Origin of the sequence: Mycobacterium sp. 852002-40037_SCH5390672, assembly GCF_001665875.1 — a bacterium.
Taxonomy (GTDB): Bacteria; Actinomycetota; Actinomycetes; order Mycobacteriales; family Mycobacteriaceae; genus Mycobacterium.
On record NZ_LZTA01000133.1, the window covers coordinates 1 to 41,855 of the forward strand.

40 protein-coding genes and 2 pseudogenes are annotated in these 41,855 nt (G+C 67.1%); 25 read left to right on the forward strand and 17 right to left on the reverse strand.

The window, feature by feature from the left end; all coding sequences use genetic code 11:
- From A5782_RS26360 to A5782_RS23815, 3 genes and pseudogenes are all read left to right on the forward strand, one after another.
- Positions 1-486, forward strand: a pseudogene (locus tag A5782_RS26360) (hypothetical protein); the annotation flags it as partial.
- A gap of 83 nt (positions 487-569) precedes the next feature.
- Entirely contained in the window at positions 570-1,562 is a 993-nt protein-coding gene (locus tag A5782_RS23810; RefSeq protein ID WP_067104701.1) for a permease, read from the forward strand.
- Positions 1,562-2,299, forward strand: coding sequence for a TIGR03943 family protein (locus A5782_RS23815; protein WP_067104703.1), 738 nt, complete (start codon positions 1,562-1,564; stop codon positions 2,297-2,299). The genes A5782_RS23810 and A5782_RS23815 overlap by 1 nt, the downstream gene beginning before the upstream one ends.
- A 10-nt stretch (positions 2,300-2,309) precedes the next feature.
- On the opposite strand, the gene A5782_RS23820 is transcribed toward A5782_RS23815, so the two are convergent.
- Genes A5782_RS23820 through rpmB form a run of 5 tightly spaced genes read right to left on the reverse strand, consistent with a single transcriptional unit; the run spans position 2,310 to position 3,670 of the window.
- Positions 2,310-2,699 carry a hypothetical protein gene (locus tag A5782_RS23820; RefSeq protein ID WP_067104705.1) on the reverse strand — a complete coding sequence of 130 codons (390 nt, stop codon included), beginning with the start codon at positions 2,697-2,699 and terminating at the stop codon, positions 2,310-2,312.
- Entirely contained in the window at positions 2,696-2,962 is a 267-nt protein-coding gene (gene rpsR, locus A5782_RS23825) for a 30S ribosomal protein S18 (RefSeq protein WP_067104707.1), read from the reverse strand. Before rpsR ends, A5782_RS23820 begins: the two co-directional genes overlap by 4 nt.
- Entirely contained in the window at positions 2,962-3,267 is a 306-nt protein-coding gene (rpsN, locus tag A5782_RS23830; protein ID WP_067104709.1) for a 30S ribosomal protein S14, read from the reverse strand. Before rpsN ends, rpsR begins: the two co-directional genes overlap by 1 nt.
- A gap of 2 nt (positions 3,268-3,269) precedes the next feature.
- A complete protein-coding gene (gene rpmG, locus A5782_RS23835) occupies positions 3,270-3,434 on the reverse strand; it encodes a 50S ribosomal protein L33 (protein ID WP_067104711.1) in 165 nt (54 codons plus the stop codon).
- Positions 3,434-3,670 (reverse strand): 50S ribosomal protein L28, encoded by a 237-nt coding sequence (gene rpmB, locus A5782_RS23840; RefSeq protein ID WP_067104713.1) that lies wholly within the window; start codon positions 3,668-3,670, stop codon positions 3,434-3,436. The genes rpmG and rpmB overlap by 1 nt, the downstream gene beginning before the upstream one ends.
- Positions 3,671-3,776: 106 nt before the next feature.
- On the opposite strand from rpmB, the gene mrf reads away from it, so the two are divergent.
- Both mrf and A5782_RS23850 read left to right on the forward strand, forming a co-directional pair.
- Entirely contained in the window at positions 3,777-4,973 is a 1,197-nt protein-coding gene (gene mrf, locus A5782_RS23845; protein WP_067104715.1) for a ribosome hibernation factor-recruiting GTPase MRF, read from the forward strand.
- The gene (locus A5782_RS23850) at positions 4,970-5,260 is read left to right on the forward strand and encodes a type B 50S ribosomal protein L31 (RefSeq protein ID WP_067104717.1); all 291 of its coding nucleotides are present in this window, start codon (positions 4,970-4,972) and stop codon (positions 5,258-5,260) included. Before mrf ends, A5782_RS23850 begins: the two co-directional genes overlap by 4 nt.
- 39 nt (positions 5,261-5,299) lie before the next feature.
- Here A5782_RS23850 and A5782_RS23855 read toward each other — a convergent pair whose 3' ends face one another.
- The 6 genes from A5782_RS23855 to A5782_RS23880 all read right to left on the reverse strand — a co-directional run bounded on the left by A5782_RS23855 (position 5,300) and on the right by A5782_RS23880 (position 11,000).
- Complete coding sequence (locus A5782_RS23855) at positions 5,300-6,175, reverse strand: metal ABC transporter permease (protein WP_082943073.1); 876 nt, start codon at positions 6,173-6,175, stop codon at positions 5,300-5,302.
- On the reverse strand, positions 6,172-7,017 hold the full coding sequence (locus tag A5782_RS23860; protein ID WP_067104719.1) for a metal ABC transporter ATP-binding protein: 846 nt from the start codon (positions 7,015-7,017) through the stop codon (positions 6,172-6,174). Before A5782_RS23860 ends, A5782_RS23855 begins: the two co-directional genes overlap by 4 nt.
- 6 nt (positions 7,018-7,023) lie before the next feature.
- Complete coding sequence (locus tag A5782_RS23865; protein ID WP_231986768.1) at positions 7,024-7,950, reverse strand: metal ABC transporter solute-binding protein, Zn/Mn family; 927 nt, start codon at positions 7,948-7,950, stop codon at positions 7,024-7,026.
- Between the two features lie 117 nt (positions 7,951-8,067).
- On the reverse strand, positions 8,068-8,481 hold the full coding sequence (locus tag A5782_RS23870) for a Fur family transcriptional regulator (protein ID WP_067104727.1): 414 nt from the start codon (positions 8,479-8,481) through the stop codon (positions 8,068-8,070).
- A 332-nt stretch (positions 8,482-8,813) separates the two neighbouring features.
- Positions 8,814-9,791 carry a hypothetical protein gene (locus A5782_RS23875; protein ID WP_067104729.1) on the reverse strand — a complete coding sequence of 326 codons (978 nt, stop codon included), beginning with the start codon at positions 9,789-9,791 and terminating at the stop codon, positions 8,814-8,816.
- A gap of 12 nt (positions 9,792-9,803) precedes the next feature.
- Positions 9,804-11,000 (reverse strand): cupin domain-containing protein, encoded by a 1,197-nt coding sequence (locus A5782_RS23880; RefSeq protein ID WP_067104731.1) that lies wholly within the window; start codon positions 10,998-11,000, stop codon positions 9,804-9,806.
- Positions 11,001-11,182: 182 nt separating this feature from the next.
- On the opposite strand from A5782_RS23880, the gene A5782_RS23885 reads away from it, so the two are divergent.
- The 13 genes from A5782_RS23885 to eccE all read left to right on the forward strand — a co-directional run bounded on the left by A5782_RS23885 (position 11,183) and on the right by eccE (position 29,071).
- The gene (locus tag A5782_RS23885) at positions 11,183-12,088 is read left to right on the forward strand and encodes a class I SAM-dependent methyltransferase (RefSeq protein ID WP_067104733.1); all 906 of its coding nucleotides are present in this window, start codon (positions 11,183-11,185) and stop codon (positions 12,086-12,088) included.
- 240 nt (positions 12,089-12,328) lie between these two features.
- A complete protein-coding gene (locus tag A5782_RS23890) occupies positions 12,329-13,819 on the forward strand; it encodes a PPE family protein (protein ID WP_067104735.1) in 1,491 nt (496 codons plus the stop codon).
- Positions 13,820-14,257: 438 nt separating this feature from the next.
- Complete coding sequence (eccA, locus tag A5782_RS23895) at positions 14,258-16,111, forward strand: type VII secretion AAA-ATPase EccA (protein WP_067104737.1); 1,854 nt, start codon at positions 14,258-14,260, stop codon at positions 16,109-16,111.
- Positions 16,108-17,742, forward strand: a complete 1,635-nt coding sequence (eccB, locus tag A5782_RS23900; protein WP_067104739.1) for a type VII secretion protein EccB — start codon at positions 16,108-16,110, stop codon at positions 17,740-17,742. The genes eccA and eccB overlap by 4 nt, the downstream gene beginning before the upstream one ends.
- The gene (eccCa, locus tag A5782_RS23905) at positions 17,739-21,707 is read left to right on the forward strand and encodes a type VII secretion protein EccCa (RefSeq protein ID WP_067104741.1); all 3,969 of its coding nucleotides are present in this window, start codon (positions 17,739-17,741) and stop codon (positions 21,705-21,707) included. Before eccB ends, eccCa begins: the two co-directional genes overlap by 4 nt.
- A 43-nt stretch (positions 21,708-21,750) precedes the next feature.
- Positions 21,751-22,059: a PE family protein gene (locus tag A5782_RS23910; protein ID WP_067104771.1), complete on the forward strand. Its 309-nt coding sequence runs from the start codon at positions 21,751-21,753 to the stop codon at positions 22,057-22,059.
- Positions 22,060-22,062: 3 nt separating this feature from the next.
- Positions 22,063-23,553, forward strand: coding sequence for a PPE family protein (locus tag A5782_RS23915; RefSeq protein ID WP_067104743.1), 1,491 nt, complete (start codon positions 22,063-22,065; stop codon positions 23,551-23,553).
- Between the two features lie 73 nt (positions 23,554-23,626).
- Positions 23,627-23,920: a type VII secretion system protein EsxG gene (esxG, locus tag A5782_RS23920; protein ID WP_067104745.1), complete on the forward strand. Its 294-nt coding sequence runs from the start codon at positions 23,627-23,629 to the stop codon at positions 23,918-23,920.
- 42 nt (positions 23,921-23,962) lie between these two features.
- Positions 23,963-24,253 (forward strand): WXG100 family type VII secretion target, encoded by a 291-nt coding sequence (locus tag A5782_RS23925; RefSeq protein ID WP_067104747.1) that lies wholly within the window; start codon positions 23,963-23,965, stop codon positions 24,251-24,253.
- A 10-nt stretch (positions 24,254-24,263) separates the two neighbouring features.
- The gene (locus A5782_RS23930; RefSeq protein WP_067104750.1) at positions 24,264-25,157 is read left to right on the forward strand and encodes an ESX secretion-associated protein EspG; all 894 of its coding nucleotides are present in this window, start codon (positions 24,264-24,266) and stop codon (positions 25,155-25,157) included.
- Positions 25,158-25,236: 79 nt separating this feature from the next.
- On the forward strand, positions 25,237-26,658 hold the full coding sequence (gene eccD, locus A5782_RS23935) for a type VII secretion integral membrane protein EccD (protein WP_156624093.1): 1,422 nt from the start codon (positions 25,237-25,239) through the stop codon (positions 26,656-26,658).
- On the forward strand, positions 26,655-28,064 hold the full coding sequence (gene mycP, locus A5782_RS23940; RefSeq protein WP_067104754.1) for a type VII secretion-associated serine protease mycosin: 1,410 nt from the start codon (positions 26,655-26,657) through the stop codon (positions 28,062-28,064). The genes eccD and mycP overlap by 4 nt, the downstream gene beginning before the upstream one ends.
- A complete protein-coding gene (gene eccE / locus A5782_RS23945; protein WP_067104756.1) occupies positions 28,061-29,071 on the forward strand; it encodes a type VII secretion protein EccE in 1,011 nt (336 codons plus the stop codon). Before mycP ends, eccE begins: the two co-directional genes overlap by 4 nt.
- On the opposite strand, the gene A5782_RS23950 is transcribed toward eccE, so the two are convergent.
- The gene (locus tag A5782_RS23950; RefSeq protein WP_067104758.1) at positions 29,061-30,260 is read right to left on the reverse strand and encodes a S9 family peptidase; all 1,200 of its coding nucleotides are present in this window, start codon (positions 30,258-30,260) and stop codon (positions 29,061-29,063) included. The genes eccE and A5782_RS23950 overlap by 11 nt on opposite strands.
- Before the next feature lie 165 nt (positions 30,261-30,425).
- On the opposite strand from A5782_RS23950, the gene A5782_RS23955 reads away from it, so the two are divergent.
- Entirely contained in the window at positions 30,426-31,220 is a 795-nt protein-coding gene (locus A5782_RS23955) for a trans-aconitate 2-methyltransferase (RefSeq protein WP_067104760.1), read from the forward strand.
- Positions 31,221-31,322: 102 nt separating this feature from the next.
- Here A5782_RS23955 and A5782_RS23960 read toward each other — a convergent pair whose 3' ends face one another.
- A complete protein-coding gene (locus A5782_RS23960; protein WP_067104762.1) occupies positions 31,323-32,750 on the reverse strand; it encodes a sulfatase in 1,428 nt (475 codons plus the stop codon).
- Between the two features lie 68 nt (positions 32,751-32,818).
- Entirely contained in the window at positions 32,819-33,487 is a 669-nt protein-coding gene (gene bluB / locus A5782_RS23965; RefSeq protein ID WP_067104763.1) for a 5,6-dimethylbenzimidazole synthase, read from the reverse strand.
- A 74-nt stretch (positions 33,488-33,561) separates the two neighbouring features.
- On the opposite strand from bluB, the pseudogene A5782_RS23970 reads away from it, so the two are divergent.
- Positions 33,562-33,847, forward strand: a pseudogene (locus tag A5782_RS23970) (hypothetical protein).
- Here A5782_RS23970 and A5782_RS23975 read toward each other — a convergent pair.
- The gene (locus A5782_RS23975) at positions 33,831-34,313 is read right to left on the reverse strand and encodes a hypothetical protein (RefSeq protein WP_067104764.1); all 483 of its coding nucleotides are present in this window, start codon (positions 34,311-34,313) and stop codon (positions 33,831-33,833) included. The pseudogene A5782_RS23970 and the gene A5782_RS23975 overlap by 17 nt on opposite strands.
- Before the next feature lie 251 nt (positions 34,314-34,564).
- On the opposite strand from A5782_RS23975, the gene A5782_RS23980 reads away from it, so the two are divergent.
- Positions 34,565-35,242 carry a phosphatase PAP2 family protein gene (locus tag A5782_RS23980; RefSeq protein ID WP_067104765.1) on the forward strand — a complete coding sequence of 226 codons (678 nt, stop codon included), beginning with the start codon at positions 34,565-34,567 and terminating at the stop codon, positions 35,240-35,242.
- A gap of 97 nt (positions 35,243-35,339) precedes the next feature.
- Positions 35,340-35,999, forward strand: a complete 660-nt coding sequence (locus A5782_RS23985; RefSeq protein ID WP_067104772.1) for a L,D-transpeptidase — start codon at positions 35,340-35,342, stop codon at positions 35,997-35,999.
- 3 nt (positions 36,000-36,002) lie between these two features.
- Here A5782_RS23985 and A5782_RS23990 read toward each other — a convergent pair whose 3' ends face one another.
- Both A5782_RS23990 and A5782_RS23995 read right to left on the reverse strand, forming a co-directional pair.
- The gene (locus A5782_RS23990) at positions 36,003-36,479 is read right to left on the reverse strand and encodes a nuclear transport factor 2 family protein (protein ID WP_369815674.1); all 477 of its coding nucleotides are present in this window, start codon (positions 36,477-36,479) and stop codon (positions 36,003-36,005) included.
- Between the two features lie 4 nt (positions 36,480-36,483).
- A complete protein-coding gene (locus A5782_RS23995) occupies positions 36,484-37,104 on the reverse strand; it encodes a TetR/AcrR family transcriptional regulator (protein WP_067104767.1) in 621 nt (206 codons plus the stop codon).
- A 38-nt stretch (positions 37,105-37,142) separates the two neighbouring features.
- Here A5782_RS23995 and A5782_RS24000 point away from each other — a divergent pair, with 38 nt between their 5' ends.
- The 3 genes from A5782_RS24000 to A5782_RS24010 form a co-directional block, all read left to right on the forward strand.
- Positions 37,143-38,372 carry a hypothetical protein gene (locus A5782_RS24000; protein ID WP_067104768.1) on the forward strand — a complete coding sequence of 410 codons (1,230 nt, stop codon included), beginning with the start codon at positions 37,143-37,145 and terminating at the stop codon, positions 38,370-38,372.
- Positions 38,373-38,525: 153 nt separating this feature from the next.
- Positions 38,526-40,469: an Hsp70 family protein gene (locus tag A5782_RS24005; protein ID WP_067104769.1), complete on the forward strand. Its 1,944-nt coding sequence runs from the start codon at positions 38,526-38,528 to the stop codon at positions 40,467-40,469.
- Positions 40,470-40,601: 132 nt separating this feature from the next.
- A partial coding sequence (locus A5782_RS24010) for a hypothetical protein (protein ID WP_082943076.1) occupies positions 40,602-41,855 on the forward strand: 1,254 nt, incomplete at its 3' end.

Consider the following 41,855-nt stretch of genomic DNA (forward strand, 5'->3'; position numbering starts at 1 on the left):
ATGCGATCGTCGGCAGCGTCAGATGTGTATAAGAGACAGCCACCGGGCTTCACCCCTCCCTACCTGATAGGGCCCGGCCTTGGGCTCAGCTCGGGGATGAGTTCCAGCGCCAGCTCCAGCGCGAGAAGGAAGGCGCCCGAGCCCGATGCCGCCGCGGCGGCGGCCGCCGCATCCGCGCGGGAAGCAGCGGGGGCGCGTCGACGGCAGCGGCAGCGGCAGCGGCAGCGCGGGTATGGCGATGAGTTCATGGACATGAACGTCGAGGTCGACCCCGATTGGGGTGCACCACCGAGCGCCGAGGCGTTGGCGTCGGCGTCCGGAGCCGGCCCGCTGGGCTTCGCCGGCACGGCGCGCAGCGCGGTGGCCCCTACCGCGAGCGGACTGGCCACGCTGGCCGGTGACGAGTTCGGCGGCGGTCCCACGATGCCGATGACGCCCGGCACCTGGGAAGGCGGCGGCGCGGACGAAGAGGCGCAGGACGGCTAAAGCCGGGACAGCGCCCCGGAATAAGCCGGCCGCGCCGGCTTGTCCGGAGCCTCGGTCTGTGGGCGCGCTGCGATAATGACACGATGACGACGCTGAAGTCCGGCCGCAGGTTCCGGCTCGGGTCGATGGAAGTGCTGGTGGGCATTCTGTTGGCTTGCGCGTTTGCCGCGTCGACGCTGCGGAATGCGGTCTTGGACAGTGCGGCATTGTCGACGGTGGGCACCGTGTTCTGCGGGGTTTTCGTGCAGGCGGTTCCGTTTTTGGTGCTCGGGGTGGTCGTCAGTGGGCTGATCGCCGTCTTCGTGTCGCCGGAGCGCTTGGCGCGTTGGCTGCCGCGTCGTCCGGCGGTGGCCGTGGTAGCGGCCGGCATCGGTGGGGCGGCCCTGCCGGGGTGTGAATGTGGGTCGGTTCCGCTGGCACGACGATTGTTCGGCGACGGAGGTGCCACCGGAGCCGCGGCACTGACGTTCATGCTGGCCGCGCCGGCGATCAACCCGGTCGTCCTGGCGGCCACCGCGGTGGCGTTTCCTGGTGCGCCGCAAATGGTTTTCGCCCGGCTAGGCGCGTCGTTGCTGACCGCGGTCGTGATGGGCTGGGTGTGGTCGCGCTGGGGCCGTCCGGAGTGGATCACCCGTCGACTGCCGACCGCGGGGGCGCAGAGCGAATCGCGTTGGGTGGTATTCGCCGAGGCGGCCCGCCACGACTTCCTGCAGGCCGCATCGTATTTGGTAGTGGGTGCCGGCGCGGCGGCGTTGCTTCATGTGGTGGTGCCGCAGTGGGTGTTCTCACATCTGGCGTCCGACCTGATCCTCGGAGTCGCGCTGATGGCCGTCTTGGCGGTGGTGCTCGCATTGTGCTCGGAGGCGGACGCGTTTGTGGCGGCCAGCATGACGATGGTGCCGTTGTTGCCCCGGCTGGTGTTTCTGGTTGTCGGCCCGGCCGTCGATGTGAAGCTGTTCGCCATGCAGGCGGGCATGTTCGGCCGCGCTTTCGCGGCACGCTTCGCGCCCTGCACCTTCCTGGTGGCAACCGCAAGTGCCTGTGCGGTGGGGCTATTCGTCCTGGGTGGTCGCTAATGAGCCGCGAAACCGAGAACACCGTTTTGCTGTTGGTGGGCATCAGCATCGCCGTGATCGCGGTGTCGGGCAGTTTCACCCGTTACGTCAAGCCGGGACTGCTGCTGTGGCTGGCCTTCTCAGCGGTGCTGCTCATCGGGCTGGCGCTCGTGGCGATCATCGGCGATATTCGCCGGGGCGGTCCTCGGACGGATGATGCGACCGGCGATCACGGTCACGAGCATTCCCATCGGGCCGGCATCGTGTGGTTGCTCGTCGTTCCCGTCCTGGTTTTGATGTTCGTGTCGCCCCCGGCGCTTCGGCCCTCTGCCGCCGCACCGTCGGTGTCGTCGGTATCCAATGACGTTCTGAATAGGTCGTTTCCGCCGTTGCCGCCGGGCCGGTCCCCCGAGGTGTCGCTGCCGGAGGTATTGATGCGCGAGGCACACGACACCACCGGATCGTTGAAGAATCGATCGATCACGGTGACGGCCTTCGTCCTCAACGAGGCACAGGGTGTGGATCTTGGTCGCGTCGTCATCATCTGTTGTGCCGCCGATGCGCAGTTGGCTCGCATCCATCTGCGTGGCCCCGCCGCCGGCGGCGCCGCCGGGCTACCGGACAACACCTGGCTGCGGGTAGAGGGTCAAGTCACACCCGCTACGCGGCAACCGAACTCGGACGCGATCCCGACACTACAAGCGGCCGTCGTCACGCGGATCGACGCTCCGCCCAACCCCTACGCGTATCCGCACTGACGGCCTTGGGTCAATTGCTCCGACCGGCGTTACGCGCCCAGAACCGGTGGCGGCCAAGCGGTCTGGGTACTGGCATGTTTTCCCACTGCCCCAGCTCCAGCCAATCGCTCAGCGCCGCCGCGTCATCGCTATCGGCGATGGGGCCCACCCAATGGGGCGGCCCGCACGCCGCTCGGTCATTCGTGCAGGGTTGCACCACGGCCATCACGCCGCATCCGGTGGGGCGGGAGGCGCAGGTGAGTGGTCCGAGCATGCAGACAGCCTCGACCAGCATGGAGTGTGGGCAGCGCCGGATGGTGGGACGCAGTTCGTCGATGACCGACATGTGATGATTGGCGGTGCAGGTGGCACAGACGATGACGGTGAACGGGCGGTCGGTACCGCGATGCGCAGACGTCACCGTGCCGTGTTCCCTCCGGGGTAGGGCAGTAACGCCATTTCGCGTGCGTTCTTGATCGCCGTCGCGACCTGTCGTTGTTGTTGGACGGACAGGCCGGTGACCTGGCGGGAACGGATCTTGCCGCGCTCGGAGATGAACACGCGCAGCGTCGCGGTGTCCTTGTAGTCGACCACGTCCAGCCCGAGGCCGGCGAGCAAATTCTTTTTGGGCGCGCGGCCTTTCGGCAAGGGCGGCCGACGGGTGCGCGCAGTTTTCTTGGCCATTACCAGCTCGCTTTCCGCACCCCGGGTAGCTGCCCGTTATGAGCCAGCTCGCGCACCCGCACCCTGGACAGTCCGAACTTGCGCAGATACCCGCGTGGACGCCCGTCGACTGCGTCACGATTGCGCAGTCGCACCGCGCTGGCGTCGCGGGGCTGGCGGGCCAATTCCGTTTGTGCCGCGGTCCTTTGTTCGGCGGTGCTCGATGGGGAGCGGATGATGTGTTTGAGTTCGGCACGGCGTTCCGCGTAGCGCGCCACGATCGCCCGGCGACGGTCGTTCTTGACGACTTTGGATTTCTTGGCCATGCTCAGCGCTCCTCTCGGAATTCGACGTGGCGGCGGATCACCGGGTCGTACTTGCGCAGCACCAGCCGGTCGGGGTCGTTGCGCCGGTTCTTGCGGGTGATGTAGGTGAATCCGGTGCCCGCGGTGGAGCGCAGTTTGACGATGGGGCGAATCTCGTTGCGCGCCATCAGATTCGCTGCCCTTCGCGGCGCAACCGGGCCACCACGGCCTCGATGCCGTCGCGATCGATGACCTTGATGCCTTTGGCGCTGACCCGCAGCCGGATCCGGCGGCCCTCCGACGGCAGGTAGTACGTCTTGAGCTGGATGTTGGGTGACCAACGCCGAGAAGTTCGGCGATGGGAATGCGACACCGCGTTACCGAAACCCGGTCGCCGGCCGGTCACCTGGCAATGGGCGGACACCGTGCACCTACCTCTCTAGCTTATTGAAAATCATTTTCGACAAGTTCTGCCAGGCACGGTACCGTAAGAGTCGCCCAGATGAAAATGATTACCAACAAGGAGGGTGATGCGGACACCCGTCATCCTGGTCGCCGGCCAGCAGGACACCGACGCGGTTGTGGGTACGCTGCTGCGGACCCCGGGAACGCTGGTCGTCGAGCACCGTTTCGACGGCCACGTGGTACGCCGAACGATGGTCACGCTGTCGGATGGCGTCTTGACGAGCACCGAGAGTGGACTCGAGCTCGCGCACGGCTGCGTGTCGTGCACCATCCGTAACGATCTGTTAATCCTGTTGCGCCAGTTGCATCGCCGCGACGATGTCGACCGGATCGTGGTGCACTTGGCGCCCTGGCTGGAACCCGAACCGATTTGCTTCGCCATCAACCACGTTCGGGTGCGTGTGGCGCCAGGATATGTCGACGGACCCGCGGCCCTGGATGTGTCGATCGCCGCCGTGGTGACCGCGGTCGATTCAACGACGTGGCTGAACCAAGCTCTGGGTGAGGACGAACTCGACGACGGGCGCACCGAGGCCCAAGTGGTGATCGGTCAGGCCGAATTCGCCGATGTGGTCGTGCTCAATCGCGCCGATCCGTTCGTGGCTGCCGTGTTGCGCCGGTTGTGCCCGCGCGCCCGCGTCCGGGTGGGCGCCGAGGACATCGAGGATGCGCTGAACAATCTCTACCGCGACGCGCGCTGCGGTCGCAGCGACGACCCCCACGGTCCGCTGCTGGCCGGGCAACCTCCGCTGGACTCCCGCGGGCCGATCAACCTGATGGAGTTCGATGCCCGACGCCCCTTCCATCCGCAGCGCCTGCACGCGTGCCTGGATCTGCTACTCGACGGCGTGATCAGAACCCGGGGGCGGCTGTGGCTGGCGAGCCAACCCGAACAGGCGATGTGGCTGGAATCTGCCGGCGGCGGCCTGCGGGTCAGTTCGGCCGGCAAGTGGCTGGCCGCCCTGAAGGGTCCGGAGCTCGACGGCATCGACGCGGAGCGACGCGCGTTCGCCGAGCTGGGCTGGGACGACCTCTACGGCGACCGGCACACGGCGATGGTCATCCTGGTATGTGGCGCAAGGACCGCCGACATTCTCGATGCCCTGCACGGTGCCCTGCTCACCGACGAAGAATTTCTGTCTCCGCACGAGTGGATCCACTACGACGACCCGTTCGGCGACTGGCACGAAGAACCGTGTGAAGACTTCGCCGAAGCCATCGACAACGCAGCCCGAAACAGGCAGGATCCAGATCGTTCATGAAGCCCGACATCCATCCCGATTACCACGCTGTCGTCTTCCAGGACGCCAACACCGGTGCGATGTTTTTGACCCGCTCCACGCTCACCAGTGCGCGCACCGTCGAATGGCAGACGCCGCAGGGGCTTTCGACCTACCCACTGGTCGTCGTGGAAGTCACCTCGGATTCACACCCGTTCTGGACCGGCAGCCGCCGCATCGTCGACACTGCCGGACAGGTGGAGAAGTTCCGCCGCCGCTACGGCAGCCGGCAACCCGCCCCGGGCAAGTCCGACGCTGAAGCCCCCTAGCGCACAAGAAGTGTCGGGCAATCCGGTGCCGGTACCTCACTACTTGTCCGCTACCTCACGTGGGCCGAACGTCACCCACTTGGCTGCGCGGCTGCCGGCGATGGACTGGCGCAAACCTGGGCTGGCCAGCCGGACTACTGCGTAGATCGCGAAGCTGATGCTGCTGATGAAAACGCTGGCTTTGACGTTGGGTCGAAGCAGGCCCAGTAGCAGCCCGCCGTCGGCGGCGATCAACGCAAATCCGATCGACAAGGCGATCAGCACCGGGGTGCGTGCGGTGAGCCGGGTGGCCGCGGCTGCGGGTGTAATCGCCAGGCTGAGGACGAGCAGCGTGCCGACGATCTGAGCGGCTTCGGTGACGGTCAGCGCGAGCAGGTAGACGAACAGCAACCCCACCAACCGGGTCGGAACCCCGCGTGCGAGTGCGACGTCGGGATCGACGGATGCGAAGAGCAGCGGGCGGTACAGCAGCGTCATCGTGGCGAGCACGGCGACCGCCACGACGATGAGCAGAGCGATCTGGCTGGGGCTGACGCCGAAAAGTTGTCCGAACAGTATGTTCGTGGCGGCCGTGGCGAAGCCCGTATACAGCGAAAGCAGGTACACGCCCACACCCAACCCGAAGGCCAGGATCACCCCGATCGCGGAGTTTCGCTCGCGGGGACGGTCGCCTAACAGCCCGATGGCGGTGGCGACGACGACCGATCCCAGCAGCGCTCCCAACACAGGGTTGTTGGCGACGAGCAGGCCGGCCGCGGCGCCGGTGAACGCGAGCTCGGCGGTGCCGTGCACCGCGAACGCGAGGTCACGGATGATCACGAACGGGCCGATCAGGCCCGCGGTCACCGCTACCAGGGTGGCCGCGATGAGGGCGTTCTGGACGAACGTGACGTGCAGATAATCCCACAGCGTCACCGCGCCACCACCTTGTCTTCTTGGTTGGCATGGTCGTCCGCCGTCCGCACTGCCTCCGGTGCGCCGACGATGATGATCCGCCCCTGCACGCGCAGCACGTCGACGGTGGTTTGGTACAACTCCGAGAGCCTGGCGCTGGTCAGCACCTCCTCGGGAGCGCCGATCGCCCAGCGGGTGCCCACCAGGTAGAGCACCCTGTCGACGACTCCCAGGATCGGGTTGATCTCGTGAGTCACGAACAGCACCGCAATGTTGGAGGCGCGGCGTTGTCGGTCGAGTGTGTCAACCACCTCGGCCTGGTATCTGATGTCCAGTGACAGCAGCGGCTCGTCACACAACAACAGCTTCGGGTTCCCAGCCAGGGCCTGGGCGATTCGCAGGCGTTGCTGCTCTCCTCCAGAGCACCGCCCGATCGGGGCGTCGGCGAACCGGGACGCCCCGACGGCATCGACCGCGGTTTCGATGCGGCGACGGCGCCCCAGGCTGGGCAACCCGATTCCCCAGCGATGACCGTCAACCCCGAGCCGCACCAGATCACTGCCCCTGAGCGGCAGATCATGTTCGAAGCCCCGCTGTTGCGGGACGTAGCCGATGGTGTGGTTGCCGCGACGCGGCGGGGCACCGCACACCAGTGCCGATCCCGACGACAGGGCGGTCAATCCGAGCAGCACCTTGACCAGCGACGTTTTGCCCGAGCCGTTGGGGCCCAGCACCGCGACGAACTCGCCGGGTGCCACCGCGAGGTCGACGTTCTGCCACAGCGACCGCGAACCGTAGGCCAGCCCGGCGGCGGACAACTCGACGGTCGGTTCCGTGGATTTGGGGTCGGCCGAGATCGTCATGTTCGGCTACTTTCCTAACGCGCTGGTGAGCTCGTTAATCTGCCGCAGTTGCCAGGCTTGAAAGTTCGCGTCGGTAGTGGGCAGCGTTTCGCTAACCCCAACGATCGTCACTCCACTTTGCTGGGCGAGGGCCTTCAGAGTGTCGGTAGCCGGACTGGTGGCCTGGGCGTTGTACAACAGGACCTTGATCGCCTTATTTTTCACCGCGGTGTCTATCGCCGAATTGTCGGCGGGGCTGGGGTCGTTGCCGTCCTCGATGGCTTGGGCGAACGAGGCGGGCGTGGCCAACTTCAACCCGGCGGCGTCCAGGAGGTAGCCCGGCACCCGCTCGGTGTAACCGACCGGCGCGCCGGCGTACTTCGTTTTGATATTCGCGATTGCGGCGTTAATGGGTGCCAGGCTGTCGCTGAACGCCTTCGCGTTGCCCGTGAAGATCCGGGCGTCGGCCGGGTCGAGCGCGCCGAGCTGAGCGGCGATCGCTGAGCTCACCTGGGGAACCTTGGCGATGTCATACCAGATGTGCGGGTTGGCGTTGGTCCCCGAAATCTGCATCACGTCGGCCGCAGTGAGCACTTTGCGGTCCGGATTGGGCGATGCGGACAGCATCTTTCCCATGAAATCGTCGTAACCTAGGCCGTTGACGATGACGAGCTGCGCGCCGCTCACCGCGGCAGCGGTTCTCGCGTCGGACTCGTAGAGATGCGGGTCGGCATTCGGATCGCTGATCACCGATGTCACGTTCACATGGTCGCCGCCGATTTGCTTGGCGATGTCGCCCCAGAAATTCTCCGCGGCCACCACGTTCACCTTCGTCGACGAGCCCGAGGACGGCCGCGGCGGCGAATGGGAACCACAACCGGCTAGCGCCAGGGCGACCGTCGACAGGACGGCGATAACCCTCACCGTGGCACGAGGACGCTGGCGGGCAGTCACATGGGGCTCCCGTTCGGATGGCCGATAAAGCGACAACGATTTTCATTAGCATAGGTGCTGCCGTTCCGAGGGGGAAGCCAAGCCGTCGTGCGATGCATGGCAGTGCTACCGGTCTGTTCAAGCCTCACGACATCGGGGGCAGGTCCCATAGAGGTCGATGTAATGAGAGACATCGGCGTAGTGGTGTTCGGTAGTGAGCTCCGTAGTGTGCTTTTCCAGGGCGGTCGGGGTGAACGCCACCGCATCGCCGCAACGCCGGCATACCAGGTAGTGGCGGTGCTCGGACCCGGTGCGCAGTCGGTAGAGATTCTCGCCGTCCTCGGCGCGCTGTGTTTCGGCGATGCGCTCCTCGGCCAAGGCGTGCAGTATGCGGTAGACGGTGGTCAGTGCGATCCGGGTGGCCCGCTGCTGGCAGATCTCGAAATAGAGCTGTTGCGCGCTGCGGAAATTATCGCCGCTGCTCAGCACGTCGAGAACAGCTTGGCGTTTTATGGTGCTTCGACGTCGTCGTCCTGCCGGTGCCGCGGGCATGGCTGCGCTCCTTTACCGTCTGTTCCCATGGCACTCGCCGGTCCAGTGCGCCGTCATGGTGACCACGACTTCGTTCTGGTCGCTAACGGGTTCCGGGACCGTGCGTTACGGGCCGGGCTTCCTCGGCGGTGCCGGGCGTGGCGGCATCGCATATACCGACGGACCTATCCGAAAGCGAGAACAACACCGGTGGGGAGACTTGCGACGCTGAGTATAGGCGATCACATAGAAATGATAATCGTTCTCAAAAAATTGGCCAGATGATGACGCCGATACACGCGGAGTTCGCCGAGGACGGCAGGCGCGAGTTCATCTGCCACGGTGCCGCGCGCTCAATCTGTATCCGCGCACCCGGCCGCCACCGCGAGCGCGCGGTAGCCGGGCTCGGCGAAGCGGCGAGCGGCCTGAACCGTCTCCTCAGTGATCGGGCGCTGCTCGGGGATATCACCGGTAAAGATCCGGGGTTTCGCATCTTTGGCATACAGCCGGGATTCCGCGGTCATGCGGGGGACGGCGGCACGGTCGACCTCCAGCCCGAAATGTGACGCCACGGTCAGCCATACCGCAGCGGGCAAGTCGGCGTAGTCGATACAGAGTCGCCCCGCCGGATCGCCGGCGGCCGCCTGCAGCATCGAGCCGAGGGCGCGGGCGGCGAACTCGGCTCGAGCCATCGCCGGGACCGCGGCCGGGTCGAGGCCGAAGCGCGCGGCGGCCCGCTTCGGTGCGGCCTGTAGGCCGAGCCACCCGGGCGGTGTGGCCAACAGCGAAGCCAGCACGCGCACCGGGTCGCGCTGAACCCAGGCCCAGGGGGTTTCCGGAAAGGCGGCGGCGAGGATTGGCCGGCGCCGGATGTTCCAGCTCGAGCATTTGAGCACCAGCCGCCGTTCGTCGCCGTGGCGGCGTCGGCCCAGTGCCCGCACTACGAGCCGCACAACCTCAGTCAACTCGGCGTCATCGACCCGATCGTGCTCCTGCCCGAGCAGCATGTTCAGCGGCGCCGGCTCGGAGAGGACGACGACGCCGGGAAGTGTGCCCAGCAGCCGGGACACGAGCGTTGATCCACAGCGCGAGAGGTGAAAGATCATGCCCGCCGGCTCGAGCGACGGCTCGCTATCCAGAGCGACAAGCGCCTCGAGTCCCGTCCGTACCAGCGGCCGGGCCCGCGGGCCGGATGCCCACCGCGCCAGCGTCTGGTCGAAGAACGGTTCGACAAAGCGCTCCGCTGACAGGTCCGCCCAAAAGACCACCGGGGAAGGCCCGGAAAAGTCGAGCCGGACCGGCGTCCAGCGGGCGAGATCGGCGAGCTCCATCGACAGGTCGAATCAGTCCGAGACCGGAACCAAAAATCCGCTCACGATCAAGGATCGGGCGAGTTCCAGCTGCTGCTGCGCGGTGAGCTCAGGTAAATCGCCAACCCGAAACGGCCCGGAGCTTGCCGAGATGAACTGCATCGCGGCTTTGTGGTCGGCAGTAGCGCCCACCGACAGCGTCGCAAACTGCAACTCAACGCGATCGGCAACAGCTTTCACCCGCGAGTAGAGGGGCTGGTACTTCTTCACCAGTGTTTGTCCGTCGATTCGTGCGGCGTTCGAGACAGGACCGATGGGCGGGCATTGGCCACGGCGGACCAAGACATCCGCCAACGCGTCTAGACCCCCTGCGAGCGCGGTCGGATCCGCAACGGTTTTGAACGCGTCACACATCAAACCGCCCACGGTTTCCCGCACCTGCGCGTCATCGAGATGACGCGCAGGCAGCGAGGCGTTGAGACGGTCATCGTGGAAACTCTGCGAATACAGCGCCCCGATGGCAAGCATCAACAGAGTGGGCGCGTGGATTCCGACGGTCAGATGCATGGATGGCTCGGAGTCTGTCTCGGCCGCATGCACCCTGCCACGGGGCAGGTACAACGCGTCGCCGGCTTCCAGATGCAAGTCGGTGGGCAACGGCAGGCCCTCGGTGGGTACCGCGTTGTCTTTTTCGCGCTGCATCTCGCGTAGCGGTACGTCGGCGCCCTCGTACAAATGCCAGGTCTTGGATCCCTGGATCTGCAGGATCAACACATCGTGGCCGTCGTAGTGGGGCACCAGCCCCTGCGACTCGGGCGGGGAGATGTAGGCATTGACCTGTACCGGGAAGTTCAGCTCGACCTCGATCGAGCGGGACAAGGAACCGATCGCGCGCACGTAGCGCTCGATGCCGTCCATGACGATGGTGTAACCGTCGGCAAAGTCGTTGCGGACGCGGAGAATATCGAGGCTGCCGTCACCAAGCCGGTAGCTGTCGCCGGCCTTCTTGTCCTTTTCCCTGACCAGGCGTAGCGCCGACGGTTCGCGGTGAAAGAGCTTCAAAAGTTCATCGAGCACCGGCGGGCCCGACAGCAGGGTATCGAAATAGCCAGGGCGGCAGCGCTTGACGTGGTAGTGCGTTTTCGCCCATATCTCGTCGAGAAACGTTTCCACGGTAAGGGGTTGAAGCAACCAGCCTAGCGACGGCTCGATGGTGAGCTCCCCAAACATCGTCGTGACAAATCAGCAAGGCCCCGCCTTGCCGGCATCCCAGTATGACGGATTCACGGCTCAAGGGGTTTCGACGACCGGGCCTCAGCCGCCGACTGCGGCGGCCAGTTATGCCAGTGTTTCCATAACCGTTGCGCGCCATCGGAAAAGGCGCGTCGGACCGACGGCGTAGTGTGGGTCGGGTGCGAAGCGAAGGCGATACCTGGGACATCACCACGAGTGTGGGTTCGACCGCGTTGTTCGTAGCAACGGCCCGGGCGTTGGAGGCGCAAAAGCCCGACCCGCTGGCCGTGGATCCCTACGCGGAGATTTTCTGCCGCGCCGTTGGCGGTTCCGCGGCGGACGTCCTTGACGGCAAGGACCCCGAGCACCAACTGAAGACCGCCGACTTCGGCGAGCATTTCGTCAACTTCCAGGGCGCCCGCACCAAGTACTTCGACGAATACTTCCAGCGCGCGGCAGCCGCGGGCGTGCGGCAGGTGGTCGTCCTGGCGGCGGGGTTGGATTCGCGTGCCTACCGGTTGGACTGGCCGGCCGCGACGACCATCTTCGAGCTGGACCAGCCGCAAGTGCTCGACTTCAAGCGTGAGGTCCTCGCCGGCGTCGGCGCCCAACCGCGCGCCGAGCGCCGTGAGATCGCCGTCGACCTGCGTGAAGACTGGCCACAAGCATTGCGCGACAGCGGCTTTGACCCGGTCAAGCCGTCCGCCTGGATCGCCGAGGGCCTGTTGATCTACCTCCCGGCCACCGCCCAGGAGCAGCTGTTCACCGGTATCGACGGCCTGGCCGGCCACGGCAGCCACGTCGCTGTCGAGGACGGTGCCCCGATGAAGCACGAGGAGTTCGAGGCCGCTGTGGCCGAAGAACGCGCCGCCACCGCGCAGGGCGACCAGCGGGTCTTTTTCCAGCTCGTCTACAACGAGCAGATCGCGCCCGCCACCGAATGGTTCGGCAAGCGCGGCTGGAGCGCGGTCGGCACGCCACTGGCCGATTACCTTCGACAGGTCGGCCGCCCACTGCCCGGCCCCGATACCGAAGCCGGTCCGATGATCGCGCGAAACACGCTGGTGAGCGCCGTTCGAGCCTGAGAGGCTCAGAAGACCGCCGCCATCGCTGATCATGGCCGGTTTTTCATGAGTTTTCCATGAGTTGGCCGCGGGCCGGAACTTTCGCTTACCGCTGCCCGACTACTACCGGGCTAACCCGTACGCCGTCACACAGCCCAGGCGGTCGTTGAAGTAAGCCCGGCGAGGAGTCTTGGCCATGGCGCCATGCGTTTGTTCGCACGGATCGGTCGTTTGGTCGATTGTGGTACCGGGCGCGCAGGCATGACAGCACCGGTGTGGATGGCGTTTCCGCCAGAGGTCCATTCCACGCTACTGAGCAGCGGCCCTGGGCCCGCCGGCTTGTTGGCCGCGGCCGCGTCGTGGACGTCGTTGAGCGAAACCTATGCTTCGGTGGCCGACGAGCTCAGCACAACCTTGGCCGCGGTACAGGCCGGGGCGTGGGAAGGGCCCAGCGCCGAGCGATACGTGGCCGCGCACGTGCCCTATTTGGTGTGGCTGACACGGGCCAGCGCCGACAGCGCGGCGGTGGCCGCCCAGCACGAGGCCGCGGCCACCGCCTACACCGCTGCGTTGGCCGCGATGCCGACCTTGCCGGAACTGGCCGGCAACCACGCCGTGCATGGGGCATTGTTGGCGACGAACTTCTTCGGGATCAACACGATTCCCATCGCGCTCAACGAGGCCGACTACGCGCGGATGTGGACTCAGGCGGCCACCACCATGTCCACCTATCAGGCGGTCTCCACGACGGCGGTGGCCTCCGCGCCGCAGACCGATCCGGCGCCACAGATCGTCAACAGCAGCGCTAGCTCCAATAGCTCCGACAGCGGGGACGGCGGCTACCTCGACATCGTCGACAACGACTCCGGTGACCCCTACGACCTGAGCTGGTGGCTAAACCGTTGGCTGGAAATCCCGCAGACCATCGGGCGGGATATCACCCTGATCGAACACAACCCGGCTGCGGGGCTGGCGCAGCTGTTGCACGACATCATCGGGCTGATCCTGGACGAATTCGTGCACGCGATCCAGGTTTTCCAGGCGTTCCCGCAACTGCTGGCGCTTCCGGTCCTCGTGCCGGCCGGAGCCGGCGGAGGATTCGCGGCCCTGACCGCGCTGGCCGCGATCCAGCCCGCAGCGCCGGCGCCGGTCCCCGCCGTGACGCCCGCGCCCGCACCCCAGGCCACGAATATGCCGGCGGTGGCCGCCAGCCCCGCCGCGGTGAGTGCCGCGGCCCCGGCGCCGTCGTCGGCGCCGACGTCAGCACCCTCGCCCGCATCGACCCCTGCTGCCGCACCCGCAGGGTCACCACCGCCCGCCGGCGTCGAAGGCGCCGCCTTCCCTTACCTGGTCGGCGGCCCCGGCATCGGCACCGGGGCCGGTTTGAGTAGCAGCGCCCAGCGCAAGGCGCCGGAGCCCGATGCGGCTTCGGCCTCCGCGCCGGCCGCGGCTTCGGTATCTGAACGACAGCAGGCGCGGCGGCGCCGTCGGGCGGCCATGGAAGACCATTACCGCGGCTACGAGTTCATGCATCTGGAACCCGATGCCGGAACGGCACCGCCGCCGGCTAGGGATCCGGCCCTGCCAGCCGCCTCGTCGGTGGCATCGGAGCAGGGCGCGGGGCCGCTGGGCTTCGCCGGAACGGCGCGGCAAGACACCGCGGAGGCGACGGGGTTGACGACGCTTGCCGGTGACGAGTTCGGCAACGGGCCCTCGCTGCCCATGTTGCCGGGCAACTGGGAGTCCGATTAGCGGGAACTTTTGGGGCCCGTCAGCCGACTAGTGGCTGGTTGTTAGTTCCGCCGGCCATTCTCAAGGCGGTCGTCAAGCTCGATCCACTGGTGAGGAGTCGCTGCCATGGCCAGGCCGGCGCGGGATGGTCCTAACCCCGAGGGTTCGACGCCGGCGCTGTGGCGGGATCGGCCAACGCGCCTGGGTGCGACCCGGCCGGTATTGATAATGACAATGATTGTCAGTAAGGTAACGTCTCGCTGTGAGTCTGTCGGGTTCGCGGCTGTGAGTATGCCGAAAGTGCGGCGAATTGCTACCCATAAAACCCTCATCGGCGGTAAAAGAAGGGCAGAACTGTGGTGAGCCAGAAGGGCTCGAACGGCTCGACAGTTAGCTTATGCAATGCTAACTTCAGGCGGGTTAGGTTAGGGGAGGCTACGCATATGAGAACAAGCGGCCGTGGAACGCGGTGATGTCAGCATGCTGACTGCTCAGCCGGTTAATACTCGGGTCGATGTCAGGGTCGACGGCGACATCGTCAGCCGGTTCGCCACCTGTTGCCGCGCGCTCGGCATCGCGGTCTACCAGCGTCAGCGTCCGGCAGATCTGACCGCAGCTCGCTCCGGGTTCACCGCGCTGACCCGGCTCGCTCATGACCAATGCGACGCCTGGACGGGGCTGGCCGCTGCGGGCGACACGTCCTTTCGGGTGCTGGAGGCTGTTTCGCGCACCGCGGCCACGTCCGGCGTGTTGCAGCGACAGGTGGAGCTGACGCCCGGCACGGTGGGCTTCCGCTACGACTCCGGGCTGTATCTGCAGTTTCACGCTTCCAGTACCGATGAATTTCACCTCGCCTACGCTGCGGGCCTGGCGGCGGGCGGACGATTTGCTGAGGCCGACGAAATCGTTGGTCGCCTCACCGCGAGCCGCCCGAACTGGCGTGAGGCGCGCTGGGTGGCCGTCGTCATCAATTACCGTGCCGAGCGCTGGTCGGACGTCGTCAAGCTGCTGACCACGGTGGTCAACGACCAAGACCTCGACGCCGCGTTCTCGCACGCGGCCAAAATCACGCTGGGCATCGCGCTCGCCCGGCTCGGTATGTTTGCCCCGGCGTTGTCCTATCTCGAGGAACCCGAGGGTCCCGTCGCGGTGGCGGAGCTCGACGGCACCCTGGCCAAAGCGCTCGTCTTGCGCGCGCACGTCGACGAGGACTCGGCAAGCGAAGTTCTGCAGGATCTGTACGCCGCCCATCCCGAAAACGAACAGGTCGAACACGCGTTGTCCGACACCAGTTTTGGGATCGTTACCACCACCGCCGGCCGCATCGAGGCCCGCACCGACCCGTGGGACCCCGAAACCGAGCCCGGTCCCGGCGATTTCGTCGACCCCGAAGCCCAGGAGCGCAAGCGCATACTGCTGGCAGAGGCCGAACGCGAGCTCGACGAATTCATCGGCTTGGACAAAGTCAAAGACCAGGTGGCCCGACTCAAGAGCGCGGTCGCCATGGAGCTGGTGCGTAAGCAGCGCGGGCTCGAGGTGGCCCAGCGTACCCACCACCTGGTATTCACCGGCCCACCCGGGACCGGAAAGACCACCATCGCGCGGGTGGTCGCCAAAATCTATTGCGGCCTTGGCCTTTTGAAGCGGGAAAACATCAAGGAGGTGCACCGGGCCGACCTGATCGGCCAGCACATCGGTGAGACCGAGGCCAAGACCAACGCGATCATCGACAGCGCACTTGATGGCGTGTTGTTTCTCGACGAGGCCTACTCGCTGGTGGCGACGGGTGCCAAGAACGACTTCGGTCTGGTGGCCATCGACACTCTGCTGGCCAGGATGGAGAACGACCGAGATCGGCTTGTGGTGATCGTCGCGGGATACCGCGCCGACCTGGATCGGTTCCTCGACACGAACCAGGGTCTGCGGTCGCGGTTCACCCGCAGCATCGACTTCCCGTCGTACAAGTCGCCTGAGCTGATCGAGATCGCGAACTTCATGGCCGCCAAACGCGACAGCGCATTCGACGAGTCCGCGCTCCATGATCTCGAGGCGTTGTTTTCGCATCTGGCCGAAGTGTCAAAAGCGGATGCAGCCGGGGTGGAACGCCGAGGCCTCGATATCGCCGGTAACGGCCGATTCGTTCGTAACGTGGTCGAAAAGTCGGAAGAGGAACGCGAATTCCGGCTGGATCACTCCGAGCACGCCCAAACCGGCGAGTTTACCGATGAGGAGCTGGTCACCATCACCGCCGAAGACGTCCGCAATTCGGTTGCTCCGTTGCTGCAAGGCCTCGGTCTGCAGGAGCCGGCATGACCAACCCGGAGCCATCCGGCGAGCGCCGATCGTTCTCCTCTCGAACACCCGTCAACGACAACCCGGACCAGGTCGAGTACCGGCGCGGTTTCGTCACCCGCCACCAGGTCAGCGGCTGGCGATTCGTGATGCGGAGGATCGCCTCCGGCATCGCCCTACACGACACCAGGATGCTCGTTGATCCGCTGCGCACCCAGTCGCGCGCGGTCTTGATGGGCGCGCTCCTGCTGATCACCGGGCTGGCGGGCTGCTTCGTGTTTTCACTGATCCGGCCCAGCGGGACGGCGGGTACCAACGCCGTACTCGCCGACCGGTCAACCGCCGCACTGTATGTACGCATCGGTGACGATCTGCACCCGGTGCTCAACCTGACCTCGGCCCGGCTGATCGTGGGCCGTGCGGTCAATCCCACCACGGTGAAAAGCAGTGAGCTGGACCGGTTTCCGCGCGGCAACCTGATCGGCATCCCCGGCGCCCCCGAACGCATGGTGGAAAACCCCTCGCACGACGCGAACTGGACGGTGTGTGACGCCGTCAGCGAAACTGCTTCGGGCGGCCATGCCGTGCACAGCACGGGCGTCACGGTGATCGCCGGCCGGCCGGACAACAGCGGCGCGCGGGCGACCACGCTCGGGTCCAAGCAGGCGATCCTGGTCGACTCCCCGAGTGAAAAGGGCGGCAGCACCTGGCTGCTGTGGGATGGCAGGCGCAGCCAGATCAACCTGGCCGACCACGCGATCACGAACGCACTTGGTTTGGGACAGGGGAACTCTGAGGTGCCCGCGCCGCGGCCCATCGCGTTGGGCTTGTTCAACGCGATCACCGAAGGACCCTCGCTGACCGCACCGGTCATCCCGAACGCCGGCGCCCCGGCACCCTTCAGCGTGCCGGCGCCGATCGGGGCGGTGGTGGTGTCCTATGCCCTGGATCAGAGCTCGTCTGGTTCGCCCCGCTACTACGCGGTGTTGCCGGACGGCCTGCAACAAATCTCGCCGGTTCTCGCCGCGATCCTGCGCAACACCAATTCCTATGGGCTGGACCAACCTCCGCGCCTGGGTGCCGATGCGGTGGCCAAGCTGCCGGTGTCGCGGATGCTGGACACCGCGCGCTACCCGGATCAGCAGGTTGCCTTGGTCGACGCGGCCAAGTCCCCAGTCACCTGCGCCTATTGGAGCAAGCCGGCCGGGGCCGCCACCAGCTCGCTGAACCTGCTTTCCGGATCGGCCCTGCCGGTAGCGGAATCGATACGCACCGTCGACCTGGTCGGCGGCGGTTCCCCGCAGGACAGCCCGGTGGCCACCCGCGTCGCCCTGGCGCCGGGCACCGGCTACTTCACCCAGACGGTCGGCGGCGGCCCAGACACGCCCGGCGCCGGGTCGCTGTTCTGGGTGTCCGACACCGGTGTCCGCTACGGCATCGACAACGAGGCCGAGCACTCCACCGCCGCGCATGGCAAAACGGTTGAGGCCCTTGGTCTTAGCGGGTCTCCGGTTCCCATCCCATGGTCGGTGCTGTCGCTTTTCGCTAAGGGTCCGACGTTATCGCGCGCCGACGCGTTGCTGGCGCACGACGGGCTGACGCCCGACCAGAAGCCCGGCCACGTGGCATCAGCTGAGGGAGCGTCCCGATGAGCCGACTGATTTTCGAAGCGCGCCGCCGGCTGGCGCCACCGGTTACCCGCAAGGGCACCATCACCATCGAGGCACCGCCCGAGCTGCCCCGGGTGATTCCGCCTTCATTCCTGCGCCGGGCGATGCCCTACGTGCTGGTGATCCTGATCGTCGGGATGATCGTCGCCCTGTTCGCCACCGGGATGCGGATGATCTCTCCGCAGACGCTGTTCTTCCCGTTCGTGCTGCTGCTGGCTGCCACCGCGATGTATCGCGGCAACGACAACAAGATGCGCACCGAGGAGGTCGATGCCGAGCGCGCCGACTACCTGCGCTACCTGTCGGTGGTCCGCGACAACATCCGGACCCAGGCCACCCAGCAACGCGCCGCCGCGCAGTGGTCCCACCCGGAGCCGACAGCGCTGACCACCGTGCCCGGATCCCGCCGTCAGTGGGAGCGCGACCCGCACGATCCCGACTTTTTGGTGCTGCGGGCCGGCCGCCACCATGTGCCGTTGGCCACCGCGCTGCGCGTCAATGACACCGCCGATGAAATCGACCTGGAGCCGGTGTCGCACAGCGCATTACGTAGCCTGCTCGACACTCACCGCACCGTGCGCGACGTGCCGACCGGAATAGATCTGACCAAGGTCTCGCGGATCACCGTCATCGGCGCCGAAGACGAGGCGCGAGCGGCGTTGCGTGCCTGGATCGCTCAGGCAGTGACGTGGCATGACCCGACGATGCTCGGGGTGGCCCTGGTCACTCGCGACGTGGAGAGCCCCGAATGGTCCTGGCTGAAGTGGCTGCCGCACATCGACATTCCCGGTGAGGTCGACGGTGTCGGCCCGGCCCGCTTCCTGTCGACCAGCCCCGAAGAATTGGTCTCGGCGCTGGGCTCGGCGCTCGTCGACCGTCCGGCATTCACCGGAGAGCCCGCGGACGCACTGCGGCACCTGCTGATCGTCGTCGACGACCCCGACTACGACCTGACCGCGTCGGCCCTGGCGGTCGGCCGGGCGGGTGTGACCGTAGTGCACCGCAGCACCACAGCTCCGCACCGCGAGCAGTATTCGGACCCGGAAAAGCCGATCCTGCGCATCAGGGGCGGCGCCATCGAGCGCTGGCAGACCGGCGGCTGGCAACCCTACATCGACCACGCCGATCAGCTGGGTGCCGACGAGGCTGCGCACCTTGCGCGGCAGCTGGCGCGCTGGGACTCCAACCCGACCCACGCCGGGTTGCGCTCGGCGGCCACCCGCGGTGCCACCTTCACCACGCTGCTGGGTATTCCGGACGCGTCCCGCCTGGACGTACCCACGCTGTGGGCGCCCCGCCGCCGCGAGGACGAGTTGCGGGTTCCCATCGGGGTCACCGCGACCGGTGAGCCACTGATGTTCGACCTCAAAGACGAAGCCGAGGGCGGGATGGGTCCGCACGGCCTGATGATCGGTATGACAGGCTCGGGCAAGTCTCAGACCCTGATGTCGATTCTGTTGTCGCTGTTGACGACTCATTCGGCGGACCGGCTGATCGTCATCTACGCCGACTTCAAGGGTGAGGCCGGCGCCGACAGCTTCCGCGACTTCCCGCAAGTCGTCGCGGTGATCTCCAACATGGCGGAGAAGAAGTCGCTCGCCGACCGGTTCGCCGATACGCTGCGCGGCGAGGTGGCCCGTCGTGAGACGTTGCTGCGTGAGGCCGGCCGTCAGGTTCAGGGCAGCGCGTTCAACTCGGTGGTGGAGTACGAGGCCGCCGTCGCGGCCGGACATGACCTGCCACCGATCCCCACGCTGTTCGTGGTCGCCGACGAGTTCACGCTGATGCTGGCCGATCACCCGGAATACGCGGAGTTGTTCGATTACGTTGCCCGAAAGGGTCGTTCGTTCCGCATCCACATCCTGTTCGCGTCGCAGACGCTGGACGTCGGGAAGATCAAGGACATCGACAAGAACACCTCCTATCGCATCGGTCTGAAGGTGGCCAGTTCCAGCGTCTCCCGCCAGATCATCGGCGTGGAGGACGCCTATCACATCGAATCCGGCAAAGAGCACAAAGGTGTCGGCTTCTTGGTGCCCGCTCCCGGTGCGACTCCGATCAAGTTCCGCAGCACCTATGTCGACGGCATCTACGATCCTCCCCAAAAGGCGAAAACCTTTGTGGTTTCCGCTGTCCCGGAGCCGAAGCTGTTCACGGCCGGAAGAGTCGAGCCGGAGCAGGACACCGTGGTCACCAGCGTCGAGGACGACGAACTTGTCGGGCCGCCGCGCAGGCTGATCGCTACCATCGGCGACCAACTGGCCGGTTACGGGCCGCGTGCACCGCAGCTGTGGCTGCCGCCGCTGGACGAGCCGATTCCGCTGACTGCGGTGCTGGCTCGTGCCGGTGTGCCGCAGCGGCAGTGGCAGTGGCCGCTCGGTGAGATCGACAAGCCGTTTGAGATGCGTCGCGACCCGCTTGTCTTCGAGGCTGCATCGTCGGCCGGGAACATGGTCATCCACGGTGGCCCCAAATCGGGGAAGTCGACTGCGCTGCAGACGTTTATCTTGTCGGCGGCCAGCCTGCACTCGCCGCGCGAGGTCACCTTCTACTGCTTGGACTACGGCGGCGGAAAGCTACGCGCCCTGGAAGATCTGGCACACGTCGGCAGCGTTGCGTCGGCGCTGGAACCCGAACGTATCCGGCGTACCTTCGGGGAGCTCGAGCAGCTGCTGCTGTCGCGGCAGAGGCGAGAGTCGTTCCGGGACAAGCACGGTTCTGCTCCCGACGACGGCTACGGTGAAGTGTTCCTGGTCATCGACAACCTCTACGCGTTCGGGCGTGACAATACGGACCAGTTCAACACGCGTAACCCGTTGCTGGCCAAGGTTACTGAGCTGGTGAATATCGGCCTGGCGTATGGCATTCACGTCGTCGTCACCACGCCGAGCTGGCTGGAGGTGCCGTTGTCCATGCGCGACGGCCTCGGGCTGCGGCTCGAGCTCAAGCTGCACGACGCGCGGGACAGCAACGTGCGGGTGCTCGGCGCGCTGCGTCGCCCCGCCGAAGCCGTGCCGCACGATCAGCCGGGACGCGGCTTGACCATGTCCGCCGAGCATTTCCTCTTCGCGACACCGGAACTGGATCAGGTGGCCGCGCTCAATGCCCGCTACCCGGACATCACCGCGCCGCCCGTTCGGCTGCTGCCGACCAACCTGGTCCCCGAGGCACTGGGTGCGTTGTATCGCGGCCCGGAGCAGGTGGTCATCGGCCAGCGCGAAGAAGATCTCGCGCCGGTCGTGGTCAACTTCGCCGAAAACCCGCTGCTGATGGTGTTCGGCGACAGCAAAACGGGTAAGACCACGTTGCTGCGCCACCTCATTCGCACGGTCCGTGAGCACTCTTCGCCCGATCAGGTGGCCTTCACCGTGCTGGACCGGCGGCTGCACCTGGTCGACGAGCCGTTGTTCAACGACAACGAGTACACCGCCAATATCGACCGCATCATCCCGGCGATGTTGGGGCTGGCCAACCTCATCGAATCGCGTCGGCCGCCGGCGGGGTTGTCACCCGGCGAGCTGTCCCGCTGGACCTACACGGGCCACACTCATTACCTGATCATCGACGACGTGGACCAGATTCCGGACTCGCCGGCGATGAGCGGCCCGTATATCGGGCAGCGGCCGTGGACTCCGCTGATCGGGATTCTGTCGCAGGCGGCTGATTTGGGGTTGCGGGTGATCGTCACCGCACGGGCCACCGGATCGGGGCATGCGTTGATGACGAACCCGCTGTTGCGCCGTTTCAACGACTTGCAGGCAACCACGTTGATGCTGGGCGGCAACCCGCAAGACAGCGGCAAGATCCGCGGTCAACGATTCGGCCGGTTGCCTGCCGGGCGGGCGATTCTGTTGGGCGACAGCGATAGCCCCGCCTACGTGCAGCTGGTCAATCCGTTGGCCCGGGAGTCGGTGATCGAGGGCGCCAACGACGGTTTCGCCCACTGATGGCTAAGCAAGTGAGAACAGCAGGACCACGAAAGGGGTAATGATGACGTTGCGAGTGGTTCCCGAGGGACTGGCCGCCACCAGCGCTGCGGTGGAGGCGCTGACGGCGCGGCTGGCGGCCGCGCATGCGGCGGCGGCTCCGGCGATCACCGCGGTGGTGCCGCCGGCGGTGGATCCGGTATCGCTGCAGACGGCCGTCGGATTCAGCGCGCAGGGCCAGGAGCACTCGGCCGTGGCGGCCCAAGGCGTCGAGGAGTTGGGCCGCGCGGGGATCGGCGTCGGGGAAGCCGGCGCAAGCTACCTCGCGGGAGACACCGCGGCCGCCGCGACGTACGGGATTGCGGGCGCCTGACCGATGACCTCCCCCGCCGCGCCCTTCTGGATGGCTTTGCCACCCGAGGCGCATTCGGCGTTGCTCAGCGCCGGCCCAGGACCGGGACCGCTGTTGACGGCCGCCGGTGCATGGACCGCGCTGAGCACCCAATACGCCTCGGCGGCAGCCGAACTCAGTGGGCTGCTGGCGGAGGCACAGGCTGGGGCCTGGGCGGGACCGAGCGCCGAGCAGTACGTGGCGGCCCACCTGCCGTATCTGGCTTGGCTGCAGCAGGCCAGTGCCAATAGCGCCGCGCTCGCCGCGCAGCATGAGATAGCGGCGGCGGCTTACACCACGGCTTTGGCGGCCATGCCGACGCTGCCCGAGCTGGCGACCAACCATGTGGTCCACGGCGTGCTGATGGCGACGAACTTCTTCGGCATCAATACCATTCCGATTGCGGTCAATGAAGCCGACTACGCGCGGATGTGGGTCCAGGCGGCCATCACGATGGGCACCTACCAGGCCGTCTCGGGCTCTGCATTGGCCACGGCGCCGCGCACCACGGCGGCGCCGTCCATCGTGAATCCCGGCGGCCAAACCAACAGCCTCGCGGTCAACGCCTCGCAGAACACCTCCGGGGATTGGTGGCAGAACTTCATCCAGCAGTTGTCGAAGTTCCTGCAGGACTTCTTCCAGAACATCCAGCAGATGTTGCAGAACTTCTCCTCGAATCTGCCGGCGTTTCTGGCGGCCAACGGACCGCTGCTGTTCTTCGTTGCCTACCAAGTGTTTTTCAACGCCGTCGGATGGCCAACCTGGGGCGCGCTGCTGACCGCACCGTTCTTGCTGCCGATACTGCTGGGCATCGGCCTCAGTTCGTTGCTCACCCCGCCGGTCGAGGTCGCGCCGGATGCCGTTCCCGCCGTCGTGGCGCCGGTACCGACGTCGAACAGGCCGTCCATGCCGCCGGCGGTAGCGCTGGCTCCGACGGTGGCGACTCCCGCCGGCGCCTCGGCCGCCACGGTCGCCGCGGGTTCCGCCGCGCCCGCCGCGCCGGCGCCGGCGGTCGCGACCGCCAACTTCGCCTACCTAATCGCCGTCGGCGGTGACCCCGAAACCGGTGTCGGTCCCGCGCTGGGGGGTCGCGGCGGAGCCAAGGCGCCGGCGGCCACCGTCCCGGCGGCCGGTGTGGCGGCGCCGAGCCGGGCCGAGGCGCGGGCGCGGCGCCGTCGGCGAGCCCCGCTGCACGACCATGCCGACGAGTTCGCGGACATGGACGCCGACATCGGTGTACCGCCGGGCTACAGCGATGAGGAGCGGCTGGTTGCCGCGGTGGCGTCGGGAAAGGGAGCCGGAACACTGGGCTTCGCCGGAACCTCGCAGCAGGAGGCCACGTTCCAGGCGGCCGGATTGACCAAGCTGGCCGGCGGCGAGTTCGGCGGCGGCCCGCGAATGCCCATGGTGCCGGGCACCTGGGAGCACGATCCAGATCACCCGGCAGGCCCAACCGAGCATCGAGAAGGGGGATAAGACAGTCAGCACGATGCAGCTCGATACCCCAAACCCCAAGGGCAGCAAAGAGATCTAGGAGAAAGGAATCACTATGAGTATGTTGGACGCTCATATTCCCCAGTTGGTGGCCGCGCAATCAGCGTTCGGTGCCAAGTCGGGGTTGATGCGCAGCACGATCAGCCAGGCCGAGCAGGAAGCGATGTCGGCGCAGGCGTATCACCAGGGTGAGTCTTCGGTGGCATTTCAGGCCGCGCATGCCCGGTTCGTGGAGGCCGCTGCGCGGGTGAACACATTGCTTGATATCGCACAGGCCAACCTCGGCGACGCTGCGGGCACCTATGTGGCCGCCGACGCTGCCGCCGCGTCCGGTTACACCGGGTTCTGACACAGCCGCTTTAGAAGCCAACAACCCGCGAAAGGACTTGTGATGTCACAGATCATGTACAACTACCCGGCGATGTTGAGCCACGCCGCCGACATGTCGGGCTATGCCGGCACGTTGCAGGGGCTCGGCGCCGACATCGCCAGCGAGCAGGCGACGCTGTCCAACGCCTGGCAGGGTGACACCGGGATGACGTACCAGGTGTGGCAGGCCCAATGGAACCAGGCGATGGAAAGCCTGGTGCGGGCCTACCAGGCGATGTCCAGCACGCATGAGGCCAACACCATGTCCATGCTGGCGCGCGACCAGGCCGAAGCCGCCAAATGGGGCGGTTAGTACCGCCTGGATGAACGCGCAACCCAACGCCGTCGAGCTGACGGTCGATCATGCGTGGTTCATTGCGGAAACGGTTGGGGCGGGCAGCTTCCCGTGGGTGCTCGCGATCACCTCGCCCTATACCGATGCCGCAGAGCGCAACGCGTTTCTCGATCGTCAGCGGGCCGAGCTGACCGAGATGGGTCTGGTGTCAGAAAGCGGACTCATCAACCCCGCGGTCGCCGAGTGGGTCAAGGTGGTGTGCTTTCCGGAGCGTTGGTTCGACCTGCGCTACGTGGGCCCCACCAATCCCACCGGCGAGGACAGCGGGCTGCTGCGTGGCGTCGTCGCGCAGCGCGCCGGGATCACCGGCCGGCCCTCCAAGACGGTTGTCGCGCTGCGCAGCGCACAGCTGATCACGTTCACCGTGATGGAAATCGACGATCCGCGCGCGCTGGTTCCGGTCCTCGGCGTCGGGCTCGCGCAGCGAGCACCGGCTCGATTCGACGAGTTCAGCATGCCGACGCGGGTTGGGGCCAGGGCTGACGAGCGACTGCGTTCGGGCGCAACGCTTTCCGAGGTCCTCGACTACTTGGGTATCCCGCAATCGGCACGGCCGGTGGTGGAGTCGGTGTTCAACGGAACGCGCAGTTACGTCGAGATCGTCGCCGGCTGCCACCGAGACGGCCACCACGCAACCACCGAGGTCGGGATGAGCATTGTCGACGCGCCCGCGGGGCGGGTGCTGATCAGTCCGTCCCGCGCGTTCGACGGCGAGTGGATCTCCACCTTCGCACCCGGAACACCCTTCGCGATCGCCGTCGCGATAGAACAGCTGACCGCCCTACTGCCAGACGCCGGATGGTTCTGCGAACACCGGTTAGCCCGAGACTTTTCCCCTTCAACACTGTCCGTCCAACACTGATAGAAACTAGAGAAGAGAGCACGATGTTCCAGGAACGGCCGCAACATTCTTCGAGGCTCCGGTGACATCCGGAACCGTCATGCCCATCGTCCGCGTGGCAATCCTCGCGGACAGCAGGCTGACGGAAATCGCCTTGCCGGCCGAGCTGCCGCTGCGTGAGATCCTGCCCGCCGTCCAGCGTTTGGTGGTCCCGGCTGCGAACGGCGACGCGGATGACGCCGTTGAATCTCGCGGAGCCGCCGAGACCGGCGCGGCCAGCCAACTGAGCCTGGCCCCCATCGGTGGGCTGCCGTTCAGTCTGGACGCCAGCCTGGACACCGTCGGAGTCGTCGACGGCGACTTGTTGGCGCTGCAGCCGGTGCCGGTCGGTCCGGCCGCGCCCGGCATCGTCGAGGACATCGCCGATGCCGCCATGATTTTCTCGACCTCCCGGATCAAGCCTTGGGGCACAACCCATATCCAGCGTGGCGCGCTGGCCGCGGCGATCGCCGTAGCATTCCTGGCGACCGGACTGTCTGTCACCTACCGGGTGGCCACCGGCGCGTTGCTGGGGCTGGTCGCCGTGAGTGTGGTCGCCGCGCTGACCGCGATCGTCGGCGTGCTGGTCACGGCGCGTTCGGCACGCACCGGAGCGGCGCTTTCGATTGCCGCGTTGGTGCCCATCGCCGGTGCACTGGCGCTTGCGGTACCCGGGAGATTCGGGCCGGCGCATTTGATGCTGCCCGCGGCCGGCGTCGCCGCGTGGTCGTTGATCGCCTTGATGGTTCCCAGTGTCGAGCGTGAGCGCATTGCCGGGTTCTTCACGGCGACCGCGGTGGTGGGAACCGGGGTGCTGCTGGCCGCCGGCGCCGAATTGCTCTGGCATCTCAAGCCAATCGCGATCGGTTGCGGCCTGATCGTGGCGGCGCTGCTGGTCACCATCGAGGCGGCGCAGCTGTCCGCGCTGTGGGCGCGGTTCCCGGTGCCGGTGATTCCTGCGCCCGGGGACCCCACCCCGTCAGCACCGTCGCTGCAGGTGCTCGAGGACTTGCCGCGCCGGGTGCGGATCGGTGACGCCCACCAGAACGGATTCATTGCTGCCGCAGTGCTACTCAGTGTGCTCGGCTCAGTGGCGATCGGGTTGCGCCCCGAGGCGCTGAGTGGGGCGGGTTGGTACGTGCTCGCGGCGACGGCGGCGACGTCCGTCCTGCGCGCCCGGGTGTGGGATTCGGCCGCGTGCAAGGCCTGGCTTCTCGCCCAGCCGTACCTAGTCGCCGGTGTGCTGCTGGTGCTCTACACCTCGACCGGACGCTACACCGCGGCCCTGGGCGCGGTGCTGGTGCTCCTCGCACTGGTGTCGATGTGGATCGTGGTGGCGCTGAACCCGGGAATCGCTGCGCCGGAAAGCTATTCGCTGCCGGTGCGCCGGCTGCTGGGCTTCGTCGCGACCGGACTCGATGCGTCGCTGATCCCCGTCATGGCGTTCCTGGTCGGCCTGTTCAGCTGGGTGCTCAATCGATGATTCGAGCGGCATCAGCCTGCTTCGCAGCGGCGCTGGCCTTAGGGCCGGCCGCTGCGACGTGGTCGAGTTCGCCGGCATTCGCGATCAGCCCGCCGACGGTTGATCCCGCCGTCGCCCCGCCCAGCGGAACACCGGGCCCCGTCCAGCCGATGGAACAGCGCGGGCCATGCAGCGCCGCTGGAGTCATCGCGGGCACCGACCCACGCGCGGTCACGCCCAGCCAACAGGGGCTGAACCTCCCTGCCGCATGGCAATTTTCGCGCGGCGAGGGCCAGCTGGTAGCGGTGCTCGACACCGGGGTGCGCCCGGGGCCGCGGCTGCCCAACGTCGATCCCGGCGGTGACTTCGTCGAGACGACCGACGGCCTGACCGACTGCGACGGGCACGGAACCCTGGTGGCCGGGATCATCGCCGGCCAGTCGTCGCCTGAGGACGGGTTCGCCGGGGTCGCGCCCGCCGCGCGAGTGGTGTCGATCAGGACGACCTCGGCCAAGTTCTCGCCGCGGACGCCGGGTGGCGACCCGATGGCGGCGCAGGTGTCTGCTGAGGTTACGACGCTCGCCCGGGCGATCGTGCACGCCGCCGACCTCGGCGCTCGGGTGATCAACGTCGGAGAAGCCACCTGCCTGCCCGTGGATCGGCCCGTCGACCAGGCCGCGCTGGGTGCGGCGATCCGCTACGCGGCGGTGGACAAGGACGCGGTGATCGTGGCCGGCGCGGGCGACAGCGGTCCGACCGGATCGCTGTCCGGCGGCACGTCGTGCGAATCCAATCCGCTGACCGATCTGAGCCGTCCGGGCGATCCGCGAAACTGGGCCGGTGTTACCTCGGTCTCCATCCCCTCGTTGTGGCAGCCGTACGTGCTGTCGGTGGCTTCGCTGACCCCCGATGGACAGCCGTCGAAATTCACTGTGGCCGGGCCGTGGGTCGGTGCCGCAGCACCCGGTGAGCGCATCGTGTCAATCGGCAACGGCGACGGAGGCGCGCTGGCTAATGGCCTGCCCGGCGAGCACCAACAATTGGCCGCCCTGAGTGGTACCAGCTATGCCGCCGGCTACGTTGCCGGCGTCGCCGCGCTGGTCCGCAGCAAGTATCCCGATCTGAAAGCGACTGCGGTGCTGCATCGCATCAGCGCAACCGCGCACAATGGCGCTCGCGATCCGTCCAACGTGGTGGGCGCCGGCGGCGTGGACCCAGTGGCGGCGTTGACCTGGCAAATGCCCGCCGACAATCAACCCGGCGCGGCGTCGGCCAAGCCGGTCGCCGTGCCGCCGGCACCAGCACCCGAGAACACGACACCACGGACCGTCGCGGTGGCCGGCACCGCCGCGTTGGCCGTGCTTGTCGCAATCGCCGGCGGGATCGCCGCAATCACCGCACGCCGACGAAAGGACCCCACCCCGTGAGCAAGCATCGGATACCGACTCCCGGCAGCGGTCGAATCACGTTGGCGCTGTTGGCCATTGTGCCCGCGGTGATGGCCTACCCGTGGCGATCGCCCCGGGACTACTGGCTGCTCGGCATCGCGGCCACCGTCGTGATCGTCTTGTTCGGTTGGTGGGGTGGTCTGCATTTCACCACCATTGTGCGCCGTCGCCTGGCGATGATCGTGCGCGGCAATGGCGTGCCCGAGAACACTTCCGACGCGGCGACGACCGCTCTGGTTCGCATCGGCGCACTGGAGGGCGACGTCGATGTACTTCCGCTCCCGCTGATCGCGAGCTACCTGGACCGCTACGGCATCCGGGCGGACAAGATCAGGATCACCAGCCGCGACAACGCCTCCGACGCATCGAGGCGCGAGACCTGGGTCGGGCTCACCGTGTCGGCCCCGGACAATCTGGCTGCGCTGCAAGCCCGGTCACCGCGAATCCCATTGCACGAGACCGCTCAGGTCGCCGCGCGCCGGCTGGCCGACCATCTCCGGGAGATCGGTTGGGAAGCCACCACCGTCGCAGCCGACGACGTTCCCCGATTGTTGACGTCCAACCCGCGCGAGAGGTGGCGGGGTGTGCAGCGCGGGGCTTCGGATTACCTTGCCGCATACCAAGTTCAGGTGGATGACGCGCTGCCGGAAACCTTGGAGGCGATCCGGTCGTATGCGGCGCGCGAAACGTGTATTGCGCTCGAGATCGCCGGTGACAGGACCCAGCCCACCGTTGCCGTAGCGTGCGCGTTCCAGACCGAGACCGGCCCGGACGGCAAAACGCCGGTGGACGGGCTGACCCCGCAGCGCGGAAACCACCTGCCCGCGTTGACGGCGCTGGACCTGTTGTCCACGCGGCGACTCGGCGGACACACCGCCGCCCCCGCGGACCTGCTCTCGTGGCTACACTGGCCCACCCTGGTCGGTGGGGCTCACCGTGCCTCGCTCACCGACACGGCCGACACCGTCGGTGTGGTCAGAACATAACCTCCTGCAGGAACGCGGTCATCCGGCGCAGATAATCCAACTGGCTTATGTGCAGCACGTGACTGCCTGGAAACCAGTGCAGCGCACAGCGATCCCAGTGTTGCCATAGTTTGACGGCATGGTCGGGCGGCGCCATCCGGTCGCCGAGTCCGGTGATGATCATCCGGCGGTCCCGGCCCACCAGCGGCCGGTAATTGAGTGGACAGTGGTAGGCCAGACCGGCCGCCAGGTCGTTGTGGCTGATGTCGGAGAGCCGCAGGCCCAGCCGGACCAGCTTGTTGGCCGGGAACCATTCGTCGAACAACGTCGACGGCGTGACGACGGGACAGTTCGGGATGACGGCCTCGAGTCGATCGTCGACCGAGGCAACCAGCGCCGAGGTGTAACCGCCCAGCGAGATCCCGGTGAGCGCGATGCGGTCGACCCCGGTGTGGCGCAGATAGTCGACGATGGAACGGAAGTCGTGCACGGCCTGGGCCATGGCCTCGGCGAAGCCGCTGAGCCCTGCGGCGAAATAGCCGAAACCGCTGAAGGGTGAGAACTTTTCGGCCCGCTTGCCGTGAAAGGGCAAGGTGTACATCAGCACGTCGTAGCCGGACCGGTAGTACCACGGCAACGAAAAGAACCGCCCGTTGGCCAGATACGACGATCCCATGAAGCCGTGGATGACGCACAGGGTGGGACGTGGTCCGTCGTCGTGGCGCCAATGCTGTGCGCGCACGATGTTGTTGGATCGCCAGGCACCCCACTGGGTACGCATGGCGGGGTTGACGGCGGTGAAACTACTGGGGAACGCGATGTTGTCAACCGTGCCGCGCGCGATCCACTCCGCCAGCGGGCTGGCCCGCCGCGACGAGACCCGGGGCGCCTCGGTGGGTGGCGGAAAGGACCGCGCCGGGTCTCCCGCCGCGCCCAACTCGGCGTAGAAGTCGAGGTTGCCGCGCTCGGTGGCGGAATCGGATTGCCGCAGGGTGCTGGCGACCACGAACGGGGCGACCGTGGTGGTGAGCAGCGAGGCCACCCAGGTGCGCAGGGCCAGATCGCCGAAGGCCGAAGCCTCGACTACCATTCGCTGGCGGGGTGACAACGCCGAGTGGGGGGGTAATCCGCCGGCGCCGGCCGGTAGATCGGCGCCGGGAACGTCCGGAACGGGGATGGGCGGGTCGATCGGATCTGAGTCGGACGCCACGAACGCCGATGGTAGCCCGACAGGCGTGCACGGCCCGGGCGTTTCGACCGGTTTCGGTGGTAGCGGTGTGATCCCGGGACCAGTCGGGCCGCATCGGCGCACCATGGGAGTTATACGGTTTGCTAGCGGCCGGCTGGCGGCGGCGCGAGGATCAGGAGGATCGACATGTGGGATCCGGACGTTTACCTGGCCTTCGCCGACCATCGCGGCCGCCCCTTCTACGACCTGCTGTCGCGGGTGGGTGCCGAGCGGGCGCGCAGGGTCGTCGATCTCGGTTGCGGCCCCGGTCACCTGACGAAGTATCTGGCCCGCCGCTGGCCCGACGCGGTGATCGAGGCGATCGACAGCTCGCCGGAGATGGTGGCCGCGGCCAAGGAGCGCGGCATCGACGCCGTCACCGGTGACCTGCGCGACTGGAAGCCCAAACCCGACACCGACGTGGTGGTCAGCAACGCGGCCCTGCATTGGGTGCCCGAGCACGCCGACCTGCTGCTCCGGTGGGCGGGGCAACTGGCGTCCGGATCGTGGCTCGGTGTCCAGATGCCGGGCAACTTCGAGTCGCCGTCCTACGCGGCGGTGCGGGCGCTGGCCCGACGAGAGCCATACGCGAAGTTGCTGCGCGACATACCATTTCGGGTCGGGGCGGTGGTTCAGCCACCAGCGCACTACGCCAATCTGCTGCTCGACGCCGGATGCAAGGTCGATGTCTGGGAGACCACGTATCTGCACCAGCTGACCGGCGCGCATCCGGTGCTGGAATGGATCACCGGCACCGCGCTGGTTCCGGTTCGCGAGCGGCTCGACGACGAAACTTGGCAGCAGTTCCGCGAGGAGCTGATCCCGCTGCTGCTGGACGCCTACCCGCCCCGATCCGACGGGACGACGATCTTCCCGTTCCGGCGGGTGTTCGTCGTCGCCGAGGTGGGTGGCTCGAGCCGCTCAGCTGGGCAGCCGCTCTAGCGGTGCCTGCGCCGCGGTAGCGCTCGACCCGGTCGCCGGAGCGGCGGTTGGCCTGCCGTTGCAGCACCGGGTGGCGACGACTTCGGGTCAATCCGAGGGCAACTAACGCTGCGTGGGCTTGCCGTCTTCGATGCCCCGGTCGGCGGCGATCCCCGAGCGGGGGGTCGGCTTCGCGTGGTGGATCTGCAGATACGTCTCGGTGTACCGCGCCGAGATGCGGGTGCCGGCGAACTCCGAGGGGATGACATCGCCGGTGCGCTGGCGCCAATCATGCAGCAGCACAGCAAGGTTGGCCGCGACGTCGTCGGCATCCGTGCCGTCGTCGGCCAGCAGGTTGGTGGTCTCGGTGGGGTCGGTGCGCAGATCGTAGAGTTCACGCTCGGGCCGCGGCGCCGTGACGAACGGCGCGACGGCCAGCCCGGACGGGCTTTCCCTGATGTCCAGTGGCAGATCCAGCAGCGGCCGGGGCACGTAATTCTCGATGTAGCTGTAGTCCTTGGTGCGAATCGCGCGAATCGGATCGAACGAGTCGTGGTAGGTCTTCATCGTGTACACGTGGTCGCGCACCGGTGAAGTTCGGCGCTGCGGCTCCAGCAGGGCGGGCGCGTGCGAGACGCCGTCGACGTCGGCAGGAGTGTCAATTCCCAACAGCCCCAACAACGTCGGGACCAAGTCAACCGCGCTGAACAGCTCGTCGTAGACGCGGGGGGTCACGGTCCGGTTGGCGGGCGGGCGAATGATCATGCCGATGCCGGTGCCGGCGTCGTACAGCGTGGATTTCGCCCGGGGGAACGCCGGGCCGTGATCGGTGAAGAACACCACCCAGGTGGTGGCGTCCAAACCGGTGTCGGCCAGCGCGTCCAGCAGCCGGCCGACGGCGGCGTCGGCCGTGCTGATGGCCCCATAGAAGTCGGCGAGGTCGCCGCGCACCTCGGGGGTGTCGGGTAGGTAATCGGGCGGATCCACCTCGGCGCTGTCCGCCGGCGTGTAGCGGTCCCGCGGATACGGCCGGTGCGTCTCGAAGAAGCCCGCGGTCAACAAAAATGGTTGGCCGACAAGGCCGTCGGCACTTTGCCGCAGCCATTCGTCGGCCTTGTCGGCCACGTAGTCGCAGTAGGAGTTCGATACGTCGAACTCGTCGAAACCCAACCGCTTGGGGTAGGAGGTCTCGTGCTGCATGCCGAAAAGCGCTGAGTACCATCCTGATTCGGACAATATCTGGGGCAGGGTCCGGATGCCGTCACGGTATTCCCAGCCGTGGTGGGCCAAGCCGATGAGGCCGTTGTTTTGCGGGTAGCGGCCGGTGAACAGCGATCCGCGCGACGGCGAGCACAGCGGCGCGGTAGCGTGCGCCCGGGTGAACAGGATGCCCTCGGCGGCAAGGCGGTCCAGTCGCGGGCTCGACACGTCGGGGTGGCCGTAGGCGCCGAGGTAGCGCCCCAGGTCGTGCCAGTGCACGATCAGCACGTTGTCCTGAAAGCCCGTGTTCTGTTGTTGGTCCGCTATGTCGCCCGGCGTCAATTGCGTCACCTCTCACATTGCCTTGCGACCGGCGACGTTACCGCAACGTGCCCAAATGATTGCTGAGGGCCGACGCATCAGGGCATCGGCTGTTGACCCCATCGGTTCTCGCAGACGAACTCCGACAACGGGCGCCCGACGGCCCAGCCGTCCAGTTCCAACGCCGGGCGGTCGGGGAATTCGGGCACCGGCCCCAGGCACAGGATCGCCACCGGTTCGGCGCCCGGCGGCATCTCCAGCAGCGACGCCAACCGTTGCGGATCGAACAGCGACACCCAGCCCATGCCCAGGCCTTCGGACCGGGCCGCCAGCCACAGATTCTGGATTGCGCACGACACCGAGGCCAGATCCATCTGCGGTAACGTGCGCCGGCCGAACACGTGCGCGTCGCGGTCGTCGCCGAGGGCCACCACGAACAGCTCCGCGCACTCGAGGATGCCCTCCACCTTCAGCGCCAGGAACTCGTCGGCTCGCCGGCCCAGGGCGGCCGCGGTGCGCGGGCGTTCCTCGTCGACCAGGGCGTGAATGCGCCGCCGCAGCGCGACGTCGGTGATCCGGATGAAACGCCACGGCTGCATGAGGCCGACGCTGGGCGCCGCGTGGGCGGCTTGCAGCAGGCGCGCCAGCACGGCCTCGTCCACCACCGCACCGGGAACGAATCGTCGCATGTCGCGGCGTTCGGCGATGACGCGATAGACGGCCCGCCGCTCTTGCGGGCTGAATGCGTCACCGGTCACATCAGCCATCGTAGGAAATCCGCGTTAGCGTGGATCGTGCCGTGACCCCAGGATCTGGTGAACCCCAGGGAAGGGAGTGCTCCGTGAAGCCTTCCGATGTACTCGATCAGCTGGCCGCCGATCCCGCCGCGGGCCGCGGTTACGGCGAGCCCTACCAGACCCCGGACGGCACCACCGTCATCGTGGTCACCAAACCGCTGGGGGTGTTCGCCATCCGCAACGGGCAGGCCTCCTGGACGGCCGGCCGTGGACACGGGCCGGGTCGCGCTGATCGGGGTGATCACCGGCCTGCTGGCCGCGGTGATCGGCAGCCTGGCGGTGCTGCGGCAGCCGCCCTGGCCGCGCATCACGATCAGGGACTATAGGTAACACCGACCGCGCGGAACACGTATTCCGGCGGCATGTCGAAGGCCAGCGATTGCCGGGGCAGGCCGCCCAGCACGTCGTCCGGAATGGCGACCTTGTAGTGCAGCGACAACTCTCCGGTGAACTTCTCGTCGACCCGGGAGACGTCGACATTGACCTGCAAACCGGTCGACGAGATCTCCACCTGCGCCGCGCCGGTCTGCGGCGCGTTCCACCGCACGTTGACGGTCGGGCCGGCCAGCCTGGGCAGCATCGACAGCGTCGCCAGTACCCGCTCGGAGGTGAAGGCCAGCGAACCCGTGTAACTGGCGACGCTGTGCGGCAACCGCACACCGGGGATGGTGCCGCTGAATCGCCGGGTCACGGCGACGTAATCGGCGAGGTAGGTAAGGCCCTCCGACTCGACCTGGGCATGCAGCTCGTCGGGCAGCTTGCCGATGCCGAACAACCTACGGACAAAGACGGCCATATCGACAGTATGACCGCGCGAGCGGCTCCGTGGGGTGGGCCGCACGGTGGTCCCGGGCGATCGCAAGCGCGGCGCCCGACGTCGGGTGCAGCGGGTCGCCCGCATGTCACCGGGCGATCGCAAGCGCGGCGCTGTGCGCCGGGTGCAGCGGGTCGCCCGCATGTCACCGGGCGATCGCAAGCGCGGCGCTGGGCGCCGGGTGCAGCGGGTCGCCCGCATGTCACCGGTAGCGCTGCTGGTATCGGTTGGTTATGACTCGCCCGAGGACGCCGGCGGCCGTGTGTATCGCCGTGTTGGCCGCGGCGGTGTATGCGCTGCTGTGGGTGGGCTACTGCCGGGGGTGGGCCTGGCTGCACCGGATGGATTGGTCGCTGCTGAACGCGGCCCGCGACATGGCGGTCAAACACCCGGTGTGGCTGCGGTTTTGGGAAGCCGTGTCGTACGTGCTGGGCCCCGTCCCGATGTCGCTGCTGGGCATTGCGGTGACGGTGTTCGCCCTGGTGATACGCAATCTGCGGGCCGCGCTGGTGCTGGTCTTGGCGTGCGGTCCGGTCAACGAGTTCGCCACCGCGGCGGCCAAGGCGCTGGTCAACCGCCCGCGTCCGCCGGCCATGCTGGTCGCCGCGCCGTCCACCTCGTTTCCGTCCGGGCATGCGCTGGAGGCGATGGCCGCCCTGCTCGCCGTATTGTGCTTTTTCTTTCCGAGGATGAAGGGGTTGACCCGCCGCATCGCGGTCGCGGTGGTGGCGGTGTCGCTGTTGATGGTCGGCATTTCCCGGGTGGCCCTGAATGTGCACTATCCGTCCGACGTGCTGGCCGGCTGGTCGCTCGGATATCTGTATTTCCTGTTGTGTCTCTTGATTTTTCGGCCAGCGACCAAGCGACCCGCCGGCCCGCAACGCGCGACCGAGCCCGCCGCCGTACCCTAACAACGGTGTCGCGGTGGATATTTGGTCACGGCCCGTGACCTAACTGGGGCTAAAGCTTTACTTGACCCCGAAGATGCGCCCGTTGACGATGGAGTGCATGCACCGACTGCTCACTTCGCTGTGCGCCGCGGCGTCCGTGATTTTCGCCTCGGTGGTGCTGGCGCCGATCAGCGCCGCCGCCGGCGCTCCCTGGTTCGCGACCGCGGTAGGCAATGCGACGCAGGTGGTTTCGGTGGCGAGCACCGGCGGTTCCAACGCGACCATGGAGATCTTCCAGCGCACCGGTACGGGCTGGCAGTCGCTGCGCTCCGGCATTCCCACCCACGTCGGATCGGCGGGGATGGCGCCGCAGGCCAAGAGCGGGGTTCCGGCCACCCCCATGGGCGTGTACAGCCTCGACTCCTCGTTCGGCACGGCGCCGAATCCCGGTACCGGACTGCCTTACACCCAGGTCTCCGGGCCCAACTACTGGTGGAGCGGCGACGACCACAGTCCCACGTTCAACTCGATGCAGGTGTGCCAGAAGGCGCAGTGCCCGTTCAACACCGGCGACAGCGAAAACCTGCAAATCCCGCAGTACAAGCACGCGGTCGTGATGGGCGTCAACAAGAACAAGACCCCGGGCGGGGGCGCCGCGTTCTTTTTCCACACCACCGACGGGAAACCCACCGAAGGCTGCGTGGCGGTCGACGACGCTCAGCTGGTGTCGATCATGAAATGGCTGCGGCCCGGCGCGGTCATCGCCATCACCAAGTAGTCGTCAGTCGGTGGCGACGGCGCGGCCGGGTTTGAGCGTGAAGTTCAGACCTTCCAAAGACATTGTGGCGTCATAGGTTCGGTCGTAGCCGGTACCGCTGATTTTCCATCCGGCATCGGTGCGACGATAGGTGTCGCGGTAGAAGGCCGCCCCGATCAGCATGAAGTTGAACTCGGCCACCATGACCCGGTCCTGCAGATACCAACTGCCCGTTGCGGTGTCGCCGTCGACGGTGATGTCAGGATGCGTCACCCGGTGCTCGGTGATGACGTTCGGGGGCAGCGACGTCCGCATGTACTCCACCAGGTCGGTGCGGTTGGTGAAGTGCAACTCGTTGCCGATCGATGGGCCGTAATCGGCCTTGATGTCCTCGGCCAGGGTGTCGGTGAAGTCGTCCCAATGCTTGGTGTCCAGCGCGCGCAGATACCGGTATTTGACTTGCTTGATCGCTTCGATATCGGCGAGATCGTCGAGGGTCATCAGGTCATTGCAGCACACGGGTGACCATGTCGATGAGGGCACGTCGTTCCAGGCTCCAGTCGATGGCGGTGCCGGTGAGCATCTGCGCGAGCACCACGCCACGCAGCGTGGCCCAAATGACCTCGGCCACACCGGCATGCGCCGGATCGGTGGTGATCAATCGGCCCAGCTGGCCGACTGCGGAGTTCATGTCGAGTAGGTGGCGCCGCGACGAGGGGTCCGGGCCGCCGCGGGTCTCGCGCAGGATTTCGAAGGCGGCCATCGAGGTTGGGCTGCTGTAGCAGCTCCAGGCGGTGTCGACGACGACCTCGATTCGCCTCCGCAACGGTAGCTCGCTGACATCGGCCGACGACAGGCTGTCCACCAGGCGGGCCACTCCGTCGTCCACCACCGCCATCAGCAGGCCGCTGCGATCCCCGAAGTGGTACTGGATGACCCCCCAGGTCACGCCCGCGCGTTCGGCCACGTGCTTGGCGGTGGCGGCGGAGAATCCCTCCTCCACGATGCAGCGGACCGTCTCGTCGATGATTTTCGCCCGGGTGGCATCGCCGCGCTTGCGGGGCGCGGTGGTTCGCCGGGTGGGGCCAACCGGGCGATCAGGTGTCTGGCCAGCGACGATGGACATTATTGACTTTATAACATAGTCGAGTCTATTTTTGGGGCGTGAGCAGCCCCTCGCGATACGCGCAATTGTCCCGTGACGAGCTCGTCGTTCTGGTTCCCGAACTGCTGCTGATCGGGCAGCTGATCGACCGATCCGGGATGGCCTGGTGCATCTCCTCGTTCGGTCGAGACGAGATGGTCCAGATCGCCATCGAGGAGTGGGCGGGCGCCAGCCCCGTCTACACCAGGCGCATGCAGAAAGCGCTGAACTACGAGGGCAACGACGTGCCGACGATTTTCAAGGGTTTGCAGCTCGATATCGGTGCGCCACCGCAATTCATGGATTTCCGGTACACGGTTCACGACCGCTGGCACGGCGAATTCCACCTCGACCACTGCGGCGCCCTGCTCGACGTGGAGCCGATGGGCGAACAGTACGTGTTCGGGATGTGTCACACCATCGAGGATCCGACGTTCGACGCCACCGCGATTGCGACCAACCCGCGCGCCCAGGTGCGGCCCATCCACCGCCCGCCGCGGACGCCGGCGGACCGGCATCCGCACTGCGCATGGACCGTCATCATCGACGAGTCCCACCCCGAAGCCCGTAGCATCCCGGCCCTGGATATCGTCAGCCAAACCCGGGCAGCGACATGGGAACTCGATCCCATCGACCCCTCCGACGAGGGGCAGTCGGATTACTCGGGCCCGCTGCTGTCCGATTTCGACTTCGCCGCCTTCTCGCATTCGGCGCTGGTCCGGATGGCCGACGAGGTCTGCCTGCAGATGCACCTGCTGTACCTGTCGTTCGCGATCGCGGTGGCCGCACGCGCCGCCAACGACGACGAAGCCGTCGGCGTGTGCACCCGCGGTCTGATCGGCATAGCCGGCCTGGCCGCCGAACGCATTCACCGCGCATTGAAACTTCCGGCCGGGATCGAAGGAGCACTGCGGGTTCTCGAGCTGCACCCGCTGCTGAACCCCGCCGACTACGTTGTCGCCGAGACGGAGTCGAACCGGCTGCACGTCCACCCGTCGCCGGCCCATGACGACCGTTCCTGGATCTCGCTGTGCTCGCCCGAGTCCGTACAGCCGCTCCAGGCGATCGCCACCGCGGTGGAACCGCATATCGAGGTTCGAGTTAGCGGAACGGCCACCGACTGGACGGCGGAGCTGGTGGAAACCGACACGCGCACCGAGGAACTGCCAGAGGTTTCGGTGGTAAGGGTCAGTGGCGGAGCGACATTCCAATTCGAGCCCAGGCGTTCGCTGCCGCTGACGGTGTTGTAACACAACGCTTTTTGTCAAGGGGTTTCCGGTACCGCTTCGGTGACGCACGCGCATCGAGCGGATACCAATGACATTGCGAAGCATCGGCTTTCCGCGTGTCCGCGGCTATCGTTAACGCTGGCCACCGACCCCTATAGACGAGGTTTTCGCTCTATGTACGACCCACTAGGGTTGTCGATCGGGACCACGAACCTGGTCGCTGCGCGTAATGGAAGCCCACCGGTTACCCGGCGGTCTGTGGTTACCCTCTACCCGCACTGTGCTCCGAAAATCGGTGCGCCCGAAGAGAACCCGCCCTTAGCTGAGCCAGGCGTACCGATGAAGGGCTTCATTGAGCGCATCGGTGATTCCGTCGCGCTGGTGTCGCCCGACGGTTCCGCGCACGACCCGGAGCTCCTGACGGTGGAGGCGCTGGACGCGATGGTGCTCGCCGCCGGTGCGGATGCGGCGTGCTCGGAGATCTCCATCGCCGTGCCGGCGCATTGGAAACCCGCGACGGTGCAGGCCTTGCGGGACGCCTTGCGAACCCATGTGGGCTTCGTGCGAAGTGGGATGGCGCCGCGGCTGGTCTCGGACGCGATCGCGTCGCTGACCGCGGTGCGCTCCGAGCTCGGCCTGCCGGACGAGGGCGTGGTGGGGGTGCTCGACTTCGGCGGGAGCGGCACGTCGGCCACGTTGGTCGATGTCGCTGGAGACTTTGAACTCGTCAGCGCCACAATGCGTTACGCCGCGTTGTCCGGCGACGAGATCGACCAGGAATTGCAGCTGCGTGCCTTCGAGGAACTGGGCCGTGGCAGCGGCCTCGACCCGGCCAGCACCGCCGGTCTCGGACAGCTCAGCGAACTCAGCGAACAATGCCGCGCCGCGAAGGAGCGGCTTTCGACCGACATCGCCACCGACATCAGCGCGGTGCTGGGCGGGCGCAGTTGCAGCCTGACGTTGACGCAGGACGACCTCGAAGAGCTGATTGCGGATCGGCTGACCGGCTTCATCTATGCCTTCGACGACCTGCTGGTGCGCTACCGCAAGAACTGGTCGGACCTGGCAGCGGTGGTCACGGTCGGCGGAGGGGCCCGCATTCCGCTTGTCACCGAACGCCTTTCGATGCACGGCCGCACGCCGATCCTGACGCCGTCGCAACCCGCCTTGGCCGCGGCCAGCGGGGCGCTGATCCTGGCTTCTCGCGGCGGCGAGCTGGATCTGCGCACCCGGACGTCCATAGGGCTGCTCGCCGCGGCCGACACCGCCGGTGACGTCGTCGACCTGGGGGCCGGCGACGTGCTGGTGATCGATGACGAGGCGCTGACCGATCGCGAATTGGCGTGGTCGCAGACCGAATACCCCGGCGACCTGCGGATGCGGTTCGGTGGCGAAACTTACGACGAAGACGGTCCGTCCGGCTGGTCGATGCGGCTCAACGTCATCGAACCCTCGCCGGAACGTCGGCGCCGACTGCGCCTGCGGTTCTCCCAGTTGATCATCGGCATGTCGGCCGTGGTCGCCATGACGGCCATCGGCGGGGTGGCCTACACGCTGACCGGGATAGAAAACCGCCAGGCCCCGCCGGCGCCCTCCGTCGCGCCGCTGCCGGCGCCGCCGGCCAACTCGGTGGCGCCGCGCCCGGCCGCACCGCCGCCGCCCACCGCGGTACCGCCGCCGAGTGCGCAACCGATTCCAAGCCCGGTGCCGCCGCCGGAACCGCCGCCGTCGCCGCCGCCGCCACCTCCGCCTCCGGTGGTGGTCACCACCGCGCCGCCGGCGCCGGTGCACACCCCGCGGCATACGGCGCCTCCGACGACTGCGCCGCCGCAGCCGCAGCCGACGGTCACCACCACGGTGCCGCCGCCACCGATGGAAACCACTACACCGCCGCCCCCACCGCCGCCGACCACCAGCACCACGACCACGGTGCCGATGACCACGGAGTGGATACACGTGCCGCTGATACCGATACCGATTCCGGTGCCGGTTCCACAGCAGCAGGCTCCTGCGACCCCGCAGTATCCGCAGTATCCGGGGAACCAGTATCCGCAGTATCCGGGGAACGCACAGTATCCGGGGAACTCCCAAAATCCGTTCCTCGGGCCGGGTTATTAGCGTCGTTCCTGCGTACGCACACCGCCTGCGGGCTTAGCCGCACGCGCGTAACGTTTATGTCACCAAGTTCGGGCGGGGTTCGTCTCGCCATGCCCTCGCGGAGGGCGTTGAAAAAGACCTTGGAGGCGTTACGTGGACATCGTGCTTGGGGTGTCGATGGCTCCCAGGACAGTCCGCCTGGTAGCGATCGAAGGCCAAAATGCGGACGGCGTGACCGTCGAACAAGAAGAGTTCGAGGTTGGGGCCGCTGAGAATTCGGCCGCTGGTGCCGTCGATCAGGTGATCGACGCGATCATCGGGACCCGCGAAGGAGTGCTCGAGGGCGGTCACCAGCTGACCTCGATCGGGGTCACCTGGAGTGACCCCGCCGGCGTCGGCGCGCTACGGGAGGCGATTGCCACCCACGAACTGGACGGCGTGATGCTGGTCGCACCGTTGCTCGCCGCGGCCGCGCTGGCACAGACCGTGGGTTACGCGCTGGGCTACGAGCGCCTCGCGATGCTGTTCGTCGAGCCGGCGAACGCGACGCTGGCCGTTGTCGACGTCGCCGACGGCTCCATCGTCGACCTGCATCGGCGCCAGATCGGCGACGGTCGCGCGGGAGGCCTGGACGCGGAACTGGCGGCGATGGTCTCCGGTCTGGACGCCCGCGGTTCCCGGGCCGACGGTGTGTTCCTGATCGGCTGCGGAACCGACATCGTGGCGCTGAAGTCCACGCTCGAGGCGGCCACCCCGCTTCCGGTCACCGGCCCCGAGGAGCCGGACATGGCGCTGGCCCGCGGGGCGGCACTGGCGTCGGCGAACGCCCCGCTGTTCGCGTCGTCGACGGCGGCCCTGGCCTATGCGCTGGACCCGGGCACCGGCGAGATGAATCCACCTGCGCTCACCCCGACCTACCTGGATGTCTGGGGCCATGCCGACGTCGGCACCGACGCCCGGGCGTACAGCGCCGTCGCTGACGACGAGGAGGAGCCCCCACGCCGGCCCTGGTCCATGATGCTGGCCGGTAGCGCACTGGCCGGCATCGTCGCCGTGATAGGCGGGGTGGTGCTTGTGACTTTGACGTCAGATCGGCCGGGACCGGACGTGCGGCACAATTCCGGCGTCAGCGTCGCCACGCCGAGGGTCCAGCTTCCGGCGCCCCCGAGCAACCCGCCGCAAGCGCAGCTGCCCGCTCCGAGCCCGGCGCCCCCGCCGCCCGCACCCGCGCCCAGCCCGTCGGAGGTCGCCGCCCCGGCGCCCGCACCGTCGCCGGTGCAGCAGCCCGTACCGCAGACCCCGGTCAATCCGCCGCCCGCGGCACCGGTCCATCGCGCCCCGACCCGGCCGGCGCCGCAGTACGTGCCCTGTCTCTTATACACATCTGACGCTGCCGACGATCGCATA

What these genes read in the sequence shown, in the direction of transcription:
- A5782_RS23870 (WP_067104727.1), bottom strand. Translation starts at nt 8,481, where the DNA reads ATGCCCGCGGCACCGGCAGGACGACGACGTCGAAGCACCATAAAACGC.
- A5782_RS23850 (WP_067104717.1), top strand. Translation starts at nt 4,970, where the DNA reads ATGAAGCCCGACATCCATCCCGATTACCACGCTGTCGTCTTCCAGGAC.
- A5782_RS23985 (WP_067104772.1), top strand. Translation starts at nt 35,340, where the DNA reads ATGCACCGACTGCTCACTTCGCTGTGCGCCGCGGCGTCCGTGATTTTC.
- mycP (WP_067104754.1), top strand. Translation starts at nt 26,655, where the DNA reads ATGATTCGAGCGGCATCAGCCTGCTTCGCAGCGGCGCTGGCCTTAGGG.
- A5782_RS23995 (WP_067104767.1), bottom strand. Translation starts at nt 37,104, where the DNA reads ATGTCCATCGTCGCTGGCCAGACACCTGATCGCCCGGTTGGCCCCACC.
- eccCa (WP_067104741.1), top strand. Translation starts at nt 17,739, where the DNA reads ATGAGCCGACTGATTTTCGAAGCGCGCCGCCGGCTGGCGCCACCGGTT.
- A5782_RS23910 (WP_067104771.1), top strand. Translation starts at nt 21,751, where the DNA reads ATGACGTTGCGAGTGGTTCCCGAGGGACTGGCCGCCACCAGCGCTGCG.
- A5782_RS24005 (WP_067104769.1), top strand. Translation starts at nt 38,526, where the DNA reads ATGTACGACCCACTAGGGTTGTCGATCGGGACCACGAACCTGGTCGCT.
- A5782_RS23980 (WP_067104765.1), top strand. Translation starts at nt 34,565, where the DNA reads ATGACTCGCCCGAGGACGCCGGCGGCCGTGTGTATCGCCGTGTTGGCC.
- A5782_RS23890 (WP_067104735.1), top strand. Translation starts at nt 12,329, where the DNA reads ATGACAGCACCGGTGTGGATGGCGTTTCCGCCAGAGGTCCATTCCACG.
- A5782_RS23860 (WP_067104719.1), bottom strand. Translation starts at nt 7,017, where the DNA reads ATGACGATCTCGGCCGACCCCAAATCCACGGAACCGACCGTCGAGTTG.
- A5782_RS23875 (WP_067104729.1), bottom strand. Translation starts at nt 9,791, where the DNA reads ATGGAGCTCGCCGATCTCGCCCGCTGGACGCCGGTCCGGCTCGACTTT.
- eccB (WP_067104739.1), top strand. Translation starts at nt 16,108, where the DNA reads ATGACCAACCCGGAGCCATCCGGCGAGCGCCGATCGTTCTCCTCTCGA.
- A5782_RS23925 (WP_067104747.1), top strand. Translation starts at nt 23,963, where the DNA reads ATGTCACAGATCATGTACAACTACCCGGCGATGTTGAGCCACGCCGCC.
- eccD (WP_156624093.1), top strand. Translation starts at nt 25,237, where the DNA reads ATGCCCATCGTCCGCGTGGCAATCCTCGCGGACAGCAGGCTGACGGAA.
- bluB (WP_067104763.1), bottom strand. Translation starts at nt 33,487, where the DNA reads ATGGCTGATGTGACCGGTGACGCATTCAGCCCGCAAGAGCGGCGGGCC.
- rpmG (WP_067104711.1), bottom strand. Translation starts at nt 3,434, where the DNA reads ATGGCGCGCAACGAGATTCGCCCCATCGTCAAACTGCGCTCCACCGCG.
- A5782_RS23930 (WP_067104750.1), top strand. Translation starts at nt 24,264, where the DNA reads ATGAACGCGCAACCCAACGCCGTCGAGCTGACGGTCGATCATGCGTGG.
- A5782_RS23815 (WP_067104703.1), top strand. Translation starts at nt 1,562, where the DNA reads ATGAGCCGCGAAACCGAGAACACCGTTTTGCTGTTGGTGGGCATCAGC.
- A5782_RS23915 (WP_067104743.1), top strand. Translation starts at nt 22,063, where the DNA reads ATGACCTCCCCCGCCGCGCCCTTCTGGATGGCTTTGCCACCCGAGGCG.
- A5782_RS23955 (WP_067104760.1), top strand. Translation starts at nt 30,426, where the DNA reads ATGTGGGATCCGGACGTTTACCTGGCCTTCGCCGACCATCGCGGCCGC.
- A5782_RS23990 (WP_369815674.1), bottom strand. Translation starts at nt 36,479, where the DNA reads ATGACCCTCGACGATCTCGCCGATATCGAAGCGATCAAGCAAGTCAAA.
- A5782_RS23880 (WP_067104731.1), bottom strand. Translation starts at nt 11,000, where the DNA reads ATGTTTGGGGAGCTCACCATCGAGCCGTCGCTAGGCTGGTTGCTTCAA.
- A5782_RS23975 (WP_067104764.1), bottom strand. Translation starts at nt 34,313, where the DNA reads ATGGCCGTCTTTGTCCGTAGGTTGTTCGGCATCGGCAAGCTGCCCGAC.
- rpsR (WP_067104707.1), bottom strand. Translation starts at nt 2,962, where the DNA reads ATGGCCAAGAAAACTGCGCGCACCCGTCGGCCGCCCTTGCCGAAAGGC.
- mrf (WP_067104715.1), top strand. Translation starts at nt 3,777, where the DNA reads ATGCGGACACCCGTCATCCTGGTCGCCGGCCAGCAGGACACCGACGCG.
- rpsN (WP_067104709.1), bottom strand. Translation starts at nt 3,267, where the DNA reads ATGGCCAAGAAATCCAAAGTCGTCAAGAACGACCGTCGCCGGGCGATC.
- esxG (WP_067104745.1), top strand. Translation starts at nt 23,627, where the DNA reads ATGAGTATGTTGGACGCTCATATTCCCCAGTTGGTGGCCGCGCAATCA.
- A5782_RS23810 (WP_067104701.1), top strand. Translation starts at nt 570, where the DNA reads ATGACGACGCTGAAGTCCGGCCGCAGGTTCCGGCTCGGGTCGATGGAA.